This window comes from Streptomyces sp. NPDC048600 (genome assembly GCF_055587025.1).
In genome coordinates this window covers 457,065-507,145 of sequence record NZ_JBVJGZ010000001.1, presented here as the reverse complement: position 1 = coordinate 507,145, position 50,081 = coordinate 457,065, and the positions used below count along the sequence as shown (strand labels likewise).

Sequence of the window (50,081 nt, the reverse complement as noted above, 5' to 3'; positions counted from 1 at the left end):
CCCCCCCCCCCCCCCCCCCCCCCCCCCCCCCCCCCCCCCCCCCCCCCCCCCCCCCCCCCCCCCCCCCCCCCCCCCCCCCCCCCCCCCCCCGCACCGCGTCCGTCGACTTCGCGCGGCGTTCTCGGCCCGCCGTATCAGGCTACGAGGAGGCGGAGGCCGAGCTCAGCCGTGTCGAGGGCGACGAGGTCGCGGTTGCGCTCGGCCCAGCGGCCCGAGGCCAGGTCGTCGCGCAGCATGCCGACCGCTCGCTGCTCGGACTTCGGCCCGACCCTGGTCCACACCGACACCGCGCGGCGCACCGGCTCCTCCAGGTACGCCTCGGGCCGACGCCAGTGAGCCTCGAAGAAGCCGTCGGCGCAGTCCCACGGGATGAGCACCGGTTCCATGCGAGCCCCGATGGCGTCGGCCAGCTGGTCCACCGAGGGCCGGCCGACGACCAGACGGGCGGCCTCGGGCAGGTAGTCGCGGGTGAGCCAGAACCGGTGAAGCCAGCCGGCGTCACTGGCGTCGTGCGTGAACACCACCACACGCCGGGCCACTCGCCGCATCTCACGCAGCCCCGCGACCGGATCCTGCCAGTGATGAACGGTGCTGAAGGCCATCGCGGCGTCGAAGGACTGATCCTCGAACGGCAGGCTCTCCGCCGCGGCGGCCACACACCTCGCCGCGCCCGCCGGACGCTGCGCCCGCATGACCGCCGACGGTTCCACCGCGGTCACCTCGCGGTCCGGGGGTTCGTAGGAGCCGGTGCCGGCGCCCACGTTCAGCACTGTCCGTGCGTCACCGAGCGCGTCCCAGACCTTCGCGGCGATCCGCGGCTCGGTGCGTCGCGTCGCCCCGTAGTCGGACCCGATCACTTCGTACAACTGCGCTCCGAACACCTTCAGTTGGTCCTCCGGCGTCGTCCTGATCCCCATCGCCCGTGCCTCCAGTTCCCGGTCTATGGCCGTCACCATGGCGGCAGCGCGGTCACGCTGGTCCAGCAGCAGAACGCGCAGCCGGTGCAGGCGCGCGACCGCGTCCGTGGCCGGATCGTCGACGAGATCCGCGATCTCGCGCAGTCCGAAGCCCAGCCGCCGATAGGCGAGCACCTCCCGCAGCCGCTCCACGTCGCCCGCCGAGTAGGCCCGGTAACCGGCCGAGGTCCGCGCGGACGGCCGCACCAGGCCGATCTCGTCGTAGTGATGCAACGTACGCACGCTCACACCGGCGAGCCCGGCCACGCGTCCCACGGTCAGTTGCTCCTCCATGACACCGACCATGCGGCATCACGCCGCGTGAGGGTCAAGCGCCCCGCTCGTGCCACCGCGTGGCTTCACCGCCGAGCGCGGGGTACGAGCTCAAGGAGTGGGCTGGATCCGTGCGTTCTGGGCAGGCGCCCGGCGGTGATACGCCGGGCCGGTGGGGCGCGGCCTCAGCCCGCCGTCCTGGCCAGATCCTCCACCAGGCGGCGGGCGAGGGACTCGGAGGACGGGGGGTTCTGGCCCGTGTAGAGGTTGCGGTCGACCACGACGAAGGGGCGAAGGGGCAGTCGGGCCTTGACGTAGTCCGCGCCGCTGTTGCGCAGTCGGTCCTCCAGCAGCCAGATGGCCTTGCGGCCGTGGCTGGTGAACCTCTCCTCTACATCGGACAGGGCCGTCATGCGGTAACCGTCGAACGGCCAGGACCCGTCCTCGTTCTTCGCCGCGAACGCCGCCGCGGGTGCGTGGCACAGCAGCGCCAGCGGCTTGCCGGACCGAAGCACCCGGGTGAGCAGCGCGCCCGAGACCGGGTCGACGGCCAGGTCCTCCATGGGGCCGTGGCCACCGGGGTAGAACACGACGTCGAACTCGTCAGCGTCGATCTTCTCCAGCGACTCGGGGCTGTTCAGCTCGCCCTGGATGGAATCCAGGTAGCGGGCGACCTCGCGCAGCTTGGAGGGCCGGCCCGCGGTGCGGGACATGCTGAACCGGTCCAGCGTCGGCGGTGTGCCGCCCGGGGTCGCGATCGTGATCTCCCACCCCGCCTCGGTGAAGATCTTGTGCGGCACGGCCAGTTCCTCACCCCAGAAGCCCGAGGGGTGCACATCTCCGTTCTTCAGCGTCCAGCGATCAGCTGCGGACACCACGAAGAGGGCCTTGGTCATCTTCGCTTCTCCTTTCGGGGGCGGCGGCTGCGGTGCCGACCGCGGGCGCTCCGTGCGGTCGGCAGAGCGGGCTGGCAGGGGGATCGCCTCGAACCATCATCGGCAGAAGGGGCGATTCCGGGCGACCCGCAGTTCGGGTTCGTGCAGATCCCTTACGTCCCGTCGTCACAGGTGTGACCCGGGTGGCACGCAAGGGCAAGGTGCTCGTTGCCAACAGGGCGGCAGAGCAAGCCGATTGGCGCCGGGTGGACCGCCGATGGCGCCTTCGTACGTGCGCTTCGGTCGAAGGCCGGCAGCGGGCCGACCGGCCGCCCCACGGGGCCGTGCTGTGCCAAGTTGCGCGTTGCATACAGGGCGCGAACGATGGGAACCGGGCATTTCCCGCCCTGGGGCCAGGGGGTCATCAGTCGCGGCCGGTCGCGGTCGCGGAAACAGGTACGCACGTACTCGTGACACGGAGTCGACATGACCGAGCTTCCTCCGCCCATCACTCCCTACCTCGAGCCTGCCGCGAAGGAGTTGTGCGAGGCGACCGACCCGCACCCCCGCATCTACGAGGTTCCACCGGAGAAGGGCCGGGACATCCTGCTCAGCCTCCAGGTCGACCCCAGCGTGCCCCGCCCGGACGTCGACGAGGAGTGGGTCGACGTGGACGCCGGCGAGTGGGGCACGGTCAGGACCCGCATCATCCGGCCCAAGGGATCGACGGGTCCGCTGCCCGTGGTGTTCTACATCCACGGCGCCGGCTGGGTGTTCGGCGACGACAAGACCCACGACCGCCTCTTCCGTGAACTCGCCGTCGGCGCGGGCGCCGTGGGTGTCTTCCCCGTCTACGACCGGGCCCCGGAGGCGAAGTACCCGACCCAGGTCGAGCAGAACTACGCGGTGGGCCAGTGGGTCCTGCGGCACGGCGCCGAGCACGGCATGGACACCTCGCGCATCGCCGTCACGGGCGAGTCGGTCGGCGGCTGCATGTCGGCGGTGTTCGCGCTGATGAACAAGGAGCGCGGCGGGATCGACCTCAAGGCCCAGTGCCTGCTCTACCCCGTCACCAACGCCGACTTCGGCACCCCGTCCTATCTCCAGTTCGCCGAGGGCTACTACCTCACCCTCGACGGAATGAAGTGGTTCTGGGACGCCTACACCACCGACCCCGCCCAGCGGGCCGAGCACCACGCCTCCCCGCTCCGGGCGAGCCTCGACCAGCTGAAGGGCCTGCCCACGACCCTGGTCATCACCGACGAGGCCGACGTCCTGCGCGACGAGGGCGAGCAGTACGCCAACAAGCTGCGCGAGGCGGGCGTGGACGTCACCTCCGTCCGGGTGGCCGGCATGGTCCACGACTTCCTGCTCCTGGACAGCCTGCGCGACACCCGCGCCGCCAACGTCGCCCGCAAGCTCGCCGTCGACTTCCTCAGGACGGCACTCGAGGACGGCTGAGCAGCCGTACGAGTGCGCACACTCGCGTGCGCCCGGATGATGCCGGGTCGTGTGACTACACGGTGTCCCGGGCGGGCAGCCAGGCACGGTAGCGGCGCAGGGCCTTGCGCTGCCTGCGCCGCTCGGCGAGCAGGGCGACGGCCGGGTGGGTGCCCGGCCTGGTCCTGCCGCCGCGGGCGATGCGGCGCAGCTGGTGGCGGACCTGGGCCATGCTCGCGGCTGACGCGAGGGCCTTGTCCGACCAGGTTACGGGCCTCATCCGCCCCTCGGCCCCGCGCCCCTTGCGCCAGCGGTCGGGCAGGTCGGGGGTGACGGCCAGGGCGGTTCCCATGCCGATGATCGCCACGTCGCTGTCGAGGACCCGCTCCGCGGTCTCGCGACGGGTGATACCGCCGGTCAGCATCAGCGGCAGCGGGCTGGTCCTGACCAGGTCCTTCGCCAGGTCCAGGAAGTACGCCTCGCGGGCCTGGGTGCGCGAGTCGGTGCGGCGGCCGGTCATCGCCGGGCTCTCGTAACTGCCGCCGGAGAGTTCGACCAGGTCGACGCCGAGCGGTTCGAGCATTCCGATGACCTGCCGCGCGTCGTCGGCGTCGAAGCCGCCGCGCTGGAAGTCGGCGGAGTTGAGCTTGACCGCGACGGCGAAGGACGGGGAGACGGCGGCGCGGACGGCCCGGACGACGTCCAGCAGCATCCGGGCCCGGTTCTCCAGCGAGCCGCCCCAGGCGTCGGTGCGCTTGTTGACCAGGGGCGACAGGAACTGCGACAGCAGATAGCCGTGCGCGGCGTGGATCTCCACCCCGTCGAAGCCCGCCTCCTGCGCACGCTGGGCGGTGACCGCGTACCGGGTCACGGTGGCGGAGATCTGCTCGGGGGTCATGGCGACCGGGCGGCCGAAGCGGCTGCTGTGCCTGCCGAGGTCGACGCCGACATCGGAGGGGCCCCACACGACGCCGGGCATGTCGGACCCGATCTGCCGGCCGGGGTGGTTGATCTGCATCCAGATCGCCCCGCCGCCGGCCTTGCCGGCCTCGGCCCACTCGGTGAACGGCTTCAGCGGCGCGTTCTCGTCGAGCACGACGCCTGCGGGGCCGGTCAGCGCCTCGGCGTGGACCATGACGTTGCCCGTGATCAGCAGTCCGGTGCCGCCGGTGGCCCAGCGCCGGTACAGCCCGAAGAGCTCCTGGCCCGGGAGTTGGCCGTCGGCGGCCATGTTCTCCTCCATGGCCGCCTTGGCGATCCGGTTGCGCAGCACCTGCCCGGAGCGCAGGGCCAACGGCGAGAACAGCTCGCTGGTCATCCGAGTTTCCCTCTCGATCTGGAACCGCTTACGATGTGTGCGGTGTCTACATCGGTGTCTACGGTAAGGCAGGGATGTAATCACTGTAAACATAGGCGGGTGTGTCCTGCGGCACAGGGGCTCGGCTGTTCTCGGAGGCGTTCTGCGTGCCGGTGCGCCCGCGCGCTGGGCGCGCCGGGCCAGGGGGAGGAGTCCGGGGCGCCCGCGTCCGGCGCGTTACGGCCGTCGCGCCAGGCAGGGGACGGCGTCAGGCCAGGGGGCTGCGTGCCAGTGCGGCGAGCAGGTCGGCCGGGTCGTCGAACACGGCGTCGGCGCCTGCCTCTTCCAGGTCCGCGCGGGCGATGCCACCGCACAGCAGCGCCACACACCGGACGCCGGCCCGGGTGCCCGCCGGCATGTCCCACACGGTGTCACCGACGAACACGGCCCGTTCCGCCGGTACGCCGGCCAACTCCAGTGCCCGTTCGACGGGTTCGGGCGCCGGCTTGCCCTCGGAGACGTCGTCGGCGCTCGCCGTCGCCGTGATGGCGTCGTCCGCGTCGATCGCGCGACGCAGCGCGGACAGTTCGTCGTCCCCGGCCGAGGTGGCCAGCGCGACCGTCCAGCCGTCGTCGGCCAGTCGGCGCAGCAGGCGTCCCGCGTCCGGCAGTGCGGTGAGCCGCTCGAAGTACTGGGCGTACAGCGCCTTGTGGGCGGCACTGAGGGCTTCCGTGTCGCCGGGGTCCGGGGCCGGCTCGCCGTCGCCGGTGAGCAGCCGGGCGACGAGGTCCTCGGAGGCGAGCCCGATCGCCCGGTGGATCGCATGCGCGGTCACCGGGTGCCCCGCCCGGCGGAACGCCTCCCACCAGGTGACCACGTGTAGATGGTTGGTGTCGACGAGGGTTCCGTCCACGTCGAACACGGCGGCCCGTTCCATGGCACTCAGTCCTCTCGCTCTTCCAGCGGGCGGACCTCGGGGTCCTGGAGGCCGTGGTCGTCCGGGGTGATGCGGGAGCCGTGGCACGGGCACTCCCAGATCCGGCCCGCCTCCAGTGCGGCGGCCTGATGCCCGCGCCGGGCCAGCTCCCATACTGTGCCGAGGCCCGCCACCCCGATGTCGACGGTGGCCTCCGGGGCGGCGGGCTCACCGCCCGGTGCGGCCTCGATCCAGTGCGGCCCCCGGGGCGGTTCCTGCGCAGCGTTCATGGTCGCCGGGTTCCCGTCCCGCGCGGTCACACGCGCACCGAGACCGATCCCTTATGTGGTGTTTCATGCGCCTCGTGCATGGGACCCGTCCAGCACGGCACCGGCGCGCGCTGAGGGCGGAGTGGCCATGGAGGCCGTCGGCGAGCCCGCTCCGGCGTACAGCGGGGCGCCGGACCGACGCACCACCGGACCCGCAGAGCGGAGGAAGACGCCATGAACGTTCCGACACGCCACCAGGCGCCGGCCCGTCACGTCAGCACCTCGCTCCTGGCTGTCTACCTCAACGATCACCTCGCGGGCGCCACCGGTGGCACCGAGCGCGCACGCCATATGACGCGGTCGTACGGCGGCACCGAACTCGCCGCGGCGCTGGAGCCGATCGCCACCGAGATCGCCGAGGACCGGGCCACACTGGTCGCCCTCATGGACCGCCTCGACGTCCCGGCGCGCTCCTACAAGGTCTACGCGGGCCGCGTCGCCGAGCGGCTGGGACGGCTGAAGAGCAACGGCCGCCTCGTACGGCGTTCCCCGCTGAGTCCGCTGCTCGAACTGGAGGCCCTGCGGGTGGGCGTCGAGGGCAAGACGGCTCTGTGGCAGACGCTGCGTGACCTCGCCGGCCACGAGAAGCGACTCGACCCCGACCTGCTCGACCACCTCGTCGCACGTGCCCGGCGGCAGCAGGACGTACTGGAGAAACTGCGACGCCGCCAGTTGGGGACGGCGCTGCTGACGAAGTGATGCCGCCCCCTCACAGCTCGGGCCGCGACGCCAACTCCCCCTCCAGACAACCGATGTCCAGCCGGAGCCGCCAGGCGTTGCGGCGGGCGACGGTCGTCAGCGTCGCCTGAAGCGGGGACGGCGGCACGAGTAGGAATCGGCACCGGCGAGGCGGTGATCCTGCGCAGCGGGCCGTGGGCGGACTGCGACGCACACAGGCCGACACTCGACGAGCTCGGCACCGTCACCTGCCTCGGCGCGGACCACGACCTGGCGTCCCTGTACGACGTGGCGGGTCTGGCCATGATGTGGAGCGCCCAGGGCCCGGAGCGACTCGTCGGTCCTGATGCCCGCCTCCCGCACCCCGTTCGCCGCTCGGTGCCTGCCGTGGAAGATGCGTCATTCGCTCGAAGTGGCGCGCCCCGGCCTCGCCGTGACGATCCAGACCGCGCCCGGGACGCAGACACCGTCCTCCGTCTCGAACTCCACCAGCGCGTCGCCTACTTCGGCGCGGACACGGGCGACGGTCGCCGCGTCGACATCGCGCAGGTTGTAGCGGGTCGGGCCCATGGCGAGGAGGAAGCCGGCGGCGTCGTCCGCGTCGGCCCCGAAGTTCATGGGTGCCTCGCACGAAGTCACCTCGGTGTCGGTGAACCCGCTCGCGGCGAGCACGTCGCGGATGCGCGCGGGGTCCAGGAGTGACCCCATCCCCCTGGAGGCGGGTGACGCCTCGCGCAGGAACGGTGACAGTGCCGCGGTCGCCCGGCTGTAGGCGCTGTCCGGGCCCCCGGGCTGCGGGCCGAGGAAGGCGAGGCGGCCGGTCGGCGCCAGAGCCTGCCGGAGGTGAGTGAAGGCCGCGACATGGTCGGCGAAGAACATGACACCGCCACGGCTGAGGAGGACGTCGAACTCGCGGCCGTGGAAGGGGTGCACCTGCGCGTCGCCCTGCTCGAAGGTGACGTTGCCGAGGCCTGCCGCCGCGGCATCGCGGCGTGCGCGCTCCAGCATCGGCGCGGACAGGTCGATTCCCAGCGCGTGTCCTTCGTGCGCCCGCTGCCCCGCGAGACACGTCGTCCGGCCGGTGCCGCAGCCGACGTCCAGGACCCGGTCGCGGGCCTGGATGTCGGCCGCGGCGAACAGGGCCGGGTCGAAGGCGTTCATCATCGCGTTGTAGCGCTCGGGGTGCTCGGCCCAGTGGATGCCTTCCCAGTCGTTCCACGCCTGCGCCTGCTGACGGTTGGCGATGGTGCGCATGACCCGTCCTCCCGTTTGGAGTTCACCACTTAGAGTTGGTCTCTAGAGTTCATCTCTAGATATAGACTCCAGGCATGCGTGAGGGCAAGGGCAGCCAAGGCAAAAAGGCTCAGGAGACACGGCGGCGGATCATCGACGCGGCCGGCGCGCTCTTCGTGGAGCAGGGGTACGGGGCGACCAAACTGCAGGAGATCGCCGACCGGGCAGGCGTCGCGGTGCAGACGATCTACTTCGTCTTCCGGAACAAGACCACCCTGCTGAAAGAGCTCGTCGACGTCGCGATCGCGGGCGACGACGAACCCGTGGCGACCATGGACCGACCCTGGTTCACGGCGGTACTGGCCGCGCCGACGGCCGAATCCGCACTGACCGGCCTGCTCGGCGACACCCGCCGCACACTCGAGCGCGTAGCGGCCGTCAACGAGATGGTCCACGCCGCGGCGGCGACCGATCCGGAGATCCGGGAACTGTGGGGGGACGGGACGGACCCGAGGTACACCGTGATGTCCACGGTGGCGGAATCCCTGTCGAAGAAGTCGGGCTTCCGCTCCTCCGTCCCCGCCGACGAGGCGGCGGACATCATCTACGCCGTCCTGAGCCCGGAACTCTTCCTCGTCCTCACCCGCGACCGTGCGTGGACACCGGCGAAGTGGGAGCGATGGGCGCACCGCACTCTGTGCTCCCAGCTGCTGGACGTAGGGTTCTGATCAGGCCCGCCGCCGAGGACCCCTTACGCCCGGCCCTCCGCGGAAGCCCCGTCGGCCTTCTCTTCCGAGACGAGCGTTCCCACCTTGTCGATGCGGTGCTCGGGATTGTTCCGGTCGTCCCGCCAGTGGTTCCCCGCCGCGTTGTCCTCGGGGGTGGCGCAGGTCGAGATCGTGATCATGGCCTGGGTGGGGGTCTCCCCGGGCTTGCCGGGCACCGCGGCCCGCTGCTCCTCGAGCGAGCGCTCGGACCGGAACGACGTCCACCGCGATTCCGTGATCCGGTAGGTGTAGACCGTGTCGCCGAGGCGGATGCGCACGGTGTCGCCCTTGTCCAGATCGGGCAGGTCGCGCAGAGGTCCGCCCGCGCTCAGCCGGTGGGCGGTCACGAGGTAGTTGCCCTTCTCGCCGGGGCCGACACCGCCTCGCTCCCCGTGGGGACTCGCGGCCACACCGAGGTCCTGGATCCGTGTTCCGGGCCAGTCGTCGGTCGTCCCCTCGTACGGCACGACCTTCAGGTCACGCACGCCGATGTCGGGGATGGTCAGGGATGCCGGTGTGGTGCGCGGGTCGACCGCGGGCCTCGGAGCGGGGGAGGGGAAGGACGGGGTGGCCTGCGCGCTGTGCCGCGGAATCCCGTCAGGGGGCGGCGCCGACGCCGGTGACGTGTGAGCCGGTTCCGCGTGCGGCGTGGGGGCGGCGGTGCCCGAATCCCTCGCCGCACATCCCACGACGAGGCCGAGCAGACCGGTGGCCAAGGCTGCGAACGAAGCGCGCGTGCTGATCATGGGACTCCCGACCGGCGGCCGGATCTGGAACGGGGCGCGAGGAACCGGCTGCCTCTCAGGGAGAACGTACGGGCCGCCACCTGTGTTCCCCGCCCGCCGGAATCCTTGCCCGGGCAGGGCGGGGAACGGGCAGGTCAGTGGCGTCCGGACCGCCTGGCCAGGCCCTCGAGGACCGCGCTCGCCGAGGCCTCCATGCCCTTGGCGTTGGGGTGCGCGGGGGCGGCGGGCGCGGCGGGCTGGAGAGGCTCGACCCAACGGTCGGCGGGCACCTTGCACATGTCGTGCCCGACGGACGGACCGTAGGTGTCGACGAACTCGGCCCGGTTCAGCCAGGCCACCAGGCGGAGCATCTGGTTCAGACGCCTGCCCGTGTCCCGGAGGTAGGGGAAGTCCTTCGCGGCGAAGGGCACCGAGGGGTAGCAGCCGCTGCCGTTGTCGGGCAGCAGAGCGGGATACCCGACGACGATCACGCGTGCGTGCGGTGACCGCTCGTGCACCGCGCGCAGCACACGGGCGACCTTCGGGGCCGTCTCGAGGATGTTCAGCGCGAGGCGGTCGATCCCGGAGGACGTGTAGTACTGCCGGCACGGGTCGCCCGTGAGGTCCTTGGAGCTGAGCGCGGCGCAGGTGCCGATGATGGGGCCGAACCCTATGTCGTTGCCGCCGATCTGGAGGGTCACCACGTCGGTGGTCCGCTTCAGGGCGTCCAGCTGGGGTCCGTTGGTCCCCTGGGCCTTCCACATCTCGTCGGTCTTGGCGCCGCTGCAGCTGACGTCCGTGAACGAGGCGACCTTGTACCGGGCCGCCACGAGCGAGGGGTAATTGTGGTCCGAGCGCGCGCAGTTGGCGTCGACCTGCCGCGGAATCAGCGGGCCGGACGTGTACGAGTCGCCCAGCGCCACGTAGTCCACGGGACGCGGGGAAGGCCTCTCCCCGGCCGAGGCGGGAGCCGAGGCGCTGACACCGGCGACGAGCGCGCAGCTGCTCAGCGCCGCGCCCAGCGCCATGGTGCGGCGCCGTCTCGGGACGTCACCCTCCGGACGCGTGTGATGGTTCATCGTGCCCCTCCTCCGCTGACGCCCGGACGGCCCGCGGTGCCGGACCGACCGTCGAGGCGCACGGGGGGACGGCGACACCAGGGCAACCGGACACGCTCCTGTCCCACAGGTTCGACATCGCTTGTATACCGGCCAGTAGGCTCAGGGAACAGACTCTGGTCGACGCGGACTTGTTCAACTTTCGCCCAACGGTCCCGGCTGTCGGAGCGACCGCATGTCTGTTCCGGCCGCGCTTGTCGCTTTCGGCCGAGGCGCGGCCGGGGCTGGTTGACTCTGGAGGATTACGGGCCTACGTGGACATAGCAGGCCCAGTTCAAGGGCGAGGCGTGGGTGGGATTCTGGCGGAGGCGTTGGACGGCGTCGTGGAGCGCGCGGGCGCTGTCGCCCGTGCCCTGGTCCGAGGCTTTCAGGGCCTGGTAGAAGTCGCGCGTGACGCCGGGCGCCGGTCCGTCGGCGAGGCTCCAGAGGGTGCCGACGACGTGCTGGAACCCGGCGAGCTGGAAAGCGGCGGCGAGATGGATCGCCTCGTCGGCGAGGGCGCTGGTGCCACGGGCGGTGTGACATGCGGAGAGGAAGGCGAGCTCCGCGCCGGAGAGGTCCTGCTCGGCGATGCCGGTCACGGAGAGGGGGCCGTCGTGCAGGAGCAGGTGGCTGTCGGCGGGGTCGTCCGGGTCGTGCGTGCCGTGGCAGGCGAAGTGGACCCAGGGATGCGAGGGCAGAGCGGACAGGACGGCGGGCAGGACGGCCTGGTCTCCTGCCCGGAGGGTGTGCCGGTCGCCGAAGAGGTCGCCCAGCGTGGACAGTTCGGTCCGGACGCCGGGCAGGTCGGCCAGGTGTGCGGCGTCTTCCGGTGCGTCGGCGACTCCTACCGCGAGGAGGCGCGGCTGCCGGGACGGGCGGCGCGATCTGGCCCTGACGAGTGAGCCCAGGGTCGGGGTGTAGGAGGAGACCACCCGGTCGATGACCCGCGGGCCGTTCGGGGGTCCGGCGGCGTGCAGGGGGAGGAGGGCCAGCGGGCCGGTGGGGCACCACCACAGCCGTGGCACCGTCGGGCCGGGCTGGTCCAGGCCGAGTGCGGCGAGGACGGGTTCGGCGATGTCCCTCCACAGCCGGTGAAGGGTGTCGGTGATCCGGGTCGCCAAGGCGTGGGCTTCGAGCGGGCCCAGGGCGAGTCCGGGCTGGTTGAGCCGGCTGATGGCGTCGAGGAAACCGGCGGTGGCGAGTTCGATGTCCTCGGCGGTGACGCGGGGCAGCCCGACGAGTCTGATCGGGTCCTCGCCCGGGGTGGAAGTGAGCACGAGGGCGTCACAGCGGTGGCTGCTGATGTTGACGATGACGACCGGACCGTCGTCGGCGGCGCTGTGCAGGTGTTCGAATGACGGCGGCTCGAGGAAGTCGGTGAAGCCGGGGAGACCACGGATCCGGGCCAGGACGTCGTCGAACTTCTCGCTGAGCCCCCAGCGTTGCGAGGCGTTTCCGGCCGACCTGGTGCTCTCGCCTTCCAGGCCTGGTCGTGCGCCGTCCAGGCCCGATCGTCCGCCTTCCAGGTCGGCGCAGATCGCGTCGAACTCCAAGGCCAGGGACGGGTGTTCTGCGCGCAGTGCGCCGCGGTCGGTGCGGGTCTGCATCAGCTGGGACCAGATCACCGAGCGCCCCTGCTCCAACAGCCGGACGGCACCCGGCAGGTCGCCGGCCGCGATCGCGGCCGCTGCGGCATCGCCGGCCAGCAGGGGCAGTTGCGCGATCTGGGCCAGCCGGGATGCCCGGGGGATGCCCCGGTCGGCCAGCCGGGGCAGCAGGTCCTCGATCGCCGTACGGTAGCCGGCGAGCGCGCCCTCGGCGTCGCCGGTCAGCATGCTCAGCTTGCCCGAGTAGAACGCCGAGAACAGGCGGGTTCGTGTCGTGGCGGCCGGGCTGGCGGTGGCGGCTCGGAAGGCTGCCAGAGCCTCGTGAGCGGTCTCGGCCGAGCCTCCGGCCTCGAGCCGTCTGACGAGGGTGGTTCCGAGCTCCGACTGCAGGTGGGCCAGGTTGGCGTCGTCGGGGCTGTGGGCGCGCAGCTCGCGGGCGGTCTGGCGGAGGATGGCGGCGGAGGCGTCGAGGTCGGCCGGGCTGCCGCTGTCGCGAAGCGCCGCGGCCAGCTTGAGCCGCATGACGGGGTGGTCGACGTGGGTGGGCGGGGTGGCGGCGGTCGCCGCGCGGAGGGCGGTGATTGCACCGTCGAGATCCTCCCGCTGCCCGAAGACGCCGTGGCGGGAGTGCAGGGCGGCGGCCAGGTGGGTCAGCGCCCGGCCGGACTCGGCGCCGGGCGGCGCGGTGTCCACCGCCGTGCGGGCGGCGGCGACGGCGTTGTCGATGTCCTCGCGGTTTCTCAGAGTGACGAACCGGGCGAGCAGGAGGCCGCTGAGGACGGTCGGTGCCGTGTGCTCGGCGGCGCCTCGGAGGCTCGCGAGGCTGACAGCGTCCTCGGCCGCCTTGATCGCGGCGGTGAGGTCCTCCAGGTCGCCCACGGTCTCAAACCGGATGCGCAGGACGAACGCGAGGGCGGCCAGCCGGTCGACACGGGCCGGATCGTCGTCGGGGGTGGCCGCGAGCGCGGCGGAGGCGGTGTCGAACGCCTCGGCCAGATCGACCGGGTCGGCCTTGAGCCGAAAGCGGTGGAACAGAGCGGCGGACTGCGCGGACAGGGCGGGTGCATGCCCGGGAATCGCCTCGAGCGCCTCACGGGCCAGCCGCAGTGCCGCCTCCATGTCGTCGGCGTCTCCGAGCCGGACGAACTGACCCAGCAGACTCGTGGCAAGGGTGACGAGGACGTCCGGCTCGGGCTGCTCGATGCCCAACCCGGTTGTCTCGGGCTGGGGTTGCCCGCTCAGGGCCAGCGCGTAGCGTTGCCGCAGGGCGTGCACGTTCTGGTGCAGCGCCGCCCGCTGTGGATCGTCGGGTGGCGCGATGCGCTCGCCCTCGGCCGTGGTGGCAAGGGCCGCCGTCAGGTCGTCGAGGTTGCCGGTGGCGGCGTGGCGGGCGAGGAGCATGTTCCCGAGGCTGCCCAGCACTCCGGGCAGGCCCGGGTGCTCGCTGGGCATGATCTTCGCCTCGTGGGCGGCCGCGTCGATCGCTGCGTCGAGATACTTCTCGATCCTTGTGTACTGGTACCGCTTCCAGTGCAGAACCGCGAGCTGGAACCACCAACCGGCCTTGGGGGGAGTTGCGTTCACCGACTCCCGGCGGGCGCTGATCGCCCGGTCGAGGTGGACGATGTCATGCTGGTGGTCGAACAGCGTGTCCTGGACGTTGGCGAGGCAGTCCCACATCCGCGGTCTTTCCGGGTTGCCTTCTGCCGCGTTCGCCGCCAGTTCCATGTGGTGGGCGGCGATCTTGAGCCCGTCCGGTGCTTCCACGGCCTCGGCCAGCTGCATCCAGGAACTGCCCAGGTTGAACCTGATCGCAGGCTGCTCCTCATCGGGAGCGGTCCGCAGCGCGGCTTCGAGCAGGGCGATGGCGGTGCCGGGCACCTCGGGGTCGTCGGTCCGGCCACAGGCGTCGAGCAACAGCATGCCCATCGAGCTGAGCAGGTCGTGCGCCTCCGGCACCGGGGGAGGCGCGGCGGCGAACGCCTCGGCGAGGCCCTCGTGAACGGCCGTGGGGGCGATCGTGTGCAGGAGGCCGAACACGGACAGCCACGCGTGGTAGTCGAACGGGCCCTGTGCCTCGCCGAGCGCCTGGAGTCGAATGTCGAGCAGTGCGGCTACCAGGCGGGCGAGCGTCAGGTCGTCCTCGGCCACGGAGTCCGCGTAGAGCCGCTCGCCGATCTCATGGATCAGTGAGCCGGCGGCGCACAACGGAGCTATTTCGAGCGCGAGTTGCCGGTCTCTCGTGTCGAAGTAGGCCTGGATGTAATGCTGTAGCAGTCCGGCAGGCGCCACCGAATCGTCGTCCGGTAAGCCCTCGGTACCTGCCTGGTCTGCTTCCACCGGTTCTCCCGTCCCCTGCGGCCGTGTCGTGCGGCTCAGGCTAGCCAGGCGACGGCAGGAGAGAACCTGATTGCGGCAATTGCCCGACGTCGGTGACGGCCCGGTGCAACGATGGCCGCCGACGGGGGACGGGGAGGCCGGATTGACAGGCAGGGACGCGGCGGGGCTGGCGTATGTGTGCGCCCATTACGAGGAGTTGCGGGAAGTGCTCGGCGACGACGGCACCGATCCGTCGACGCCTCTGGCACGTCTGCGCTCGGCCTGCGACGGCGAAGTGGCGACGGTCGTAGGGCTGTTGGGCGATGTCGACGCGGCGCTGAGGGCCGCGACCGGCGATTTCGTGAGCATCCACGGTGTCGGTGGGAGCCGTCCCGGACAATCGAGCGGGCTGGAGCCGCTGGAGCACGTCTTCCGGTGTCCGCTGCGACAGTGCACGGGACGGCACGGCAGCGACGTGGCTGAAGCCCGGCCGGTCTGCTCGCTCAGCCGACGGGAACTCATCCGGGAACGGCTGGCCTGAGATGGGCGGCCTCTGGGTCGAACTGGGCAAGAAGCTCGCCGACCGCTGGGTGTCACTGCTGGTCCTGCCCGGGCTGCTCTACCTTGGCGTGGCCGCTGCCGCGCACACCCTCGGCCAGCGGCACGCCCTCGATGCCGCGAGACTGATCCAGGAGGTCACAGCCGCCGCCGCGCAGCCGGCCGTGACCGGAGTCGGCGGGCAGATCGTGCTGGTGGGTGCGATCATGGTCGCCGCCGCCGCGGCGGGGCTTGTCGCCGAGGCGATCGGCGCTCTGGTCGAACGACTGGTTCTGGCCGTCGGCTGGGCGGCATGGCCCCTGGGTCTGCCGGTCCTGGCCGGTTGGCGGGTACAACGTCGGCAGGAGCGCTGGGACGACGCCCACCGCGTCCACCACGAGCAGCGGCAGCTCACCCTCGCGCCCGACCCCGACGACCGGCCCAGTCCCGCGGTGGGGCGCGCCGCCCTCGCGCGGCGCACCCGAATCGCCCTGGAACGGCCCGAGCGTCCTACCTTTAGCGGCGACCGCGTCCAAGCCGTCGCCCTGGGTCTGGACCGAGAGTTCCGCCTGGACCTGGCCATCCTGTGGCCCTACCTGGAATCCGTCCTCCCCGAGGCCCTGGGCGCCCGGATCACCGAGACCCGAGCCGCGCTGGCCCGCGCCACGACCCTCGCCGGCTGGGCCGCGCTGTACGCGCCGCTCACCCTGTGGTGGTGGCCCGCCGCCCCGGTGACGCTGGTCCTGGCAGCGGCCGCCAGGCACCGCACCCGCAACTGCGTGGACGCCTACGCCCGCCTCCTCGACGTCGCCGCCCGCCTCCACACCGCCGACCTGGCCACCCAGCTCGGGTTCGACCACACCGGCCCCCTCACCCCGGAGCTCGGCGCCCGCCTCACCCACCACCTGCGCACCGAGCCCCCACCACCGCCCGCCTCGCCCGGCGGCTGACGAGGCCAGTCACGCTCGACGGCCTCAGGCGTCCGAAGGCTGTCGTGCTCGACGGCCTCAAGCGTCCGAAGGCTGTCGCGCTCGACGCCGCGGACAACGGTCTGGTGGGTCACTGCTGATGCGCCACCGCATCTCTGTGCAGTTCCACGGCAGCCAGCAGGCTCAGCCCGCGTTCCGCCTTCCGTAGTGCCTTCACCGCGGCGACCGAGGTGATGTCCCCGGTGAAGCCGACGGCGTCCAGCCGGGTACGGACCCAGCGAGCGCGCAGCTCGGACTCGGTGGCAGCGGCGCTGGACTCGACAACGGCGACGGCGCGCTCCAGGCCCGGACGCTCCTCCGGCGGTGCGGCGGCGAGTGCCTGGCGCAGCGCGGCGGCGACCACGTCTGCGTCACGGACGAGGATCACGTGGTGGTGTTTCGTCATGCGATTCACCTTGATCGCCAAGGCCTGTGCGGGGCAAGCGACTTGAGGAGGCTCAGAGGTCGGGTCGTGGGGGTCCGGTTCCTCGGCGGGCTCCCCTCCGCCCGGAGCCGGGGACCCGCTCAGTGCGGCGGCGGTAGCGGGTCCAGGGCGTTGCCGACGGAGCAGCCGCCCTCCCCGGGCATCCGCTGGATCCGAGGCGGCACCCACACCTCGGTGGCGCCGGGGCCGACGCGTGCGAGAAGGCAGTCCTGCGCGTCGTAGCCGTTGCCCTTCACCGACAGGAGAACGCCGACCCGTCCGCCGTCCGTCTTCACCTCCGTACGGATCGCCGGATCCAGGTCCAGGGCGGCCAGCACGCGGCGCACCTCGGCCTCCTCCGCCTGGCCGCCCTCCGGCACCCGCGGCAGCTTCTTGCGGAGCTCCTCGTAGGGCAGCTCGGGCGGTTCCGGTGGCGGGGCGAAGGTCATCGGAGGGCCGTCCGGGCAGTCCACGTCACGGGGATCCTCACCCCACTCCGACTTGGGCGAGACCCGCACCTCGAAACAGCGCTGGACGACGACCTCCTGCGGGTCGAGCCAGTCGCTGTACGCCGAGCCGGACGTGCGGATGACCACATCGATGCCGTCCCCGTCGTGTGTCGAGGTCCCGGTCACCCGCAGTACCTCCACCCCGTCGATACCGGCGGCGGAGCGTCCTACCTCCTCCGCCGTGCGCGGACGCTGACTGTAGAGCCGCTCGCCGGCCGTCCTGGCCCTGTCCCGTGCGGAGTCCGCCGCCTCGTCCTCGGAGGACTGCACCACGCCGCAGCCGACGGTGAGCAGCAACAGCGGTGGGAGTAGCAGCAGTTGGCGCATGCGCCCATCCTTTCCGGCGCCGCGCGGCACGGGCAGCCGCTCACCTACTCAGACCGGCGTAGGCGATCGTACTCAGGCGGTGCGGTGGTCGTCTCCCGTGGCTCCACTCAGCCGTCGAGCCCTTGGGCGGGTGCCGAGTCGCTGGGCGCGTCGCGGGCGTACGTGACACGGAATCGCAGATGGGTGACGTGCGGCGAGGCGAGGAGCCTGGTCCGTTCCAGCTCGATGTGTTCCGTCCCGAGGTGGTCGAACAGCCGCCGGCCTTCGCCCATCAGCACCGGCGCGATCTGGAGGTTGATCTCGTCCAGGAGCCCGGCCCTGAGCGCCTGCCGGGCGATGTCCGCGCCCATCAGCGTGACGTCCTTCCCGTCCGCCGCCGCTTGTGCCTGCCGAAGCGCGCTGCCCACGTCACCGGTGAGGAACGTGAAGGACCCGCTCTTCATGGCCAGTCGGCTGCGGGGGGTGTGGGTCAGTACGAAGCACGGCACCGGGAAGGGCGTGTCCTGCCATACCCCGACGCCGACGTCGAATGTTCTTCTGCCCAGTACGACGGCGCCGGTCGAAGCGGAGATCTCACGCGCCACTGCGGTGTCGACGTCGTTGGTCGATGCGTTGAAGATCCATTCATGCAGCCGCAGACCGCCCCGGCCCATGGGATGTTCGACGCTGATGTCCGGACCGGCCATGAAACCGTCAAGCGACATAGTGCAGTTGAGGACCATCTTGCTCATCGGGCGAGCACCTCTCTCCGGGGATTGTTGCCTGGCATCCACCGAAGTCAGACCGTTCGACGGAGCCGAACTCATCGGCCTTCACAAGCCCAACTCATCGGCCTCGAAGCCGGACTCGTCGGCCTCCGCCAGGGCAGCCCGGACCTTCGGCCCACGAGCCCCGATCCACGCAGGTGAGCGACCCGCCCGGCACTCCCCGGTACCTACCTGTGCTGTCCGTATCCCGGGCGGGCCGCGGACGGCGGGGCGGCGAGGCCTGTCGGTGTGTTGAGGCCGGTGAAGGCGAGGGTCACCTGTCCGCCGCCGGTCTCGCGGACGCGCACGACCCGGTTGTTGAACCCGTCGGCGACGTACAGGTTGCCGGTGCCGTCGAGCGCGAGTCCGAGCGGGGAGTTCAGGCCGGTGGTGGGCACGACGCTCTGCCGGCCCGTGCCCCCGGCCAGCTTCACCACTCGGTTGTTGCCGCTGTCGGCGACGTAGAGGTCACCGGTGGTGCTCAGGGCCAGTCCGGTCGGCTGGGAGAGGCCCGTGGTGGGCACGGTGCTCTGGCCGCTGCCGTCCGCGGCCACCCTGACGACCCGGTCGTTGACGAAGTCGGAGACGTACAGATGCCCTTCAGGCGCCCACGCCAGCCCCCACGGGTGCAGAAGTCCCTGTGTGGTGACGGTCGTCTGGCCCCCGCCGTCGGCGGCCACTCTCACGATCCGGTCGTTGAAGCTGTCGGCGATGTAGAGGTTCCCGGCCGGGTCGACGGCGAGTCCCAGCGGGCGCGACAGGTCGCTCGTCGGCACGACGGACTGCTCCCCGCCGTCCGGGGGCAGGACGACGACCCTGTTGTTGCCGGTGTCGGAGACATAGAGCCGGCTCGCGGCGTCCCAGACCATGCCGCTCGGCCGTACCAGGCCCGTCAGCGGGACGGTGATCTGCTCGCCGCCGTCCCTCGACAGGGTGACCACCCGGTTGTTGCCGTAGTCGGACACGTACGGGGGTGAGCCGAGGGGCGACCGTGCGTCACTGGGCTGCGAGGCGCTCGTCGCCCACGCGGGGAGGGCGCAGATCAGCATCAGACCCACCGCGGCGCCCAGCCGCCGGGTCCACCTCCGGGCCGGCCCGCGGCCGCCCGCAACCGGGGGATCGATCGTGGTCGACTCGGCCGACATACCTGCCATGACTCACCTGCCTGTGCGATGGACGGTCGGCCCCGTGCCGTACCCCCGCCGACCCTAGGAAGCGCCGCACGTCCGCACGGGAGCCACGCCACCGGGCCGCGCGCCCGCCACTCCAATGCCAGGCGCATGTCCACTGGTCACGGTGCCCCGGAGACGGCGTTCCGGCCGCCTCCGGGGCGTCGCGTGTCAGGCGATGCCGGTGTCAGGCGATGCCGGGGATACCCCGTCCCTGGAACGCGGCGCGGACCGCGTCCGCCGCGCCCTTGCCGTACATCTTCCGCGCCGTCTCGACCGTCGTGTTCGCGGCCGCCGCGAAGCCGGTGTCGGCGGCGAAGCCGAACTGGGCGTTGACGATGATCCGGTCGGCGACGCGCGGGCCGAGTGCGGTGCGGATGTCGAGCAGCGCACGGGACCAGATCTCGCCGTCGGCGTGGACCTCGCCGACCCGGTCCGCGTACGTCTTGTCGGAGTCGATGCGGCGCAGACAGTGCGGGGCGTCGCTGTACGTGACGGAGTCCCAGTCGGCGACGCAGGCGGCGTCGGCCTTCAGCGGCCAGCCGTACCGTGCGGCGGCGTGCTCGCCGACGGCGACGGCAAGGTAGTCGCCGAACGCCTCGCCGATGGAGCCGGCCTCCACGGAGGTGCCGAAGCCGGGTACCTGGGCGTGGTGCACGGCGTGGCCGTACTCGTGCACGACGACCTCGGCGTCCTCGGCGTCGTCCACGCCGCCCTTGCCGAAGCGGATCTCCGCCTTCTTGTCGGTGAAGAAGGAGTTGTCCGCGCCCCACTGGTTGATGCGGACCGGCTGCACCCTGTCGTTGGCGCCGGGCAGCTCGCTGCCGAAGCCGAGGCCTTGCAGGTACTCCTGTGCCTCGTTGACCCAGAAGTACGCCATGACCTGCTCGAACTGGTCGTCGTGCCGGTCGTACGAGGCGGTGTCGGTGAGCCGTGCGGAGGCGCCGGTGTCGGAGCGGACCGAGGCCCAGCGGCCGGAGAGCCCGCCGCTGCCGTCCAGGTTGCGCAGCGCGACGATGGCGTAGGCGGTGGCGGGCACCGCGTCGGCGGCGTCCTTGCCGTCGGTGAGGGTCTGGTCGCCCGAGGACTGGACGGGATTGACCATGAAGACGCGGGCCTGCGGGCCGGGCGCGGCGGGGGCGGTGCCCGTGGCGGTGGCCTGGCCGGCCGTGACGATCAGGGCCACGGTGGCGGTGGCCCCGGCGAGCAGTCCGCGGGGTGTGCGGCGAGCCATGTACATCCTTCCGTTTACGGATGGCGTGGAAGCGGCGGTGTGGTGCGGGCGTGATCTTCGCGCACTGTCCCGCTTTTGACCAGGTTCATGGCAGGCCGCGTGCCCCTGCGGGGGTGTCCGGCTGGTCGGGCCCGGCGACGCGGGCCCGGAACGGCCGGATGTTCTCACTCTCCGAGCGTGGCGACGGCCTCCTCGTACCCGCCCGTCGGCGGCGCGGTGTCGGGACCGTAGACGAGGTTCAGCACGCCCGTGGCGAAGGTCTCCGACCTGAGCAGCTTCAGCGGGATCGACGGCTCGCCCTCGTCGAACAGGCGCATGCCCTTGCGTACGGCGATGGGGTGGACCAGCAGATGCAGCTCGTCGAGGAGGCCTGCGGCCAGCAGCTGCCGGACGACGGAGACAGAGCCGCTCAGCGAGATGTCGCCGCCCGGTTCGCTCTTGAGCGCGGCGGCGACCTCGGCGACATCACCCGACGCCTGTTCGGAGTTGCGCCAGTGCAGGTCGAGCTGCCGGCGTGAGAACACGATCTTGCGCATGTCGCCGAGCTGCTTGGCGAAGCCTGATTCCTGACCGCCCGCGGCCTCCCGCTCGGGCCAGGCGCCGGCGAAGCTGTCGTACGTCCTGCGGCCGAAGAGCAGGATCTCCGTGCTGTTCATGCCCGCACTGACGGCGGCGCCCATCTCGTCGTTGAAATAGGGGAAATGCCACTGGTCGGGCGCCTCGACGACGCCGTCGAGCGAGATGAACAGGCTGGCGGTGATCTTCCGTGACATGGTGCCTCCGCATCCGGGTGCTGGTACCGGATACGACCGTGCCACCCGCCGGAAGTCATCGGCGGGCGGCACGCGGGTGACCACACCGACGGCGGGTGCGGTCACCCGCCGTCGGCGCCTGGACCCGTCGGCGTCAGCAGTAGAGGTTTCCGCCGGGGCCCACGCCGAGGATCTGTGTGAACTGCTGGTACTTGCTGACCCGGCTCTGGACCTGCGCGGGGTTCCTTCCGTCGCACTCCAGGGAGCCGTTGATGGAGCGGATGGTCTGGCCGAAGCCCGCGCCGTTCACCATCGCGTTGTGCGGGGTCATGGAGCCCGGGCCGGACTGGGTGTTCCAATACCACAGGGCCGTCTTCCAGGCCACGGCGGCGTCGTTCTGCACCAGCCACGGGTTGCGCAGCAGGTCGATGCCCAACGCGTCGCCCGCCGCCTTGTAGTTGAAGTTCCAGCTGAGCTGGATCGGCCCGCGTCCGTAGTAGGCGGCCTGACCGGCCGGACAGCCGTAGGGCTGGCTCCAGTCGCAGTAGTGCGGGTAGTTGGCGGTGTTCTGCTCGACCACGTGCACCAGTCCGCCGGTCTCATGGCTGACGTTGGCCAGGAAGGCGGCGGCCTCCTGCTTCTTGGTCGTGTCGCTGCCGGTCTGCGCGAATCCGGGGTAGGCGCTGAGCGCGGCGGTCAGACCGCTGTAGGTGTAGAAGCCGTTCCGGTTCGGGAACATCTGGTTGAACTGTGCCTCGGTCACCACGAAGGTACCGACGGGAGTGCCGGGGCCGTTGTCGCAGGCGTACGGCTCCCAGTACCAGGTGCTGATGATCGGGTCGTAGCCCGGGTTGTCGTGCTCGGCGATGTACGCCCGGCCGTCCGTGTAGCGGACGATGTCGCCGGTGCGGTACGCCTTTCCGGCCACCCAGCTGGGGTAGCTGGAGCAGGAAGCCGCGGAGGCGGTCGCGGCGGGCAGCAGCATCGGCGCCGCACCGGCGATCAGAAGAGCGGTCACGGCGGCGGCCAGGGGGCGTCTTGACATGGAGTCAGCTCCTTCGTGCGGCACGGCCGCCCTCCGGCAAGGAGAGACGGAGCAGACCTTGCCCGCACGTGCCGACGAAGCCGGACCGGCGTGGGGGGCCGCCGTGGTGGGGGGTGTGAGGGACACTCAACCGCTTTGGTCTGTACCAGTCAAGGGTGTAGACCAATTCGATCCGCGTGAGGGAGTGTCGGTGAACTCGCTTACAGGTAGCCGGAGTCGGGCGATTGCGGTTGCCTGAACGGCCGCGTCGCCGGTCGCGGCCGTTCAGGGTCGTACTGATGCTGAAACCGTCGGTTGTGTCGTCAGTCAGAACCCTTCGCCCGCTCACACAGGCCTGGCCTCCGATACGGCTGTCGAGGTCTCAGCGGTCTCGGACGAGACGGTCGGCCGACGCGCGGGGGTGCGGGGCGGCTGTGTCTTCCTGAGTCCGGCCAGGGCGACGAAGGCGACCAGGACGAAGGCGGCTCCGGCGATGGCGAAGCTCAGGGTGAACTGGCTCTCCCGGGGGAGGGCGGGCATACCGGCGGGCAGGTCGACGGTTCGCGACGCCAGCAGCGAGGTGACCACCGCGCTCGCGACCGCGCTGCCGACGGAACGGGAGATCGAGTTGATGCCGTTGGCGATGCCGGTCTGCTCGGCCGGGACGCTGGCGACGATGAGCGCCGGCATGGAGGCGTAGCCGAAGCTGATCGCCAGACCGATGAGCATGCCCGCGCCGATCACGGAGGCACTGGTGTCGTGCGCGAGCGTCAGCCAGGCGAAACCGAGCACGCCGAAGCAGGCGCCCGCGGCCAGCGTGACGCGCGCGCCGAGCCTGCCCACCAGGACACCACCCGCCTGCGCGCCCGCGAGGGAGACGATCGTGGTCGGCAGCAGATAGACGACCGAAGCGGCGAGTACCGAAGCGCCGAAGCCGTAGCCGACGAGGTCCTCAGGCATCTGCACGAGGTACGAGACGCCGATGAAGTGCGTGAACATCGCGAAGCCCAGCAGCAGGCCCGCCAGGTTGGTGAGCAGCACGGACCGGTGGGTGAACATCCGCATGTCCACCATCGGCTCCTTGACCCGCTTCTCGGTGAGGACCCAGACGCCGGTCATGACGACGGCACCGGCGAAGGAGCCGAGCGTGCGGCCGGACGTCCAGCCCCACTCGTGCCCCTGGGAGAGGGGCAGCAGCACGAGCACCAGCAGCATGCCCAGGGTCAGCGCGCCCAGCCAGTCCGTGCGGCCGCCCGTCTTCGACTTGGAGGCCGGCACCACGAACAGGACACCCGCCAGTGCCACCACGGCGAGCACGGCCGCCAGCCAGAAGACCCGGTGATAGTCGGGGTGGGAACCCTGGGTGAGGAGCCCGGCTCCGACCAGGGCGAGCCCACTGCCGAACGCGAGTGTGCCGCTGACCAGGGCCATCGCCCCGTGCAGCTTCTCCGGCCTGATCTCCTCGCGCAGCACGGAGAGGGCGAGCGGGAAGATCGCGGTGGCCGCGCCCTGCAGCACTCGCCCGACGATCAGCCAGGTCAGCGAGCTGGTGGTGGCGGCGAGAACCGAACCGGCGATCATCACGAGCAGTACGCCGACGAGTGTGGGCTTCTTGCCGTGCTGGTCGCCGAACCGGCCGAGCAGGGGAGTGAACACCGCGGCCGACAGCAGTGTCGCGGTGGTCACCCAGCTGACGTTGGCCGTGGTGGCCTTCAGGTCGCTCTGGATGATCCCCAGGATCGGCACGACCAGGGTCTGCATCATCGAGACGACCATGGCGGCGAGTCCGAGTACCAGGACCGTCCCGGTCTGTCCGGAGGATCTCGACGACGCCACGGCCTGTGAGTGAGACACGGAAGTTCTGCCCTAACTACTTGAGGATCGCGATACTTGAGAACGTCAAGCAACTCGGCAGACGGTAGACCTTAATATTTGAGATGGTCAAGCTTCCTGGCGTAGGGTGATTCACATGACAGCAACCCGCGGTATCGGAACGGCTCGGCTCATGGAGCTGCTCTCGGTGTCGCTCGCTGCCTACTACGGCGACTTCACGGCGGCCGCGGCGAGCGAGAACCTCACGGCCAGCCAGGGCAAGACGCTCAACGTGCTGCGCCGGGGCCCCGCCGCCATGCGCGTCCTCGCCACCATCCTGTCCTGCGACGCCTCCAACATGACGGGGATCGTGGACCGCCTGGAGAAGCGCGGCCTGGTGCAGCGCGAGCCCAGTCCCACCGACCGCCGCGTGAAGAACGTGGTCCTCACCGCCGAGGGCGAACGTGTCATCGACGTGATCCGCGGCAAGATGCACACCACACGCGCCGGTCTGGACAGGCTCAGCGACCAGGAGCAGGCCACGCTCTACGAGCTCCTGGAGCGCGCTTTCTCGCCCGATACCGAGATGGCTCCGACCGAACCCCAGGGCGACGCCTCCGCCGCTCAGGCGTGAGAGGCCGACCGGCCCGGGAGCGCCGACCGGCCCGGAGCGCCGACCGCACGTCCAGGCCCATGGACGGGGGTCAGCCGATCGTCAGCCGCCACCTGATCTCTCCGTCGTGCCACTCGTCGGTGCTCGTGAGACCCACCGCGGCGGCGACGCCGGCGGACGCCTTGTGGTCCGGGTGGATATGGGCGACGACCGTGTGCACCGCGTACTCCCGAAGCCAGGCGACCAGTCCGCGAGCCGCTTCGGTGGCGATACCGCGTCGCTGCCACGGGGTGCCCACCACCCAGGCGATCTCCGCGACGGCTCCGCGCTCGTCCGCGGTGATCGTCGCCTGGAGCGTGCCGGTCAGGCAGCCCGCGTCGCGGAGCCGGATCGCCCAGTTGCACCAGCTCTCGGCGGGGTCGGGCGAGCCGATGGCCCAGCGTTCGTAGCGGGCGCGCAGGGCCTGGGCGGTGTCCGGAGCGCCGCCGATGAAGGTGTGCAGCGCGGGGTCGGACAGCACCGTGGCCATCTCGTCGGCGTGCGCGACCTCCAGGGGAACCAGGGTCAGCCGGTCGGTTCGGAAGGTTTCCGGCCTGATGCCGATCACGCTGCCTCCTGGGTGGAACATGCGACGAGTATGCCGCGCCCGCAACGGGCACCGGTCGACGGCCCACCCTCCGTTCCGTCCGTGGACAGCGGGACGACGCGGAGACGATCATGACAGGTGAGTGATCCGAACCGGGGCCCAGGTGCGGAACGTGCAACACCTGCGCCCCGGGCGACTGTTACGGCTTCCCCGTCCTGCGGCAGGCGCGGGCGTCACGGGCGTGGGACGCCTGGACGGCGGTCCGTTCCCTTCGCCTGGTCCGGCATTCCGGAGTCGACCGCGGCGATGGCCGGGCGGGCGGCGGCACGACGGGGGCCCAGGGCGAGAATGGCCGCGGCGGTCACGGCCAGCAGCGACGCCGACACCAGGTAGGCCACGGCGTACCCGTCGATGAAGGCTTCGACGGCGACGCGGCCGAGCCGTTCACCGCCGGCTCCGAGGCGCTCGGCGACGGCCTGTGAGGCCGCGAGGGACTCCTGGGCCGCGTGGACGGCCCCGGGCGGCAGGCCGGACGGGGCGTTGTCGTCGATGCCCTGGCGGTAGCCGTCGTTGAGGACGCTGCCGAGGACGGCGATGCCGAGCGTCCCGCCGACCTCGCGGGCGGCGTCGTTGACCGCGGAGGCCACCCCCTGCTTGTGGGCGGGCAGGGAACTGACGATGGAGGTGGTGGCCGGGGTGGTGGCCAGGGCCATACCGGCGCCGATCGGCAGCAGCCCGGCGAGCACCAGCCAGTACGAGGCACCGGCGTCGAGGCGGCTGAGGACGAGGACGCCCACGGTGAGCAGGCCCAGCCCGATCCCCGCGGCGCGGCGGGCGCCGATCGTTTCGACGAGGTGCGGCGCGCGCCGTGAGATGCCGCCGAGGACCAGCCCCATGGGGGTCATCGCCAGACCGGCCTGGAGCGCCGTGTAGCCGAGGATGAGCTGGAGGTACTGGAGGACGATGAAGACCATGCCGAAGAACACGAAGAACTGGACGGTGATGGACAGCACGCCGGTGGCGAAGCCGCGCAGCCGGAACAGTCTCGGGTCGAGCATGGGATCGGTCGTACGCAGGCTCCAGGCCAGCCACAGGGCGCCGCACAGCGCGCCCGTGGCGAACGCGCTGAGAGTGACGGTGTCGGTCCAGCCGCGGTGTGGGCCCTCGATGGTCCCGTAGACGATCCCGGCGAGGGCGAGTGAGGACAGCAGTCCGCTGACCGCGTCGACGCGTGGTGCGCCGCTCTCTCGCGTGTCGGGGATGACGGCGACCGCGGCGACGAGCGTGAGCACGGCGAGGATGCCGCCGAAGACGAAGATGGACGGCCAGGAGAACCACTCCAGCAGCAGACCCGAGGTCAGCAGGCCGAAGACGGCACCGGCGCCGGCCACACCGATCCACGCGCCGACCGCCTTGGTGCGCTCGGCCGCGGGAAACGAACTGGTGATGATCGACAGGGTGGTCGGCATGACGAGGGCCGCGCCGATACCGCTGATCCCGCGCAGCGCGATGATCGCGGCGGGCTCGTCGACGGTGGCCGCCGCGAACGCTCCCGCGGCGAACAGCGCGAGTCCGGCGACCAGGAGGGGCTTGCGGCCGAACCGGTCGCCGACCGCACCCGCGGGGAGCAGGAGTCCGGCGAAGGCCAGGGCGTAGGCGTCGACGATCCACTGGAGCTGGGTCTGGTCGGCGCCGGTGTCCCGTGCCAGGCCGGGCAGGGCGACGTTGAGCGAGGGGACAGCCGACACCACGACGGCGAGGGACATCAGGACGACGGCGAGCACCGCGTGGCGGCGGCCGGCCGTCAGTGCGGGCGGCGACGTGCGCGGGACGGTGGACACGATGCATCTCCCGGGCTGGTTGGAGGGCGGGCGGTCGGGCCGGACGGGCGGGAGCGCGGGGCGGCTCAGTAGTAGTCGCGCATCAACTCCGTGGCCCACTCGGGCTGGCGGACCTCACCGAGCGTTCCGAACTCGGTCATGTACGGCTTGATGTCCAGCACCGGCGAGCCGTCGACCGCGTCCAGACCCACGACGTGGAGGTCGAGACCGTCGACGGAGATCAGGCGGCAGCGCGAGACGCCGAGGCGGTTGGGGCGGTTCTTGGCGCGCTGGGCGAAGATGCCGACGCGCGGCCAGTCAGGGTTGCCGCGGGGGTGCCGGGCGCCGGTACGCACCTCGTCGGCGGGTACGAGGTGGAACGCGAAGACCACCTCGATGTGCGAGAACTCCGCCAGTCCGAGCAGGGATTCGCTCCCGAACGCGTCGGCGTCCAGACGGATGGAGGCGCGCTCCACGCCCCAGTCGTCGTCGTACGGCTCCGGCCGGCCTCCCACCACATGGCCCACGGGTTCCACGAGCATGAACTCCTCCTCGGATTCGACGAGTTCCGGCACCGCGACGGGGCCGGCCGACATCCTCGACGCTAGAGACCGGGACGGTGGGGCGGATCTGTCATGCGTACCGGGATCGACGGGCCGGGCGCCCGGACGTCCAGGGCGGGGACGGCGTATGTTGGCCCGGTGATTCACGGGCGCGAGGCGGAGCGGGCGCACCTGGCGGACATGCTCGCCGCGGCGACCGCGGGCCGTCACCAGGCGGTGGTCGTACGGGGAGAGGCCGGAATCGGCAAGTCCGCGCTGCTGGACCACGCGGCGCGACTCCACGGGGCGCGGCCGATGCTGCGGATCACCGGCACGGAGGCGGAGGCCGACCTGCCCTTCGCCGCGCTGCACGCCCTGCTGCACCCGGTCCGGCACCGGATCGACGCCCTTCCCGCCCCTCAGTCGCTCGCGCTGCGGGCGGCGCTCGGCGAGGGCTCCGCGCGCGGCGGCGACCGCTTTCTCGTGGGACTCGCCGTGCTGACGCTGCTCGCCGATCTGAGCGAGGGCGGGCCACTGCTGTGCGTGGTCGACGACGCGCAATGGCTGGACCAGGCATCCGCCGACGCGCTGCTGTTCGCCGTACGGCGCCTGAACGCCGAGCGGATCGCCGTCGTGTTCGGCGCCCGCAGCGGAGACCGCCCGTTCCCCGCGGCCGGAGTCGCGGAGATGGTCCTCACGGGACTGGACGCCGAGCGGGCGGCGGCCCTGCTGGCCGAGCGCTGCGGCGAGATCGCCCCCGCGGTCCGGGACCGGGTCATAGCCGAGGCCGAGGGCAACCCCCTCGCGCTGATCGAACTGTCCGCCATGCTCGGCCCCGAGGAACAGGCCGGGAGACTGCCCGCCCTGACCCTCTACACCGAGAGTGCCACCCCGGCGGGCAGGGTCGAGACCGCCTACCGCGAACGCATCGCCGCGCTCCCGGAACGCACCAGGATCCTGCTCGCCCTCGCGGCCGCCGACGGCACGGGCGCGCTCGACCTCATCCTCCGGGCGGCGCACCGCCTCGCCACCGGTGCCGAGGACCTGGAGCCCGCCGAACACGCCGGCCTGGTCCAGGTCGGCGCCGCCGTACTGACCTTCCGACACCCGCTGGTCAAGGCCGCCGCCTATCGCGGCGCACCGCTGACGGTCCGTCAGGCGGCTCACCGGGCGCTCGCCGACGCGCTCGGCGAATCGGGCGACGCCGAGGACGACCGGGACGGCGCGCAGGACCGCCGCACGCATCACCTGGCCGCCGCCGTCACGGGCGTGGACGAGTCACTGGGCTACCTGGTGGAGCATGCCGCCGACCGCACGCTGCGCCGCGGCGCGCCGGCCCTCGCCGCCTCGGCGTTCGAGCGGTGCGCGCAGCTCAGCGAGGACCGTGAGCTACGGGCCCGGCGACTGGCCGCCGCGGCCGAAGCCGCCTTCGCCGCAGGGCAGTTGGAACGGGCCGACCGCCTCGCCGTCCGCGGCACCCGGCTCACCAGACAGCCGGCCGTGTCGGCGCGGCTGGCCGCGGTGACTGCCGCCCTGGAGTTCGAGCGGGGCAACGCCGCGAGCGCCGGCCGGATCGCCGTGGACGCCGCCGAGGCCACGGCCTCGACGTCACCGGAGCAGGCGGTCGACCTGCTCGGCGCCGCCGCCGGATACGCCTGGTTCGCGGGGGACGGTGAGACGCTGCGCCGCTCCAGCCGCCTGATGGCGATCGCCCAGCAGCACAGCGACGTACCGCTCGGACAGATCCCCTCCGTCGTACGCGGCACCGAACTGCTGCTGTCCGGCGACCATGCCGCAGGACTCGACCTGCTGCGCGTCTCGCTGACCTCGACCGGAACCTCGGTGTCCGGCGACGTCCTCGCCGCCACCTACGTGGTCTTCGCGGGACTGCGCACCGGCGCGGACACCGAGACACTCGCCGCCGCCGACGAACTGACCCGGATCTGCCGGGCCCAGGGCCGGATCAGCGACCTGCCCCACGCGCTGCAACTGAGAACCCAGGCCCGCATCTTCCTCGGCCTCCTCCCGGCGGCCGAGGCGGACGCGGCCGAGGCGCTCCGCGTCACCGACGCCATCGGGCACACACAGCGGGCGCGCAGCATCCAGGGCGTGCTGTCCCTCGCCGCGGCGACCCAGGGCGACGTGACGCGCTGCGAGGAACTGGCCGGCACGGGAATCGACGGCGGCGTGGCGCCGGGCGCCTCCTGGGGCGGCTACGCCCTCGGGCTGCTCGCCCTGGGCCTGGGCGAGCACCGCCTGGCCGTGAACCGGCTGACCGCGCTGCACGCCGGACCCGTCGGCCACACGGTGATCGTCCGCTTCGCGCTCCCCAGCCTGGTCGAGGCAGCCGTACGGCTCGGTGAGCCGGACCGCGCGGCAGCACCGTTCACCCGCTTCGACGACTGGGCCCGCGGCAGCACCCGGCCATGGGCGCTGGCGGTCGCCGAACGCTGCCGCGCCCTGCTGAGCACCCCGGAGCACGCCGAGCGGCACTACCTCGCCGCGCTGGAGCACCACGAGCACGCCACCCGCCCCTTCGAACACGCCCGCACCCTGCTGCTCTACGGCGAATGGCTGCGGCGCGCCCGCCGCCGCAACGACGCGGCGACCCGGCTCCGGGCGGCGGCCAGGATCTTCCACGGCCTCGGCGCGGTGCCGTGGTTCGACCGCACGACGGCGGAACTGACCGCCATCGGTGCCGCACCGCGCGGCACCGCCCCCACCGAAGCCGTCGACGAACTCGCCGCGCTGACAGCGCAGGAACGGCAAGTGGTCCTGCTCGCCGCGACGGGCGCCAGCAACCGCGAGATCGCCGCACAGCTGTTCCTGAGCCACCGCACGGTCGGCTACCACCTCTACAACGCGTTTCCCAAACTGGGCATCGCGTCGCGCGGTGAACTGTCCCGCTTCCACCGCGCGTCACCACGCCCGGCCGCGTCAACGGCCGCGCCGGGGGAGCGGGACGCGCCGGTGGTCGACGGCCGGACCTGACCGGCGACTCGCCGGCCGCCGAACCCTTGCCTCGGCGGCCCGCCGGTCCACGGCCTCACCCGTACGCCCGTCAGCGCAGTCCGGCGAAGAGGTCGTTCTCGGGCACGGCCGCGCCGGTGGTGTCCTGGACCCGTACGAAGGTCTCGACGCCCATCAGCTCCGTGAACCTCTCCTGGCCCATCCTGAGGAAGAAGATGTTCTCGCCCTGGCTGGCGTGCGCGGCCAGTGCGTCGAACTTCTGGCCACCGAACGCGGAGGTGTCCACCCAGGTGGTGATCTCGTCGTCGGGGAGCCCGATCTCGGCCAGTGCGGCCGCCTCGGCGGGATCCGGCTCCGGAGCCTCCTCACCGAACTCGCGCATGACCTCCCCGAACCGCGCCATCATCGAGCGCGGCGCCGTCGTCCAGTACACCTTCGGTGTCAGCTCGGTCATCGCCAGCGCCGCCATCGTGATGCGGTTGGCCTGGATGTGATCGGGGTGGCCGTAGAAGCCGTTCTCGTCATAGGTGACGACCACATCGGGCTGGTAGTGCCGCAGCAGTTCCGCGAGCCGGGCGGCACCTTCCTCCACGGGGGTCTGCCAGAAGGAGCCGGGGGCCTCGTTGGTCGGCCAGCCCATCATCCCGGAGTCCGCGTAGTCCAGCGTCTCCAGGTGACTGATCTTCAGGATGTCGCAGCTCGCCCCGAGTTCCTGCCGCCGAAGCGTGGCGACCGCCGTGGGATCGTGGCCGGGGTCTCCCGGCTTGACACCGCCCGGCCCGTCGCCGCAGCCGCCGTCGGTACAAGTGACGAGGACCGTGCGAACGCCCTCCGCCGCGTACTGGGCGAGGACACCTCCCGTTCCGGTGGCCTCGTCATCGGGGTGGGCGTGTACCGCCATGAGCGTCAAGGGCCGGTCGTTCATGAAGCAGTCCTCCTGTGTGCAAGGTTTCGGTCCGAGTTCGCGGCTGGCCCATGGACGGTCGTCCCTCGGTATCAGTTGCCGGACGACCGGGGCACACGGTCCGTAGGGCCAGGGACCGAGTCGGTCCGTGAACTCCGCCCGCCCGGGGCCGCCGCTCTCTTGATCGATACAACGGTGCCGCTCGGACCGGATGTTCCCGTGACAGGACGACCAAGTCGGCCAGCGGCTCGGCCGGGTTGGCGAAACCTTGGTGAACCGCTGGAGCAGTGGTCACGTGCTGCGTATCATCCGCCCATGTCGAACGCGATATCCGGCGGTCCGGAGACCATGCTGGCAGCAGGCGGCACCACGGCCCGGTTCAACGGCACGCGACTGCGGATCGTCCGGGGCGAGACGAAATGGACCGTGCCGGTGCCGGCCATCGGGGCAGCGGAGCTGACGCCGGCCGGGGCGGCGGTACGGATCACGATCAGCGGTACCCCGGGCCCGGACGCCCGGCACGGTCTGGGGCAGGACGTGGAACTGCAGGCTCCCAACGCGCGTGCCGCCGCGGCGTTCCTGGACAAGGTGACGGCCGCGCTGGCCAGGACCGTGCCCGTGGCGGACGGGCACGGTCTGATACGCGTGGAGACCCAGCCGCCGCGACGACGTCAGCTTGGTCCGCGAGCCCGAGTCGTGGTGCGGATCGCCTACGCACTGCCGCCCTACGCACTGCTGCTCTTCATACTGGGTCTGTTCAGCCCACTGGAGCGTGCGACAGCCGCGGAGACCCTGATCGTGGGCGGCGTCCTGGGCCTGGTCGGCGGCATCCCGCTGCTGCGTGTGGTGCGACGCGTGCGGTCGCTGTGGCTGCTGCGCAGGCGCGGTGTCGGCGTGGTCGGTGAAGTGACCGGCTATGTCCACATCTGGGACAAGGGTGGCCATATCTGGGTCTTCTCCCGGATGACGTTCACCACCGTCGACGGGCGCCGGATGACGGACATCCCGTCGGTCGTCACCGTCTCGGGCTTCTCCGACGGGGCACACAGTGGCCAGGTCGACCTCAACTACGACCCCGAGCACCCCACCCGCGCCAGCCGCCCGATCACCGCAGGCTTCGCCTTCCGCACCCTGCTCCTCGCCTCCGCGGCAGCGATCCCGACGACAGGCTTCGTACTCTGCGTCCTCGCGAACCTGCCGCTCTGAACACCCGGCCCTATACGTCCAACGCCTTTGTCGGGACCTCTAAGCCCTGATCGGTGCGGCCGATCTGGCGGCCCGCTCGATCTTCGCCAAATAGGCCGCGCGGGCTTCCTCGTCGATCTGCTGCTCGTTCTCGGCGCGCACGCCGGTCCGGCCGTCGAGGGCCTCGCGCAGGATGTCGGCGTGCCCGGCATGCCGGATGGTCTCGCCGAGGACATGGACCATGATGGCGAACAGGTTCGTGTTGGGACAAGGCTCCGTCCACCACGGCACGTGGCCGGGGGCGTCGAGGGGAAGCTCGTTGATCGTCGCGTCCGAGTGTTCCCACGTGCGCCGGTAGAACCCGATGATCTGATCGCGGGTCTCGTCCTCGGCCGCCCACATGTCGCTGCCGTCGTGGTCCTGCCACCGGGGCAGCGGCTCCGGGGAAGGGCGGTCGAAGACCTCGCCGAAGTACCTGGCCTCGACGGTGGCCACGTGTTTGACCAGGCCGAGAAGGTTGGTCCCGGTCGCTGTCAGAGGCCGGCGGGCGTCGTACTCGGACAGGCCGTCGAGCTTCCAGAGCAGCGCCTCGCGGTCCCGCCGCAGTCGCCCGTGCAGGTTGCCCTTCGCGAATTCGTCGATCATGCGGCATGAGCCTGCCATGGGCTGATCCTGGTCTCAAGATCCCGTAAATGGTTCGCGACGAGCGGGAGAGCCACGGCCTGGCCATGGCCGCCGCCCCGACCTGCTCCAAGAGGCTCGCCGGCAGCGCCGGAAACTGACCGTTCCTTCAGATTCGTTCAGCGTCTGTTCAGGGGGCCGGGCGCATCATGAAGGCGTCAGCCCGGCCGCAGGCGGCGGCCGGGGACGCGGCGAGAGGACTCGCCATGAAGCGCAGAAGCAAGTGGATCGTCGGGGCCGCGTTCTCCGCCCTCCTCATAGGTGGTGGCACCGGCATCGCTCTGGCGACGAGCGCGGGGGACGACAACGAGAAGCCCATCACGGGACCCGCGCTGGAGAAGGCGAGCGCCGCGGCCCTTGCGTACACCGGCGCAGGCGAGGTCACGGACTCCGAGGTCGGCGACGAGGAGGGCTACTACGAGGTCGAGGTCACGCTCGACAACGGCAAGCAGACCGACGTTCACCTCGACCAGGACTTCAAGGTCCTCGGCAGCGAGACGGACGGCGCGGACGAACCGAACGACGCTGATTGATTCGGCGCGCCGGGTTGTGGAGAGGCCGGTGGCCGGGGCGGCGTCGGCCCGGCCTCCGTCACTCCGCGTGCGCGAGCGGTTGCGTTTGCCACCGAGGAGGGCTTCCGTAGCGTGGACCGTATGCGGGTGCTGGTCGTCGAGGACGAGGAGCGGTTCGCGGCCGGGCTGAGGGACGGGCTGGAGGCCGAGGGGTTCGTCGTGGACGTCGCGCTCGACGGGGTGGACGGCCTGTGGATGGCGCGTGAGAACACGTACGACGCGATCCTGCTCGACATCATGCTGCCGCGCCTCAACGGCTACCGGGTCTGCCGGACCCTGCGCGGTGAGGGCGACTGGACGCCGATCCTCATGCTCACCGCCAAGGAGGGCGAGTGGGACGAGGTCGAGGGCCTCGACACCGGTGCCGACGACTACCTCACCAAACCCGTCTCGTACGCCGTGCTGCTCGCCCGGCTGCGGGCACTGCTGCGGCGCGAGGCGCACGAGCGGCCCGCCGTTCTCATGGCCGGTGATCTGCGGCTGGATCCCGCCGCCCGCACGGTGACCCGGGCCGGACGGCAGATCGAGGTCACGGCACGGGAGTTCGCCGTGCTGGAGTTCCTGATGCGGCGGACGGGCGAGGCCGTGAACAAGCGGACCATCCTCGACCATGTCTGGGGCGACGACTTCGAAGGCGACCCGAACATCGTCGAGGTGTACGTGCGGCGCCTGCGCAACAAGATCGACCGCCCCTTCGCGCGAGACTCGTTGCGGACCGTGCGCGGGCACGGGTATCGGCTGGTGCCGGATGGCGGATGAGCAGCGGCGCCTGTGGGCGGTGCGGGTACGGACCACGCTGATCGCCGTCCTCGCGGTCGGCCTCGCGCTGATCGCCGGAGGCACCGTCCTGGTGCTCCTGCTGCGGATCGAGCTGAGCAACGACGTACGGGACGCCGCGCGGACTCGTGCCCGGGAGGTGGCCCAGGTCATCGAGGAGGGCCGGGGGGTGCCCGCCGTCACCGTCACCGACCCGGACGAGGAGTTTCTCCAGGTCGTCGACCGGCAGGGGAAGGTCGTCGCGGCGAGCGCGAACATCCAGGGACTGCCGGCCCTGGCCCGGCTGGGGCACGGCGGCAGTACCCAGGTCGACACCCCGCTCGACGAGGACCCTTTCCTGGTCGTGGCCGTGACGGCACAGGACGGGGACCGGAGCCTGACGGTACTCGACGGCCGTACGCCCGCCGGGGTCGCCGAGGCCACGTCCACGGTCACCCGGATGCTGCTCGTCGGCCTGCCGGTCCTGCTGGTCCTGGCGGCCGCCTCGACCTGGGTTGCGGTGGGCCGGACACTGCGGAGGGTCGCCCGCGCCGAGGCCGCGCAGCGGCGCTTCGTCTCCGACGCCTCCCACGAACTGCGGTCGCCCGTCGCCACGGTCCGGCAGTCCGCCGAGGTCGCCCTCGCCCATCCGGGGCGCGCCGATGCCACGGCACTGGCCGGCACGGTGCTCGACGAGGCAGTGCGCATGCAGCGTCTCGTCGACGATCTCCTTCTCCTCGCCCGAGCCGACGAGGACGCGATCAGGCTGTCGCGGCGCCCCGTCGACCTGGACGATCTGGTCTTCGAGGAGGCCCGGCGGCAGCGCGAGCGGCAGGACGGTCCGCGTGTCGACAGCACGGGGGTCTCCGCCGGGCGGGTGCTGGGCGACGAGGACGCCCTGCGCCGGGTGGTGCGCAACCTCGGTGAGAACGCCGCCCGGCACGCCCGCTCCCACGTCGCCCTGACCCTCGGCACGGCCGGCGGCACCGTACGGCTCGACGTGGACGACGACGGTCCCGGGGTGCCGGAGGGCGAGCGGACCCGGGTCTTCGACCGTTTCGTTCGGCTGGACGAGGCCCGCGCGAGGGGAGCGGGCGGGGCCGGCCTGGGGCTCGCGATCGTGGCGGAGCTGGTGGCGGCGCACGAGGGCACGGTGACGGTGGGGACGGCGCCGGAGCTGGGCGGTGCACGCTTCACGCTGATCTTGCCGGCCGGCCCTTGAACGGCTCGGCGCGCGGCACCAGCCACCACGATCCGCACTGAATTCCTCCGCCCGGACCGCCTGACGCCGCGTTCAGGTGCGTTCAGCGCCTGTTCAGAGTGTCGGTGGGACGCTCGTCGCAGGCCACATCCCAAGGAGGCACCCATGGACACCGACCGCCACCTCCTGCTGACCGGAGCGTGCGTGTCCGCCGCCGCGCTCCTCGCCGGCGCGTGCTCGCAAGCCGCCGACACCGCGGAAGGCGGGGCCGGGCGAGGCGAATGCGTGCGGGTCGTCGACGAGGACACCGGCCGCACGGGAGACGCGTGCCTGCCCCTCGCCCCGGCCGAGGACCGGGTCGACCTCGCGGAGCCGAGCTTCACGCAACCCACCCGGATCACCAACCCTCTCCACCCCACCAGTGAGGTGAAACAGGTCGTCATGGGAGGACAGGTGGACGACAAGCCGTTCCGGACCGAGGTCAGCCTGCTGCCGGGCACGAAGAAGATCGCGTACGACGGCCGCTCCGTCGAGACGCTGGTCAGTCAGTACGCGGCGTTCTCCGACGGCCGGATCCAGGAGGTGGCCCTCGACTGGTACGCCCAGGCCGACGACGGGTCCGTCTGGTACTTCGGCGAGGACGTCTTCAACTACGAGAGCGGCGTCGTCGCCGACATGGAGGGCACCTGGCAGGCGGGCCGCGACGACGCGCCACCGGCGATGATCATGCCCGCGGCTCCCGAGAAGGGCGACGTCTACCGCCCCGAGAACCTCCCGGGGAAGGTGTTCGAGGAGGTCACCGTACGAGCCGTGGACCAGCCGGTCGACGGCCCCTACGGCGAGGTCGACGGCGCGATCACCGTCCGCGAACTGCACATGGACGGGTCGACCGAGGACAAGGTGTTCGCGCCGGGGTACGGGGAGTTCTCGACCGGCGCCGAGGGCGGAGACCTGGAGGCGGTCGCTCTCGCGGTGCCCACCGACACCAAGCCCGGGCCGCTGCCGGACCGGCTGACCGCCCTGGAGCGTGCGGCCGTCGCGGCGCACGAGTCGCCCGGGAAGGCCACCGTCCGTGAGGTCCGTGCCGCGTGGGACGCCTACCGGGCCTCGGACACCGTTGCCGAGTTGCTGGAGCGCCAGACGGAACGGGACCTCGTCGCTCTGGAGAGGGCCGGGACGGGGGCGCGGGCGGTGGGTCCCGCTCTGCGCGTCGCCCAGGACGTGACGGATCTACGGCTCCGCTACCAGTCCGTGCCGACGGTCGACAGGGACCGGCTCGCCCTCTGGACACGGCAGTTGGGCATCGACACGAACGCCGGTGACGAAGGCGCCGTCGCCGGTGACGTGACCGCACTGGAGCTCGTGTGGGAGCGGCTGCGGCACGAGGCTCCCGACGCCGCAGCCGTGGACACCTACCTGAGGAAACTGCGCGTGGCGGCCGACCACGAGGATCTGGCGGAGATCCGGCGTCTCGCGCCCGAACTCGCGAGTCTGCTTCCCGCTCAGCACCCGTGACGGAGTGCCTCGTCCCTATATCGCCCGCCGGAGTCTGCGTGTCGCGCGGGTCACGACGGCCGCGTAGCCGACGCCGAGCGCGAGGGAGGCGAACAGGGCGGTGAGGGGGAAACTGTCCTGAAGATAGGGGTAGACCTGGTAGTGCGTCAGGTAGATGAAGAGGGAACTGCTCGCCAGGACACCGGCGAGGGTGCTGAGAGGGCCGACGCTGGGCAGGGTCGGCACCCAGATCAGCAGCCCGAGCCCGGCGACGACGAGCGCCGTGCGCAGGGGCTGGTCCTGGAACAGGCCGGGGACGGTGAGCACCAGCACGGCTGTGAGCAGGGCACGTTGGCGTACGGTGTCGGCTCTCGCGGCCGCCCATCCCAGGGCGAACAGCCAGAAGACGACCGAGGGGCTCAGCTGGGGGCGGGCGGATGCCAGCCCGACCAGGTCGTAGCGGCCGACCAGGGCCAGGCCCATGAGGGCCAGCGGCACTCCGAACGCGTACCGCCGCTCCAGCCGGTCCAGCCGCGGTACGGCCAGGAGGGCGGCGAGGGCGACGAGATAGTAGACCAGTGCCTCCACGAACCAGTAGGCCCAGTCGAAGCGGTCGTTGCCCTGGGAGAGCAGGCTGTTGAGGAGGACGGCGTTGGCCGGGTCGTAGAAGTCGGTGAGGACCACGGCCCCGGTGATCCACACCATGCTCGGTACCGCGATGCGGGCGATGCTGCGCCACAGATGCCGGACCCGTTCCCGACGCGCGGTGTCGTTGAGCTGGAAGCGGGCGAAGTTGTAGCCGGCGACGCCGATGAGGATGTGGGCGAAGCCCTTGACGCTGAAGAGCTGGATGTGGGAGCCGACGATCAGGACGATGCCGACCGCGCGCAGGGCGATGCCGGTCTCCAGGGTGCGGCGGGTCCGCCAGGCCTGAGGGCTCGTCCAGCGGCGCAGCGCTTGCAGCGGCCCTGTGGTCCGCCCGGCCTGTCGAGTCTGCGGCTCGTCGTGTCCGCCTTGCCCGTGCGGTCTTCGCGTCCGGGGTGCCGCCAGGGTCCGCAGTTCACGGATGGTCCTGGTGTGCCAGTCGGTGGGCAGGTGGCCGAGGGTCTCTTCCAGGCGCAGGGACATTTCGACGTAGCACAGTGAGTCGCCGCCCAGGCTGACGAAGGTGCTGTCCTCGGTGGCGTCGGGGCGGTCGAGGATCTCCGCGAAGAGACGGCCGAGGTCCTCGTCCGTGCCGGATTCCTCCGGTGCCTCCGGCTCGGGCCGGGGCAGTCGTCGTACTGCTTCGTAGTCGGGCTTTCCCGTGGCCAGACGGGGGAGTTCGGGCAGGACAGCGACACGGATCGCGCGGGCCGGCAGGCCGCACTGCCGCGCGATCAGCCGCCGGATCCGGGTCGCGTCGCCGTCCTCGGCGAGGGCGGCCACCGCCAGCGCTTCTCCGTCGCCCGTGCAGTACGCGGTGACCTGGTGGTTCTTCAGCAGTGTCTCGACCTGCTGCGGGTCGACGCGCAGTCCGAGGATCTTCGCGAAGCGGCTGCGGCGGCCCACGATCTCGTAGAGCCCGTCGGGCGTGTGCCGGGCGAGGTCTCCGGTGTGCAGTTCCCGCACGGTCCGGCCGAGGGCGAGGGCGGCCGGGCTGTCGGCGTAGCCGAGCATGACGTTCGGCCCCGAGTAGACGAGTTCACCGACGTCCGGACCGTGGCCGTCGACCGGTTGGAGCCGGAAGGATCCTCCGGGTATCGGTACGCCGATGGTCTCGGGGCGTTCGGCGGCGAGGTGCGGCGGGAGGTAGGCCATACGGGCCGTGGCCTCGGTCTGGCCGTACATCACGAACAGTTCCCAGCCGGAGCGTCGGCCCAGTTCGGCGTAGCGGGTGACGCGTTCGGGCGCGAGCCGTCCCCCGGCCTGGGTGACGCGGCGCAGATGCGGCAGCGGCATGTGCTCGAAGCCGGCCCGGTCGAGCAGGTCGAAGGTGTACGGCACGCCGGCGAGGGAGGTGCCGCGTGCGGCGCGGAACTCGTCCCAGAAGGCGGCGTCGGACACCGACCGCTCGGTGAGGATCAGCCCGGCTCCGCGCAGCAGATGGCTGTGGAGGACGGACAGGCCGTAGCAGTAGTGCATGGGCAGCGTGGTGGCCGCGCGGTCGGTGTCGTCGATGCCGAGGTAGGTGGCGATGGACTCGGCGTTGGCCTGGAGGTTGTCGTGGGAGAGCCGGACCAGTTTGGGCGAGCCCGTCGAACCGGAGGTACTCAGCAGCAGGGCCAGGTCGGGGTGGAGGGTGTGGGCGCTCTCGGGGTGCCGTTCGTCGAGTGTCCAGGTTCCGTCGGCGCCGGGACGGGCCACGACATCGGGGGCGTACGCCTGGGTCAGTGAGTCGATCGTGGTGTCGTTGTCGCCGGGTACGAGCAGGACGGGGTGGCCGGCCGACAGGGCGGCGAGGTACGTGACGAGCGCGTCGGTGCGGTTGGCGCCGGCCAGCAGCACCAGCCGTGGTACCGGTCCGAGGCGCTCGGCGGTGGCCGTCACCCGTTCGGCCAGATCGCGGTAGGACAGTTCCCCGTCCGGCGTGAGGAGCGCGAGCCGGTCGCCATGGGCCGCGAGACGGCGTGCGAAGGGAACTGTTTTCGGCCATGTTGCGGATGGTGTGTAGGGGGCGGCAGGTGCCGGGAGGGATCCTGAGAGGTGGATCACGGGGCGCCCTTTCCACGGTTACGTCCGCTGCGGACTCAGAGCCCTTGACGATTAGGTAAGCTTTACCTTATTCATAGCATGGTCAGAAACAAGCCACAGAAACCTCACAGGATCGCTTCGCCGCGAGCCTCGTAGGAAGGCACACACCATGCGACGCCCCTCGGTCCGCCGGATCACCGCGCTGTTCGCGGCAGGTCTGCTGCTCCCCGCTCTCGCCGCGTGCGGCGCGGACGACAAGGGCAGCGGGGGCGAGGGCGGCGACGCTCTCGTCATCTACTCCGGCCGTAACGAGAAGCTGGTCAAGCCGATCCTCGACAAGCTGGAGAAGGCCGTAGGCACCAAGGTCGAGGTCCGCTACGGCGAGAGCGCCGAACTCGCCGCGCAGATCCTGGAGGAGGGCGACCGCACCAAGGCCGGGATCTTCTTCTCCCAGGACGCCGGCGCGCTCGGCGCCCTGTCCCGGGAGGGCATGCTCCAGAAGCTGCCCTCCGCCACGCTCGGCAAGGTCGACGAGGCGTACCGCGGCTCCGGCGGCGACTGGGTCGGCCTCTCCGGACGCGTCCGCGTGATCGCCTACAACCCCGACCAGGTCACCGAGGACAAGGCCCCCGACAGCGTCTTCGACGTCGTGAAGCCGGAGTGGAAGGGCAAGGTCGGCTTCGCGCCCACCAACGCCTCCTTCCAGGCCTTCGTGACCGGTATGCGGGTCCTCAAGGGCGACGACGTCGCCCGCAAGTGGCTCGAGGACCTCAAGGCGAACGGCGCCAAGACGTACGCCCACAACCTCGCCACCCTGGACGCCGTCGAGGCCGGCGAGGTCTCCCTCGGCCTGGTCAACCACTACTACTGGTACGAGCGAGTGGCCGAGAAGGGCGAGGACAAGGTCAACTCCCGGCTGCACTTCCTGCCGGGCCAGGACCCCGGCGCGCTGATCAACGTCGCCGGCGCGGGCATCCTCAAGGACAGCGGACAGAACGCGACCGCCCAGAAGGCGGTGGACTTCCTGCTGTCGCAGGAGGCGCAGACCTACTTCGCCGACACCACGAAGGAGTACCCGCTGGCCGCGGGCGTCACCAGCAAGGTGGAGGGCCTGCCGCCGTTCGACTCGCTCGAATCACCCGACATCGACCTCGGCAAGCTCGAATCGCTCCAGGAGACGCTGGCCATGCTCCAGGACGTCGGGCTGGTCTGACCCCACCGTGCCCACCTCACCCACCACGTCACGCCGGACCGCGGCCCCCGCCCCGCCCGGGCGCGGGGGCCGGTCCGCGCGCGCGGTGCTGCGTTCGTTCGGCGCGCAGGGCAGGACCAGGCCGCCCCTGGTCCTGCTCGTCCCCGCCTGCGTCGCGGCCCTCTTCGCCCTGCTGCCGCTCGGCTACCTCGGCGTCCGCGCCCTGGAACGCGGCCCGGCCTTCGCCTGGGACGTCATCGCCGACGAGCGCACACTCGACCTTCTCGGCCGCAGCCTCGGACTGACCGCCGTGGTGGTCACCGCCTGCCTGGTACTGGGCGTATCACTGGCCTGGCTGACCGTGCGCACCCAACTGCCCGGCGCCCGCGCCTGGTCGGTACTGGCCACACTGCCGCTCGCCGTCCCGAGCTACGTCGCCGCGTTCGCCTGGCTCTCGGCCGAGCCGGGCCTCGCCGGGTTCGGCGGCGCGGCACTCGCCCTCACCCTCGTCAGCTTCCCCTACGTCCACCTGCCGGTCGCCGCCGCACTGCGCGGCATCGACCCCGGCCAGGAGGAAGCCGCCCGCTCCCTCGGCCACGGCCCCCTGCGGACCTTCCTCCGCGTCACGCTCCCGCAACTGCGGCCGGCGGCCGCGGGCGGCGCACTCCTCGTCGCGCTGTACGTGCTCTCCGACTTCGGCGCGGTCTCCCTGATGCGCTACGACACCTTCACCCGGGCCATCCACACCTCCTACCGGGCCTCCTTCGACCGCACCCCCGCCGCCGCCCTGAGCGTCGTCCTCGTGGTCATGACGGTCGCCCTCGTCGCCGCCGAAGCCCGCACCCGCGGCCGCGCCGGCCACGCCAGGACCGGAACCGGCACCGCCCGGCCGCCCTCCCGGCTCGCCCTCGGCCGCTGGCGGCCCCTCGCCCTGCTGTGGTGCGCGGCGGTCACAGCCGTCGCCGTCGCCTTCCCGCTGGGCACCCTCGGCTACTGGCTCACCGTCGGCAGCTCGGCGACCTGGGACCTCGGCGGCCTCGCGGAGACCGCCTGGGCCACCTTCGGAGTCGCCGCCGCGGGCGCCGCCCTCACCACGGCTCTGGCGCTCCCCGTCGGAGTGATCGCCGCCCGGTACAAGGGCCGCGGAGCACAGCTGCTGGAACAGGCGGCCTACGCCGGCCACGCCCTGCCCGGCATCACCGTCGCCCTCGCCCTCGTCTTCTTCGCCGTGCGCTACGCCTACCCGCTCTACCAGCAACTCCCGCTGCTGGTCTGCGCGTACGCCGTCCTCTTCCTGCCCGTCGCCGTGGCCGCGACCCGCGCCGCCGTCCTCCAGGCACCACCCGTCCTGGAGGACGTGGCCCGCTCCCTCGGCCGCCGCCCGTGGCAGGTACTGCGCGAGGTGACCATGCCACTCGCCGCGCCCGGCGTGGCCGCCGGGGCCGCCCTCACCTTCGTGGTCTGCATGAAGGAACTCCCCGCGACCCTCCTGCTGCGCCCCACCGGCATGGACACCCTCGCCACCCGGCTCTGGACCGAGACCGGCGCCGGATCCTTCGCGGCCGCCGCTCCCTACGCCGCCGCCCTGATCCTGCTGGCCGCCATTCCCTCCTACCTCCTGGGCAGGCACCGGAAGTGAACGAACTGCACATCCAAGGACTCACCAAGTCCTACGGAACCGGCGAACCGGTCCTGCGGGACCTGGAACTCACCGTCCCGGCAGGGGCGCTGGCCGCCGTGCTCGGCCCCTCCGGCTGCGGCAAGACCACCATGCTGCGGATCGTCGCCGGATTCCTGCGCGCCGACGCCGGCACGGTCCGCCTCGGCGACCAGCTCCTCGTCGGCCCCGGAGTCCACCTGCCGCCCGAACGCCGCCGCATCGGCATCGTGCCCCAGGAAGGCGCCCTCTTCCCCCACCTCAGCGTCGCCCGCAACGTCGCGTTCGGGCTCACCCGCACCGACCGGACCGAACGACGCCGCCGTACCGGGGAGATGCTCGACCTGGTCGGCCTCGCCGGCTACGGCGACCGCATGCCCCACGAACTCTCCGGCGGACAGCAACAACGCGTCGCCCTCGCCCGCGCGCTGGCCCCCCGCCCCCAACTCGTGCTCCTCGACGAGCCGTTCAACGCCCTCGACAGCGCGCTGCGCACAGGAGTACGCGCAGACGTACGCGCTGCCCTGAGCGCAACCGGCGCCACCGCACTGCTCGTCACGCACGACCAGCAGGAAGCCCTGTCCACCGCCGACCTCGTCGCCGTCGTCCGCAACGGCCGGGTCGCCCAGTGCGACACCCCCCAGGACCTCTACAGCCGCCCCGCCACCCCCTGGATCGCCGACTTCGTCGGCGACGCCGTCCTGCTCCCCGCCACCGTCGACAGCGACGGCACCGCCCGCACCGCCCTCGGCCCCGTACCCGTCACACCCCCGCCCAACGGCCTGCGCACCGGCACGGTGCTCCTCCGCCCGGAACAACTGCGCCTGGCCGACGCGGACGCCGAAGACACCGTGTGCGGCACGGTCACCGACATCTGCTACTATGGCCACGACGCCATGGTCACCGTCGCAGTCGAGGGCCACGACACCCCGGTCGGCGTCCGCGTCGCGGGCCCTGTGTCGGCCCGGCCGGGGGACAAGACGGGCATCCGCGTGGTGGGGGAGGCGGGACTGCATCCGGAGCCGATCTCTGCCGAGTGAGGTTTACCGGCGAGGTAGGGCATGCGACGCTCACGTGTCGAGAGAGTCGCCGTGGCCGATGACGATGGTGCTGGACGTGCGGGTCCGCACCTGACTGTGCATCACCCCGCGACAGCTCGATGGAACCTCGCGACGTGGATCTCGAGGACCGTTGAACAGTTCTCGGAGAGCGACCTCGGTGAAGCAGAGTGTCCCGGCTCCCCTGACGGTCCGGCCTTCGGCGGTCCCGGTGGCCTCATCCCGCTGATCAGCAGCGATCGCGGTGAGTATGTCCTCGGTGTTGCCCCCGTGAATGGGGACGACTGGACCATTTTGGCGTGCGACGGCGATGAGCAGGACTTCTTCGCGTACGCGATGCCGTTCGCTGAATGGCTGTACCGCTACCTGAGCGGTGCGGACATGTTCGGTCCGGGCATGCCGTCTTCCACCCCGGCCCGGTTGTTTTCGAGTCGCTGCCGATGAGCGAGACGGAAGGGTCGCGCTCGTGGTACGGCCCGGAGCGGTAGTACGCCGGAGATCGTGGGCACCCGGTACGGGCACAGGGGGCCGGTCGGCATGGGCGTGCGCTGCCGGTACCCCGCTCCGCCGCGAAGGGAGGCCCTGGCATGGCAGCGGACTACAGCTTCCTGGCCGATCTGGTGGCCCGCTCGCAGTTGATCTCCGGCCGTGAACTTGCCGGGCTCGTCTTCGACACCGGCCGGAGCATGGGCCTGACGGGTACCGGTGTGTACGTCACCGACCTCCAGCAGACGCAGCTCATCGCACTGCCACAGCCAGTGCCCGCCGCGGAACCCAGCCTGGAGATCGACACGTCCCTGGCCGGACTGGCCTACCGGATGGAGCGCACTTACCTGACGCAGGACGGCACCACGGCGTGGATCCCCATGGTCGACGGCGTCGAGCGCCTGGGCGTGCTCAAGGCCGAGGCCCCCGAGCTGTCCGTCGCCGCCTGCGAGGCTCTCGCGGGGGTGACCGCGCTGCTGCTCGTGTCCAAGTCCTCCCACAGCGACCTGCTGGTCGAAGCGGAGCGACGGCGGCCGATGACGGTCCAGGCCGAGCTGCTGTGGGCGTTCCTTCCGCCGCGCACCATCGGCACCGCCCAGGTCACCTCGACCGCCGTGCTGGAGCCGGCCTACAACGTCGGCGGCGACGCCTTCGACCACAGCTTCACCGACAGGGGTCTGCATCTCACGCTCCTGGACGCCATGGGCCACGACCTCGCCTCCGGCGGAGCCAGCGCGGCCGGGCTGGCGGCCTGCCGCGCCGCCCGCCGCTCCGGCGGCCGGCTCACCGACATCGTCACCGACATCGACGAGATCCTGGACCAGTGGTTCACCGACCGGCTCATGACCGCGATCATCGCCGACCTCGACGTCACCGACGGCACCCTCACCTGGGTCAACTGCGCCCACCCCCCGCCCCTGCTGCTGCGGGACGGGCAGATCCTGCGCATCCTCGAACGGGCCCCCGACCTGCCCCTGGGCTGGAACTTCCACAGCAGCACGCCCCCCACCACACACCGCGCCCGCCTCCAGCCCGGCGACCGCATCCTGCTGTACAGCGACGGCGTCACCGAAGCCCGCTCGCCCGAAGGCGACCTCTTCGGCGAACAGCGCCTCGCCGACACCGTCATCCGCGCCACGGCGGCCGGCGAACCCGCCCCCGAAGCCCTGCGCCGCCTTCTGCAGCAACTCATGCGCCACCAGCAGCACAAACTGCTCGACGACGCCACGATCGTGATGGCCGAGTGGCATCCCGACCCCCAGCGGTAGCCGGGCGTCCGCCACCGGCCGGGTGACTGTCGGCGGGCCGGACGGCGTGTACGGGGTGGTGGCCAGAACGGCCGGGCGAGGATGCGTGGGTCTCAGTCTCGCTTCGTCTACGGGAGTCCTCGGTGCTCGAACGCAAAAAGGTCAAGGGCCGTACGCAGGTCACCTTCGTCCTGCCGGCCGACAGCCCGGCCGGGCCGGTCAGCGTGGTGGGGGACTTCAACCACTGGAACCCGGCCGCCCACCCGCTGCAGGCCCGTGGTGACGGCACCCGCGCCGCCAAGGTCGTCCTCCCCGTGGGCAGCAGCCACGCCTTCCGCTACCTGGCGTCCGGCGGCCACTGGTTCGACGACGACCAGGCCGACGGCCACGACGGCGCCAACAGCCGCGTCCACACCTGACGAGGGGGCTCTCGAGGGAAGCGGTCGCGGCGGCACCCCGGCTGCGGGGGCATCCTTCGTGGTCGCGTAGTCGAGGAGATGCGGACTGGGCTTGTACGTCTGCACCGAGATGGTGTTGATGATCGAGCCACCGGCGGGTATGTGCGGTAGAGCCTCCCTGCACAGCCAGAACATGCCGTAGAGGTTCGCGCGCACGACCCGGTCGAACTGCTCGGTCGAGATGCTCCGGATGCCTGTCGGCTGGGACGTCTGACAGGCCGCGTTGTCGACCAGGACGTCTATCCGGCCGACCTCGTCGACCCTCAAGGGCGACAGTGACCGCGCGGTGGTCCGCCAGGGCTTCAAGACCAAGGTGCAGGAGCTCCTGCCGGGTCACCGCCGCCGCGCGGACCGCCCCGGCGCATAGGCAGCGGCGCGCTCTGCACCGCCCCGGACTCCGCGCGGGCACCCGCCCGGGTGCGACGAAGGAGGTCAGCGTGTGACGGGCTCCTGGCGGGGTGGCGGGGCCTCCGTGTCGTCGGGGGCGGCGGCTGTTCGCAGTGTCTGGCCTGCGGCCAGGGCGCGATAGAGGGTGCTGGTCGTCAGGAGTTCCTCGTGCCGGCCGCGGGCGGAGACCCGGCCGTCGTCCAGGACGATGATGTGGTCGGCGTGCTGGACGGTGGAGAGCCGGTGGGCGATGACCAGCACGGCGCACTCCCGGCTGATCTCCCGCAGGGCCGCGCTGAGTGCGGCCTCGTTGGCGGCGTCCAGATGGGAGGTCGGTTCGTCGAGCAGGAGGAGGGCCGGCCGGGTCAGCAGAGCGCGGGCCAGGGCGATGCGCTGGCGCTCCCCGCCCGACAGTCCCGATCCGTGCTCGCCGACCGATCCGTGCAGACCGCCGGGCAGGCGCTCGACCACGCTGTGCAGCCGGGTCAGACGGAGGACGCGTCGCAGGTCCTCGTCCGTCGCGTCCGGTGCGCCGTAGGTGATGTTGTCGTGCAGGGTGCCGTGGACGACGTAGTTGTTCTGGTCGACCACGGCGATGCGTTCGCGGCAGCTTCGGCGGTCCAGCGTGGCGGCCGGCCGTCCGCCGAAGTACAGCGAGCCGGCGTCGGGTTCGTGGAAGCGGGCGATCAGCGCGAAGATCGTGCTTTTGCCCGCCCCGGACGGTCCGACCAGGGCCACCTGGCCGCGTGGTGGCACGCCGAAGGTGACTCCGTCCAGGACCGGGCGCCCGGAGCGGTAGGAGAAGTGGACGTCGTCCAGGCGCAAGGCCGGTTCGTCGCCGCGGTCGCCGTGATTGCCGCGCCCTTGGTCGGGCGGGATGGGGTCGGGCAGGGGTTCCACCGGCAGCGCGAGAGCCTCCTCGACGCGGTTCTGCGCGCCCATGCCGCGTTGGATGAGGCCGACCGCGCGGAAGACGGAGGACAGCGGCAGGACCAGGTAGGAGGCGTAGAGGAGGAAGGCGACCAGGTCGCCGAGGGACTGCTCCCGTCCGTCGCCCACACGCAGCCCGCCGATGACCAGGACCAGCAGGAAGGAGCCCTGTACGGCGAGTTCGACGGCGGTGCTCATGACGGCGGCGTACTTCGCGGTGCGGACCCCGGCGTCGCGGGCCTCGTCCACGCGGGCGCCGATGCGTGCCGCCTCGCGGTCCTCGGCGCGGTGCACGCGGACCATGGCGACCGCGCCGAGCGCGCGTTCCAGGTCGGCGGCGACGGCTCCGACGGCGCCCTGCATCGTCTCGGAGGCGGTGCGGATGCGCGCGAGCAGCGAGGCGACCACGGCGGCGGCGGCCACGACGGTGAGGGTGACGACGAGCAGGAGCAGCGGGTCGATCCACGCCATCAGTGCCAGCGCCGCGGCGGCGGCCAGAGCACCGGTGACCAGATCCACCAGCGCCTGGGAGACGACCTCCCTGAGCAGCGTGGTGTCGGCGGTCACCCGGGCGATCAGGTCCCCGCCGCGGTGTCGCTCGTACTCCCGCATCTCCAGCCTCAGCAGCCTGTTCACCAGGCTGTGGCGCAGATTCCGTACGACGCCCTCGCCCGTGCGCTCCAGCAGGAAACGGCCGAAGGCTCCGGTGCCGGCCTCGACGGCGAACAGGGCGCCCAGCAGCAGGAGGGAGAGCCCGATCGGTCCGTCGGCGATGCTCGCGTCCACCACCTGCTTCGCGACGAGTGGCTGGGCGAGCCCCAGCGCGGAGGCCGCGAGGGTGAGCACCGTCGCCGCGACGATGGCGGTGCGGTGCCCCGCCGTGAGGCCGTAGACCGCTGCGAGGGCGGCACGCGCCGAACGGTCCTCCCGCGTGCCGTCCTTGAGGTGCTCCGTCACCGTCGGCCGGCTCCGGGCACGGGCGCCACGACGATCAGGCGGGCGAAGTAGTCGTCGGGAACCCCCTCGTCGACCGGATGCCCGGCCACCTCGATCCAGGCATGGGCGGTGAACGGGGCGACGACCCGGACGCCCGTGCACCACGTGGGCCAGGTACCGCCCAGTCGGCACACCAGAGCGGCGCCGAGGGAGCGGGGCAGGCAGCCCTTGGGGCCGGCGCAGCGAAGGCTCACCGCGCACATCGCGTCCCGTGCCTGCCTGGCGCGCACCTCGTCGGCGGGCGCCGCGCCGCGGCGCAGCACCTTCAGGACGGTACGGAGGCGGCGGGGCGGCAGCAGGGACAGGAGCACCGCGGGCAGCAGCACGGCGCGCGCGGCCACGCGGTGCCGGAAGGGCACGTCGTGCGGTCGTTCGATGGCGCTCGGCGTGGTCATGCGGCCAGTCCGCTCGCCCGCAGCTCCGCGATCAGGGCGGTGACGTCGTCCCGTGCCTGTGCCTCGGCCACGTCGTACTCACGCATCAGCGCCGTGGCGGCCTCGTCCTCGTTCGCGCCGGTCATGAGGGTGCTGATGACGAGGGTCGCGGTCGGGTTCAACTCCCAGTATTCGCCGCTGCGTTGGTCGAGGAGGACGGTTCCGTAGTCGGTGGTGGCCGTGCACACGTCGGCACCGAACCGCAGAGCCATGGGGTTTCCTTTCACGTCGGGGGCGGAGACGGTCACCGGCGGCCGGCCGCGGGGCCGCCGGTGACTTTGGTGAGGGAGCGAAGCCAGACCTCGGCGGCGATGGTCGAGTACAGGACCGCGTCGCGCAGTTCGGGCGTGGCGGGCCGCTGTGCCAGGCGGCGCAGCATGCCGGCGTCGACCAGGCCCATGCGGGCCAGGTGGGAGTCGTCCCACAGCGCCATGAGGTCGCCGCGATGGCGGCGCAGTCCGTCGGCGGCGTCCCTGGAGGCGGCGGCCTTGTTGGCGCGCCGCAGGCACGGCTCGGGCACGATGCCGTGCATGGCGGCGGTCAGCAGCGGCTTGTAGCGCCAGGGTGAGACGCGTTCGGCGGGACGGACCGCGAGACATGCCTCGATGACACGGTCGTCCAGGAAGGGTGAGGCCATGGGGACACCGGTGCGGGCGGCCATGTGGTCCCACTGCCGGATGATGCGGGAGCAGGAGCGGATCTGCTCCAGGTCGTTGTGCAGGCCGCGGTCGCGGTGCAACGGCTCCGCCCGCTCGGCGCCGCCACGCAGCGCGCCGCGCGCCAGCTCCTCCGCGTGCGGGGTCACCCAGTCGAACAGGCGTGGGCTCATCCCCCAGCCGAGGCCCGCGGCGACGGTGTCGGGCAGCGGGCCTCGCAGACTCTCTCCGGCGTCCGCCAGCCAGGTGCCGTACGACCGGCTGTCGGCCAGGACCCGCAGCATGCCGCCCAAGGGCCACTGCCACAGCGCCCGGAACCCGCGCAGTTGCCGCAGGGCGAACAGCGGGCGGGTTCGTGCCAGCCGGTGGTAGTACGCCTCGGAGCACCAGGCGACGTGGTCACCGCCGATGCCCGTCAGATGCAGCCGGCTGCCGCGTGCAGCCAGCGCGGGCAGGTGGTGCAGGACCCGTGAACGGTCCATGACGCCGATGGTCGGCTCGTCCAACAGGTCTTCGATGCCCAGCAGTTCGGTGTAGACCAGCGGGGACTCCTCGGCGTCCCAGAC

The 50,081-nt window shown here is 71.7% G+C and carries 45 protein-coding genes and 1 pseudogene (1 of these 46 only partly in view); 18 read left to right on the top strand and 28 right to left on the bottom strand.

Translation table 11 applies throughout. The features are described 5' to 3' along the window. Window positions 1–134 precede the first annotated feature (134 nt). Window positions 135–1,250: a MerR family transcriptional regulator gene (locus ACZ6SQ_RS02175; RefSeq protein WP_469555738.1), complete on the bottom strand. Its 1,116-nt coding sequence runs from the start codon at window positions 1,248–1,250 to the stop codon at window positions 135–137. Between the two features lie 164 nt (window positions 1,251–1,414). Continuing rightward, a complete protein-coding gene (locus ACZ6SQ_RS02170) occupies window positions 1,415–2,125 on the bottom strand; it encodes a type 1 glutamine amidotransferase domain-containing protein (RefSeq protein WP_469555735.1) in 711 nt (236 codons plus the stop codon). A 465-nt stretch (window positions 2,126–2,590) separates the two neighbouring features. Here ACZ6SQ_RS02170 and ACZ6SQ_RS02165 point away from each other — a divergent pair, with 465 nt between their 5' ends. Continuing rightward, a complete protein-coding gene (locus ACZ6SQ_RS02165; RefSeq protein WP_469555734.1) occupies window positions 2,591–3,565 on the top strand; it encodes an alpha/beta hydrolase in 975 nt (324 codons plus the stop codon). A gap of 55 nt (window positions 3,566–3,620) precedes the next feature. Here ACZ6SQ_RS02165 and ACZ6SQ_RS02160 read toward each other — a convergent pair whose 3' ends face one another. The 3 genes from ACZ6SQ_RS02160 to ACZ6SQ_RS02150 all read right to left on the bottom strand — a co-directional run bounded on the left by ACZ6SQ_RS02160 (window position 3,621) and on the right by ACZ6SQ_RS02150 (window position 6,047). Further along, on the bottom strand, window positions 3,621–4,862 hold the full coding sequence (locus ACZ6SQ_RS02160; RefSeq protein WP_469555730.1) for an NADH:flavin oxidoreductase/NADH oxidase family protein: 1,242 nt from the start codon (window positions 4,860–4,862) through the stop codon (window positions 3,621–3,623). Between the two features lie 247 nt (window positions 4,863–5,109). Then, a complete protein-coding gene (locus ACZ6SQ_RS02155) occupies window positions 5,110–5,778 on the bottom strand; it encodes an HAD family hydrolase (protein ID WP_469555728.1) in 669 nt (222 codons plus the stop codon). A 5-nt stretch (window positions 5,779–5,783) separates the two neighbouring features. Beyond that, window positions 5,784–6,047, bottom strand: a complete 264-nt coding sequence (locus ACZ6SQ_RS02150; protein WP_469555726.1) for a Rieske (2Fe-2S) protein — start codon at window positions 6,045–6,047, stop codon at window positions 5,784–5,786. A gap of 213 nt (window positions 6,048–6,260) precedes the next feature. Between ACZ6SQ_RS02150 and ACZ6SQ_RS02145 the strand changes: the two genes are divergently transcribed. Further along, entirely contained in the window at window positions 6,261–6,785 is a 525-nt protein-coding gene (locus tag ACZ6SQ_RS02145) for a hypothetical protein (protein ID WP_469555723.1), read from the top strand. A gap of 378 nt (window positions 6,786–7,163) precedes the next feature. Here the strand turns inward: ACZ6SQ_RS02145 and ACZ6SQ_RS02140 are convergent, their stop codons facing one another. Continuing rightward, a complete protein-coding gene (locus ACZ6SQ_RS02140) occupies window positions 7,164–8,018 on the bottom strand; it encodes a class I SAM-dependent methyltransferase (RefSeq protein WP_469555721.1) in 855 nt (284 codons plus the stop codon). A gap of 74 nt (window positions 8,019–8,092) precedes the next feature. Here ACZ6SQ_RS02140 and ACZ6SQ_RS02135 point away from each other — a divergent pair, with 74 nt between their 5' ends. Next, entirely contained in the window at window positions 8,093–8,725 is a 633-nt protein-coding gene (locus ACZ6SQ_RS02135) for a TetR/AcrR family transcriptional regulator (protein WP_469555720.1), read from the top strand. Window positions 8,726–8,748: 23 nt separating this feature from the next. Here the strand turns inward: ACZ6SQ_RS02135 and ACZ6SQ_RS02130 are convergent, their stop codons facing one another. The 3 genes from ACZ6SQ_RS02130 to ACZ6SQ_RS02120 all read right to left on the bottom strand — a co-directional run bounded on the left by ACZ6SQ_RS02130 (window position 8,749) and on the right by ACZ6SQ_RS02120 (window position 14,536). Continuing rightward, a complete protein-coding gene (locus ACZ6SQ_RS02130) occupies window positions 8,749–9,510 on the bottom strand; it encodes a class E sortase (RefSeq protein ID WP_469555718.1) in 762 nt (253 codons plus the stop codon). A 134-nt stretch (window positions 9,511–9,644) separates the two neighbouring features. After that, window positions 9,645–10,568, bottom strand: a complete 924-nt coding sequence (locus tag ACZ6SQ_RS02125) for an SGNH/GDSL hydrolase family protein (protein WP_469555715.1) — start codon at window positions 10,566–10,568, stop codon at window positions 9,645–9,647. A gap of 281 nt (window positions 10,569–10,849) precedes the next feature. Then, window positions 10,850–14,536 (bottom strand): CHAT domain-containing protein, encoded by a 3,687-nt coding sequence (locus ACZ6SQ_RS02120; RefSeq protein WP_469555712.1) that lies wholly within the window; start codon window positions 14,534–14,536, stop codon window positions 10,850–10,852. 142 nt (window positions 14,537–14,678) lie between these two features. Between ACZ6SQ_RS02120 and ACZ6SQ_RS02115 the strand changes: the two genes are divergently transcribed. Both ACZ6SQ_RS02115 and ACZ6SQ_RS02110 read left to right on the top strand, forming a co-directional pair. Next, on the top strand, window positions 14,679–15,056 hold the full coding sequence (locus tag ACZ6SQ_RS02115; RefSeq protein ID WP_469555710.1) for a hypothetical protein: 378 nt from the start codon (window positions 14,679–14,681) through the stop codon (window positions 15,054–15,056). A gap of 1 nt (window position 15,057) precedes the next feature. Beyond that, a complete protein-coding gene (locus ACZ6SQ_RS02110) occupies window positions 15,058–16,002 on the top strand; it encodes a hypothetical protein (RefSeq protein WP_469555707.1) in 945 nt (314 codons plus the stop codon). Window positions 16,003–16,111: 109 nt separating this feature from the next. On the opposite strand, the gene ACZ6SQ_RS02105 is transcribed toward ACZ6SQ_RS02110, so the two are convergent. The 8 genes from ACZ6SQ_RS02105 to ACZ6SQ_RS02070 form a co-directional block, all read right to left on the bottom strand. Beyond that, a complete protein-coding gene (locus ACZ6SQ_RS02105) occupies window positions 16,112–16,426 on the bottom strand; it encodes a hypothetical protein (RefSeq protein WP_469555703.1) in 315 nt (104 codons plus the stop codon). Between the two features lie 119 nt (window positions 16,427–16,545). Continuing rightward, the gene (locus ACZ6SQ_RS02100) at window positions 16,546–17,280 is read right to left on the bottom strand and encodes a translation initiation factor IF-2 (RefSeq protein WP_469555702.1); all 735 of its coding nucleotides are present in this window, start codon (window positions 17,278–17,280) and stop codon (window positions 16,546–16,548) included. 107 nt (window positions 17,281–17,387) lie between these two features. After that, complete coding sequence (locus ACZ6SQ_RS02095) at window positions 17,388–18,011, bottom strand: dihydrofolate reductase family protein (protein ID WP_469555699.1); 624 nt, start codon at window positions 18,009–18,011, stop codon at window positions 17,388–17,390. A gap of 203 nt (window positions 18,012–18,214) precedes the next feature. After that, on the bottom strand, window positions 18,215–19,180 hold the full coding sequence (locus ACZ6SQ_RS02090; RefSeq protein ID WP_469555697.1) for an SMP-30/gluconolactonase/LRE family protein: 966 nt from the start codon (window positions 19,178–19,180) through the stop codon (window positions 18,215–18,217). 202 nt (window positions 19,181–19,382) lie between these two features. Then, a complete protein-coding gene (locus tag ACZ6SQ_RS02085; RefSeq protein WP_469555693.1) occupies window positions 19,383–20,429 on the bottom strand; it encodes a M4 family metallopeptidase in 1,047 nt (348 codons plus the stop codon). 164 nt (window positions 20,430–20,593) lie between these two features. Beyond that, window positions 20,594–21,202 (bottom strand): dihydrofolate reductase family protein, encoded by a 609-nt coding sequence (locus ACZ6SQ_RS02080; RefSeq protein ID WP_469555690.1) that lies wholly within the window; start codon window positions 21,200–21,202, stop codon window positions 20,594–20,596. A 133-nt stretch (window positions 21,203–21,335) separates the two neighbouring features. Then, window positions 21,336–22,226: a glycoside hydrolase family 19 protein gene (locus ACZ6SQ_RS02075; RefSeq protein ID WP_469555688.1), complete on the bottom strand. Its 891-nt coding sequence runs from the start codon at window positions 22,224–22,226 to the stop codon at window positions 21,336–21,338. 324 nt (window positions 22,227–22,550) lie between these two features. Continuing rightward, window positions 22,551–23,981: an MFS transporter gene (locus tag ACZ6SQ_RS02070; protein WP_469555771.1), complete on the bottom strand. Its 1,431-nt coding sequence runs from the start codon at window positions 23,979–23,981 to the stop codon at window positions 22,551–22,553. Window positions 23,982–24,174: 193 nt separating this feature from the next. On the opposite strand from ACZ6SQ_RS02070, the gene ACZ6SQ_RS02065 reads away from it, so the two are divergent. Further along, entirely contained in the window at window positions 24,175–24,651 is a 477-nt protein-coding gene (locus ACZ6SQ_RS02065) for a MarR family winged helix-turn-helix transcriptional regulator (RefSeq protein ID WP_469555685.1), read from the top strand. A gap of 70 nt (window positions 24,652–24,721) precedes the next feature. Here ACZ6SQ_RS02065 and ACZ6SQ_RS02060 read toward each other — a convergent pair whose 3' ends face one another. The 3 genes from ACZ6SQ_RS02060 to ACZ6SQ_RS02050 all read right to left on the bottom strand — a co-directional run bounded on the left by ACZ6SQ_RS02060 (window position 24,722) and on the right by ACZ6SQ_RS02050 (window position 27,578). Further along, window positions 24,722–25,258, bottom strand: a complete 537-nt coding sequence (locus ACZ6SQ_RS02060; RefSeq protein ID WP_469555682.1) for a GNAT family N-acetyltransferase — start codon at window positions 25,256–25,258, stop codon at window positions 24,722–24,724. Window positions 25,259–25,449: 191 nt separating this feature from the next. After that, window positions 25,450–27,057 (bottom strand): MFS transporter, encoded by a 1,608-nt coding sequence (locus ACZ6SQ_RS02055; RefSeq protein WP_469555680.1) that lies wholly within the window; start codon window positions 27,055–27,057, stop codon window positions 25,450–25,452. 65 nt (window positions 27,058–27,122) lie between these two features. Then, window positions 27,123–27,578, bottom strand: a complete 456-nt coding sequence (locus ACZ6SQ_RS02050; protein WP_469555768.1) for an SAM-dependent methyltransferase — start codon at window positions 27,576–27,578, stop codon at window positions 27,123–27,125. Between the two features lie 159 nt (window positions 27,579–27,737). Between ACZ6SQ_RS02050 and ACZ6SQ_RS02045 the strand changes: the two genes are divergently transcribed. Beyond that, window positions 27,738–30,569 carry an ATP-binding protein gene (locus tag ACZ6SQ_RS02045; RefSeq protein ID WP_469555677.1) on the top strand — a complete coding sequence of 944 codons (2,832 nt, stop codon included), beginning with the start codon at window positions 27,738–27,740 and terminating at the stop codon, window positions 30,567–30,569. Between the two features lie 70 nt (window positions 30,570–30,639). On the opposite strand, the gene ACZ6SQ_RS02040 is transcribed toward ACZ6SQ_RS02045, so the two are convergent. Beyond that, entirely contained in the window at window positions 30,640–31,473 is an 834-nt protein-coding gene (locus ACZ6SQ_RS02040; RefSeq protein ID WP_469555675.1) for a PIG-L family deacetylase, read from the bottom strand. A 294-nt stretch (window positions 31,474–31,767) separates the two neighbouring features. Here ACZ6SQ_RS02040 and ACZ6SQ_RS02035 point away from each other — a divergent pair, with 294 nt between their 5' ends. Beyond that, on the top strand, window positions 31,768–32,658 hold the full coding sequence (locus tag ACZ6SQ_RS02035) for a hypothetical protein (RefSeq protein WP_469555671.1): 891 nt from the start codon (window positions 31,768–31,770) through the stop codon (window positions 32,656–32,658). 39 nt (window positions 32,659–32,697) lie between these two features. Here the strand turns inward: ACZ6SQ_RS02035 and ACZ6SQ_RS02030 are convergent, their stop codons facing one another. Then, window positions 32,698–33,282, bottom strand: coding sequence for a DinB family protein (locus ACZ6SQ_RS02030; RefSeq protein ID WP_469555669.1), 585 nt, complete (start codon window positions 33,280–33,282; stop codon window positions 32,698–32,700). Window positions 33,283–33,524: 242 nt separating this feature from the next. On the opposite strand from ACZ6SQ_RS02030, the gene ACZ6SQ_RS02025 reads away from it, so the two are divergent. The 4 genes from ACZ6SQ_RS02025 (at window position 33,525) to ACZ6SQ_RS02010 (ending at window position 37,362) form a co-directional block, all read left to right on the top strand. Then, window positions 33,525–33,851 carry a PepSY domain-containing protein gene (locus ACZ6SQ_RS02025; protein WP_469555668.1) on the top strand — a complete coding sequence of 109 codons (327 nt, stop codon included), beginning with the start codon at window positions 33,525–33,527 and terminating at the stop codon, window positions 33,849–33,851. 120 nt (window positions 33,852–33,971) lie between these two features. Then, window positions 33,972–34,649: a response regulator transcription factor gene (locus ACZ6SQ_RS02020; protein ID WP_386376916.1), complete on the top strand. Its 678-nt coding sequence runs from the start codon at window positions 33,972–33,974 to the stop codon at window positions 34,647–34,649. Further along, window positions 34,639–35,868: a sensor histidine kinase gene (locus ACZ6SQ_RS02015; RefSeq protein WP_469555665.1), complete on the top strand. Its 1,230-nt coding sequence runs from the start codon at window positions 34,639–34,641 to the stop codon at window positions 35,866–35,868. Before ACZ6SQ_RS02020 ends, ACZ6SQ_RS02015 begins: the two co-directional genes overlap by 11 nt. 144 nt (window positions 35,869–36,012) lie before the next feature. Continuing rightward, complete coding sequence (locus ACZ6SQ_RS02010; RefSeq protein ID WP_469555663.1) at window positions 36,013–37,362, top strand: hypothetical protein; 1,350 nt, start codon at window positions 36,013–36,015, stop codon at window positions 37,360–37,362. Window positions 37,363–37,377: 15 nt separating this feature from the next. Here the strand turns inward: ACZ6SQ_RS02010 and ACZ6SQ_RS02005 are convergent, their stop codons facing one another. Then, the gene (locus ACZ6SQ_RS02005) at window positions 37,378–40,035 is read right to left on the bottom strand and encodes an AMP-binding protein (RefSeq protein ID WP_469555662.1); all 2,658 of its coding nucleotides are present in this window, start codon (window positions 40,033–40,035) and stop codon (window positions 37,378–37,380) included. A 148-nt stretch (window positions 40,036–40,183) separates the two neighbouring features. Here ACZ6SQ_RS02005 and ACZ6SQ_RS02000 point away from each other — a divergent pair, with 148 nt between their 5' ends. The 6 genes from ACZ6SQ_RS02000 to ACZ6SQ_RS01975 all read left to right on the top strand — a co-directional run bounded on the left by ACZ6SQ_RS02000 (window position 40,184) and on the right by ACZ6SQ_RS01975 (window position 46,073). Next, complete coding sequence (locus ACZ6SQ_RS02000) at window positions 40,184–41,227, top strand: iron ABC transporter substrate-binding protein (RefSeq protein ID WP_469555659.1); 1,044 nt, start codon at window positions 40,184–40,186, stop codon at window positions 41,225–41,227. Window positions 41,228–41,234: 7 nt separating this feature from the next. Next, on the top strand, window positions 41,235–42,845 hold the full coding sequence (locus ACZ6SQ_RS01995) for an ABC transporter permease (RefSeq protein WP_469555657.1): 1,611 nt from the start codon (window positions 41,235–41,237) through the stop codon (window positions 42,843–42,845). After that, window positions 42,842–43,903 (top strand): ABC transporter ATP-binding protein, encoded by a 1,062-nt coding sequence (locus tag ACZ6SQ_RS01990; RefSeq protein ID WP_469555655.1) that lies wholly within the window; start codon window positions 42,842–42,844, stop codon window positions 43,901–43,903. The genes ACZ6SQ_RS01995 and ACZ6SQ_RS01990 overlap by 4 nt, the downstream gene beginning before the upstream one ends. Before the next feature lie 51 nt (window positions 43,904–43,954). Continuing rightward, window positions 43,955–44,365 (top strand): hypothetical protein, encoded by a 411-nt coding sequence (locus ACZ6SQ_RS01985; RefSeq protein ID WP_469555653.1) that lies wholly within the window; start codon window positions 43,955–43,957, stop codon window positions 44,363–44,365. 143 nt (window positions 44,366–44,508) lie between these two features. Beyond that, a complete protein-coding gene (locus ACZ6SQ_RS01980; protein WP_469555650.1) occupies window positions 44,509–45,675 on the top strand; it encodes a PP2C family protein-serine/threonine phosphatase in 1,167 nt (388 codons plus the stop codon). A 122-nt stretch (window positions 45,676–45,797) separates the two neighbouring features. Next, a complete protein-coding gene (locus tag ACZ6SQ_RS01975; protein ID WP_469555647.1) occupies window positions 45,798–46,073 on the top strand; it encodes an isoamylase early set domain-containing protein in 276 nt (91 codons plus the stop codon). 48 nt (window positions 46,074–46,121) lie between these two features. Here ACZ6SQ_RS01975 and ACZ6SQ_RS01970 read toward each other — a convergent pair. The 5 genes and pseudogenes from ACZ6SQ_RS01970 to ACZ6SQ_RS01950 form a co-directional block, all read right to left on the bottom strand. Next, a pseudogene (locus tag ACZ6SQ_RS01970) lies at window positions 46,122–46,373 on the bottom strand (SDR family NAD(P)-dependent oxidoreductase); the annotation flags it as partial. Window positions 46,374–46,544: 171 nt separating this feature from the next. After that, on the bottom strand, window positions 46,545–48,386 hold the full coding sequence (locus tag ACZ6SQ_RS01965; protein ID WP_469555645.1) for an ABC transporter ATP-binding protein: 1,842 nt from the start codon (window positions 48,384–48,386) through the stop codon (window positions 46,545–46,547). Beyond that, window positions 48,383–48,820: a lasso peptide biosynthesis B2 protein gene (locus ACZ6SQ_RS01960; RefSeq protein WP_469555642.1), complete on the bottom strand. Its 438-nt coding sequence runs from the start codon at window positions 48,818–48,820 to the stop codon at window positions 48,383–48,385. The genes ACZ6SQ_RS01965 and ACZ6SQ_RS01960 overlap by 4 nt, the downstream gene beginning before the upstream one ends. Then, window positions 48,817–49,071 (bottom strand): lasso peptide biosynthesis PqqD family chaperone, encoded by a 255-nt coding sequence (locus ACZ6SQ_RS01955; protein WP_469555639.1) that lies wholly within the window; start codon window positions 49,069–49,071, stop codon window positions 48,817–48,819. Before ACZ6SQ_RS01955 ends, ACZ6SQ_RS01960 begins: the two co-directional genes overlap by 4 nt. 32 nt (window positions 49,072–49,103) lie before the next feature. Beyond that, a protein-coding gene (locus ACZ6SQ_RS01950) for a lasso peptide isopeptide bond-forming cyclase (protein WP_469555637.1) crosses the window boundary here: on the bottom strand, window positions 49,104–50,081 show its 3' portion. It continues 879 nt past the right edge of the window; 978 of the gene's 1,857 nt are visible here — the last part of the coding sequence; the start codon falls outside the window, past its right edge; it ends in the stop codon at window positions 49,104–49,106.

Bases quoted from the DNA above. Each gene is read 5' to 3' on its own strand.
- ACZ6SQ_RS02175 (WP_469555738.1), bottom strand. From the start codon at position 1,250: ATGGAGGAGCAACTGACCGTGGGACGCGTGGCCGGGCTCGCCGGTGTG.
- ACZ6SQ_RS02170 (WP_469555735.1), bottom strand. From the start codon at position 2,125: ATGACCAAGGCCCTCTTCGTGGTGTCCGCAGCTGATCGCTGGACGCTG.
- ACZ6SQ_RS02165 (WP_469555734.1), top strand. From the start codon at position 2,591: ATGACCGAGCTTCCTCCGCCCATCACTCCCTACCTCGAGCCTGCCGCG.
- ACZ6SQ_RS02160 (WP_469555730.1), bottom strand. From the start codon at position 4,862: ATGACCAGCGAGCTGTTCTCGCCGTTGGCCCTGCGCTCCGGGCAGGTG.
- ACZ6SQ_RS02155 (WP_469555728.1), bottom strand. From the start codon at position 5,778: ATGGAACGGGCCGCCGTGTTCGACGTGGACGGAACCCTCGTCGACACC.
- ACZ6SQ_RS02150 (WP_469555726.1), bottom strand. From the start codon at position 6,047: ATGAACGCTGCGCAGGAACCGCCCCGGGGGCCGCACTGGATCGAGGCC.
- ACZ6SQ_RS02145 (WP_469555723.1), top strand. From the start codon at position 6,261: ATGAACGTTCCGACACGCCACCAGGCGCCGGCCCGTCACGTCAGCACC.
- ACZ6SQ_RS02140 (WP_469555721.1), bottom strand. From the start codon at position 8,018: ATGCGCACCATCGCCAACCGTCAGCAGGCGCAGGCGTGGAACGACTGG.
- ACZ6SQ_RS02135 (WP_469555720.1), top strand. From the start codon at position 8,093: ATGCGTGAGGGCAAGGGCAGCCAAGGCAAAAAGGCTCAGGAGACACGG.
- ACZ6SQ_RS02130 (WP_469555718.1), bottom strand. From the start codon at position 9,510: ATGATCAGCACGCGCGCTTCGTTCGCAGCCTTGGCCACCGGTCTGCTC.
- ACZ6SQ_RS02125 (WP_469555715.1), bottom strand. From the start codon at position 10,568: ATGAACCATCACACGCGTCCGGAGGGTGACGTCCCGAGACGGCGCCGC.
- ACZ6SQ_RS02110 (WP_469555707.1), top strand. From the start codon at position 15,058: ATGGGCGGCCTCTGGGTCGAACTGGGCAAGAAGCTCGCCGACCGCTGG.
- ACZ6SQ_RS02105 (WP_469555703.1), bottom strand. From the start codon at position 16,426: ATGACGAAACACCACCACGTGATCCTCGTCCGTGACGCAGACGTGGTC.
- ACZ6SQ_RS02100 (WP_469555702.1), bottom strand. From the start codon at position 17,280: ATGCGCCAACTGCTGCTACTCCCACCGCTGTTGCTGCTCACCGTCGGC.
- ACZ6SQ_RS02095 (WP_469555699.1), bottom strand. From the start codon at position 18,011: ATGAGCAAGATGGTCCTCAACTGCACTATGTCGCTTGACGGTTTCATG.
- ACZ6SQ_RS02090 (WP_469555697.1), bottom strand. From the start codon at position 19,180: ATGGCAGGTATGTCGGCCGAGTCGACCACGATCGATCCCCCGGTTGCG.
- ACZ6SQ_RS02085 (WP_469555693.1), bottom strand. From the start codon at position 20,429: ATGGCTCGCCGCACACCCCGCGGACTGCTCGCCGGGGCCACCGCCACC.
- ACZ6SQ_RS02080 (WP_469555690.1), bottom strand. From the start codon at position 21,202: ATGTCACGGAAGATCACCGCCAGCCTGTTCATCTCGCTCGACGGCGTC.
- ACZ6SQ_RS02075 (WP_469555688.1), bottom strand. From the start codon at position 22,226: ATGTCAAGACGCCCCCTGGCCGCCGCCGTGACCGCTCTTCTGATCGCC.
- ACZ6SQ_RS02070 (WP_469555771.1), bottom strand. From the start codon at position 23,981: ATGGTCGTCTCGATGATGCAGACCCTGGTCGTGCCGATCCTGGGGATC.
- ACZ6SQ_RS02065 (WP_469555685.1), top strand. From the start codon at position 24,175: ATGACAGCAACCCGCGGTATCGGAACGGCTCGGCTCATGGAGCTGCTC.
- ACZ6SQ_RS02060 (WP_469555682.1), bottom strand. From the start codon at position 25,258: ATGTTCCACCCAGGAGGCAGCGTGATCGGCATCAGGCCGGAAACCTTC.
- ACZ6SQ_RS02050 (WP_469555768.1), bottom strand. From the start codon at position 27,578: ATGCTCGTGGAACCCGTGGGCCATGTGGTGGGAGGCCGGCCGGAGCCG.
- ACZ6SQ_RS02040 (WP_469555675.1), bottom strand. From the start codon at position 31,473: ATGAACGACCGGCCCTTGACGCTCATGGCGGTACACGCCCACCCCGAT.
- ACZ6SQ_RS02035 (WP_469555671.1), top strand. From the start codon at position 31,768: ATGTCGAACGCGATATCCGGCGGTCCGGAGACCATGCTGGCAGCAGGC.
- ACZ6SQ_RS02030 (WP_469555669.1), bottom strand. From the start codon at position 33,282: ATGATCGACGAATTCGCGAAGGGCAACCTGCACGGGCGACTGCGGCGG.
- ACZ6SQ_RS02025 (WP_469555668.1), top strand. From the start codon at position 33,525: ATGAAGCGCAGAAGCAAGTGGATCGTCGGGGCCGCGTTCTCCGCCCTC.
- ACZ6SQ_RS02020 (WP_386376916.1), top strand. From the start codon at position 33,972: ATGCGGGTGCTGGTCGTCGAGGACGAGGAGCGGTTCGCGGCCGGGCTG.
- ACZ6SQ_RS02015 (WP_469555665.1), top strand. From the start codon at position 34,639: ATGGCGGATGAGCAGCGGCGCCTGTGGGCGGTGCGGGTACGGACCACG.
- ACZ6SQ_RS02010 (WP_469555663.1), top strand. From the start codon at position 36,013: ATGGACACCGACCGCCACCTCCTGCTGACCGGAGCGTGCGTGTCCGCC.
- ACZ6SQ_RS02000 (WP_469555659.1), top strand. From the start codon at position 40,184: ATGCGACGCCCCTCGGTCCGCCGGATCACCGCGCTGTTCGCGGCAGGT.
- ACZ6SQ_RS01980 (WP_469555650.1), top strand. From the start codon at position 44,509: ATGGCAGCGGACTACAGCTTCCTGGCCGATCTGGTGGCCCGCTCGCAG.
- ACZ6SQ_RS01960 (WP_469555642.1), bottom strand. From the start codon at position 48,820: ATGACCACGCCGAGCGCCATCGAACGACCGCACGACGTGCCCTTCCGG.
- ACZ6SQ_RS01955 (WP_469555639.1), bottom strand. From the start codon at position 49,071: ATGGCTCTGCGGTTCGGTGCCGACGTGTGCACGGCCACCACCGACTAC.